The organism is Allonocardiopsis opalescens, assembly GCF_003002095.1.
Classification (GTDB): Bacteria; Actinomycetota; Actinomycetes; order Streptosporangiales; family Streptosporangiaceae; genus Allonocardiopsis; species Allonocardiopsis opalescens.
On the sequence record NZ_PVZC01000003.1, the window covers coordinates 1 to 54,828 of the forward strand.

General features: G+C 73.9%; 56 protein-coding genes (1 of these 56 only partly in view). 30 read left to right on the top strand and 26 right to left on the bottom strand.

Going from position 1 to position 54,828, the window contains the following annotated elements; all coding sequences use genetic code 11:
• Window positions 1–401 precede the first annotated feature (401 nt).
• The 6 genes from CLV72_RS10080 (at window position 402) to CLV72_RS10105 (ending at window position 7,644) form a co-directional block, all read left to right on the top strand.
• Entirely contained in the window at window positions 402–1,325 is a 924-nt protein-coding gene (locus CLV72_RS10080) for an ABC transporter ATP-binding protein (RefSeq protein ID WP_211302802.1), read from the top strand.
• Window positions 1,322–2,179 (top strand): ABC transporter permease, encoded by an 858-nt coding sequence (locus tag CLV72_RS10085; protein ID WP_106243753.1) that lies wholly within the window; start codon window positions 1,322–1,324, stop codon window positions 2,177–2,179. The genes CLV72_RS10080 and CLV72_RS10085 overlap by 4 nt, the downstream gene beginning before the upstream one ends.
• Window positions 2,180–2,214: 35 nt before the next feature.
• Window positions 2,215–2,445, top strand: coding sequence for a helix-turn-helix transcriptional regulator (locus CLV72_RS10090; protein ID WP_106243757.1), 231 nt, complete (start codon window positions 2,215–2,217; stop codon window positions 2,443–2,445).
• A gap of 49 nt (window positions 2,446–2,494) precedes the next feature.
• Complete coding sequence (locus CLV72_RS10095) at window positions 2,495–3,073, top strand: hypothetical protein (RefSeq protein ID WP_106243760.1); 579 nt, start codon at window positions 2,495–2,497, stop codon at window positions 3,071–3,073.
• A 43-nt stretch (window positions 3,074–3,116) separates the two neighbouring features.
• Window positions 3,117–3,716: a hypothetical protein gene (locus CLV72_RS10100; RefSeq protein WP_146159404.1), complete on the top strand. Its 600-nt coding sequence runs from the start codon at window positions 3,117–3,119 to the stop codon at window positions 3,714–3,716.
• A gap of 139 nt (window positions 3,717–3,855) precedes the next feature.
• Window positions 3,856–7,644, top strand: a complete 3,789-nt coding sequence (locus CLV72_RS10105; protein WP_146159405.1) for a S8 family serine peptidase — start codon at window positions 3,856–3,858, stop codon at window positions 7,642–7,644.
• Window positions 7,645–7,693: 49 nt separating this feature from the next.
• On the opposite strand, the gene CLV72_RS10110 is transcribed toward CLV72_RS10105, so the two are convergent.
• The 6 genes from CLV72_RS10110 to CLV72_RS10135 form a co-directional block, all read right to left on the bottom strand.
• The gene (locus tag CLV72_RS10110) at window positions 7,694–8,068 is read right to left on the bottom strand and encodes a fluoride efflux transporter FluC (RefSeq protein WP_106243772.1); all 375 of its coding nucleotides are present in this window, start codon (window positions 8,066–8,068) and stop codon (window positions 7,694–7,696) included.
• Window positions 8,065–8,541, bottom strand: a complete 477-nt coding sequence (locus tag CLV72_RS10115) for a Fluc/FEX family fluoride channel (protein ID WP_106243775.1) — start codon at window positions 8,539–8,541, stop codon at window positions 8,065–8,067. Before CLV72_RS10115 ends, CLV72_RS10110 begins: the two co-directional genes overlap by 4 nt.
• 81 nt (window positions 8,542–8,622) lie before the next feature.
• On the bottom strand, window positions 8,623–9,414 hold the full coding sequence (locus CLV72_RS10120) for an alpha/beta fold hydrolase (protein WP_106243778.1): 792 nt from the start codon (window positions 9,412–9,414) through the stop codon (window positions 8,623–8,625).
• 182 nt (window positions 9,415–9,596) lie between these two features.
• Window positions 9,597–10,811: a pyridoxal phosphate-dependent aminotransferase gene (locus tag CLV72_RS10125; RefSeq protein ID WP_106243782.1), complete on the bottom strand. Its 1,215-nt coding sequence runs from the start codon at window positions 10,809–10,811 to the stop codon at window positions 9,597–9,599.
• Between the two features lie 56 nt (window positions 10,812–10,867).
• On the bottom strand, window positions 10,868–11,656 hold the full coding sequence (locus CLV72_RS10130; RefSeq protein WP_106243785.1) for an SURF1 family protein: 789 nt from the start codon (window positions 11,654–11,656) through the stop codon (window positions 10,868–10,870).
• A 273-nt stretch (window positions 11,657–11,929) separates the two neighbouring features.
• Window positions 11,930–12,244 (bottom strand): DUF3817 domain-containing protein, encoded by a 315-nt coding sequence (locus CLV72_RS10135; RefSeq protein WP_106243787.1) that lies wholly within the window; start codon window positions 12,242–12,244, stop codon window positions 11,930–11,932.
• Between the two features lie 260 nt (window positions 12,245–12,504).
• Between CLV72_RS10135 and CLV72_RS32125 the strand changes: the two genes are divergently transcribed.
• Window positions 12,505–12,660, top strand: coding sequence for a hypothetical protein (locus tag CLV72_RS32125; RefSeq protein WP_170140942.1), 156 nt, complete (start codon window positions 12,505–12,507; stop codon window positions 12,658–12,660).
• 48 nt (window positions 12,661–12,708) lie between these two features.
• Here the strand turns inward: CLV72_RS32125 and CLV72_RS10140 are convergent, their stop codons facing one another.
• Window positions 12,709–14,253: a glycosyltransferase family 2 protein gene (locus CLV72_RS10140; RefSeq protein ID WP_342755660.1), complete on the bottom strand. Its 1,545-nt coding sequence runs from the start codon at window positions 14,251–14,253 to the stop codon at window positions 12,709–12,711.
• A 323-nt stretch (window positions 14,254–14,576) separates the two neighbouring features.
• On the opposite strand from CLV72_RS10140, the gene CLV72_RS10145 reads away from it, so the two are divergent.
• From CLV72_RS10145 to CLV72_RS10155, 3 genes are all read left to right on the top strand, one after another.
• Window positions 14,577–15,290, top strand: coding sequence for a WbqC family protein (locus CLV72_RS10145; RefSeq protein WP_106243790.1), 714 nt, complete (start codon window positions 14,577–14,579; stop codon window positions 15,288–15,290).
• Window positions 15,291–15,370: 80 nt separating this feature from the next.
• Entirely contained in the window at window positions 15,371–16,084 is a 714-nt protein-coding gene (locus tag CLV72_RS10150) for a PIG-L deacetylase family protein (RefSeq protein ID WP_106243792.1), read from the top strand.
• Between the two features lie 54 nt (window positions 16,085–16,138).
• Window positions 16,139–17,137: an NAD-dependent epimerase/dehydratase family protein gene (locus CLV72_RS10155; RefSeq protein ID WP_106243795.1), complete on the top strand. Its 999-nt coding sequence runs from the start codon at window positions 16,139–16,141 to the stop codon at window positions 17,135–17,137.
• Window positions 17,138–17,184: 47 nt separating this feature from the next.
• Here the strand turns inward: CLV72_RS10155 and CLV72_RS10160 are convergent, their stop codons facing one another.
• Window positions 17,185–17,511, bottom strand: coding sequence for a DUF202 domain-containing protein (locus tag CLV72_RS10160; protein ID WP_170140943.1), 327 nt, complete (start codon window positions 17,509–17,511; stop codon window positions 17,185–17,187).
• Entirely contained in the window at window positions 17,508–17,894 is a 387-nt protein-coding gene (locus CLV72_RS10165; protein WP_106243801.1) for a YidH family protein, read from the bottom strand. The genes CLV72_RS10160 and CLV72_RS10165 overlap by 4 nt, the downstream gene beginning before the upstream one ends.
• A gap of 250 nt (window positions 17,895–18,144) precedes the next feature.
• Between CLV72_RS10165 and trxA the strand changes: the two genes are divergently transcribed.
• Both trxA and CLV72_RS10175 read left to right on the top strand, forming a co-directional pair.
• Window positions 18,145–18,516, top strand: coding sequence for a thioredoxin (gene trxA / locus CLV72_RS10170; RefSeq protein WP_106243805.1), 372 nt, complete (start codon window positions 18,145–18,147; stop codon window positions 18,514–18,516).
• A 727-nt stretch (window positions 18,517–19,243) separates the two neighbouring features.
• Window positions 19,244–19,636, top strand: coding sequence for a VOC family protein (locus CLV72_RS10175; protein WP_106243809.1), 393 nt, complete (start codon window positions 19,244–19,246; stop codon window positions 19,634–19,636).
• A gap of 57 nt (window positions 19,637–19,693) precedes the next feature.
• Here CLV72_RS10175 and CLV72_RS10180 read toward each other — a convergent pair whose 3' ends face one another.
• Window positions 19,694–20,866: a serine hydrolase domain-containing protein gene (locus CLV72_RS10180; RefSeq protein WP_106243812.1), complete on the bottom strand. Its 1,173-nt coding sequence runs from the start codon at window positions 20,864–20,866 to the stop codon at window positions 19,694–19,696.
• Between the two features lie 311 nt (window positions 20,867–21,177).
• Here CLV72_RS10180 and CLV72_RS10185 point away from each other — a divergent pair, with 311 nt between their 5' ends.
• The 4 genes from CLV72_RS10185 (at window position 21,178) to CLV72_RS10200 (ending at window position 25,051) form a co-directional block, all read left to right on the top strand.
• Window positions 21,178–21,900, top strand: a complete 723-nt coding sequence (locus CLV72_RS10185) for a GbsR/MarR family transcriptional regulator (protein WP_106243815.1) — start codon at window positions 21,178–21,180, stop codon at window positions 21,898–21,900.
• Between the two features lie 315 nt (window positions 21,901–22,215).
• The gene (locus CLV72_RS10190) at window positions 22,216–23,274 is read left to right on the top strand and encodes a CPBP family intramembrane glutamic endopeptidase (RefSeq protein WP_106243818.1); all 1,059 of its coding nucleotides are present in this window, start codon (window positions 22,216–22,218) and stop codon (window positions 23,272–23,274) included.
• Window positions 23,275–23,279: 5 nt separating this feature from the next.
• Window positions 23,280–24,449: a sensor histidine kinase gene (locus tag CLV72_RS10195; protein WP_106245339.1), complete on the top strand. Its 1,170-nt coding sequence runs from the start codon at window positions 23,280–23,282 to the stop codon at window positions 24,447–24,449.
• On the top strand, window positions 24,446–25,051 hold the full coding sequence (locus CLV72_RS10200; protein WP_106243822.1) for a response regulator transcription factor: 606 nt from the start codon (window positions 24,446–24,448) through the stop codon (window positions 25,049–25,051). The genes CLV72_RS10195 and CLV72_RS10200 overlap by 4 nt, the downstream gene beginning before the upstream one ends.
• 762 nt (window positions 25,052–25,813) lie before the next feature.
• On the opposite strand, the gene hisG is transcribed toward CLV72_RS10200, so the two are convergent.
• Together hisG and CLV72_RS10210 are read right to left on the bottom strand one after the other, a co-directional pair.
• Window positions 25,814–26,668, bottom strand: coding sequence for an ATP phosphoribosyltransferase (hisG, locus tag CLV72_RS10205; protein ID WP_106243825.1), 855 nt, complete (start codon window positions 26,666–26,668; stop codon window positions 25,814–25,816).
• Between the two features lie 101 nt (window positions 26,669–26,769).
• Window positions 26,770–27,033 (bottom strand): phosphoribosyl-ATP diphosphatase, encoded by a 264-nt coding sequence (locus CLV72_RS10210; protein ID WP_106245341.1) that lies wholly within the window; start codon window positions 27,031–27,033, stop codon window positions 26,770–26,772.
• Window positions 27,034–27,637: 604 nt separating this feature from the next.
• On the opposite strand from CLV72_RS10210, the gene rox reads away from it, so the two are divergent.
• On the top strand, window positions 27,638–29,065 hold the full coding sequence (rox, locus tag CLV72_RS10215) for a rifampin monooxygenase (RefSeq protein ID WP_106243829.1): 1,428 nt from the start codon (window positions 27,638–27,640) through the stop codon (window positions 29,063–29,065).
• Window positions 29,066–29,575: 510 nt separating this feature from the next.
• Here rox and CLV72_RS10220 read toward each other — a convergent pair.
• Window positions 29,576–30,265, bottom strand: a complete 690-nt coding sequence (locus CLV72_RS10220; protein WP_106243833.1) for a TetR/AcrR family transcriptional regulator — start codon at window positions 30,263–30,265, stop codon at window positions 29,576–29,578.
• Between the two features lie 144 nt (window positions 30,266–30,409).
• Here CLV72_RS10220 and CLV72_RS10225 point away from each other — a divergent pair, with 144 nt between their 5' ends.
• Complete coding sequence (locus CLV72_RS10225) at window positions 30,410–31,189, top strand: glucose 1-dehydrogenase (protein WP_106243836.1); 780 nt, start codon at window positions 30,410–30,412, stop codon at window positions 31,187–31,189.
• Window positions 31,190–31,652: 463 nt separating this feature from the next.
• On the opposite strand, the gene CLV72_RS10235 is transcribed toward CLV72_RS10225, so the two are convergent.
• Window positions 31,653–32,450: an SDR family NAD(P)-dependent oxidoreductase gene (locus CLV72_RS10235; RefSeq protein ID WP_106243839.1), complete on the bottom strand. Its 798-nt coding sequence runs from the start codon at window positions 32,448–32,450 to the stop codon at window positions 31,653–31,655.
• A gap of 174 nt (window positions 32,451–32,624) precedes the next feature.
• On the opposite strand from CLV72_RS10235, the gene CLV72_RS10240 reads away from it, so the two are divergent.
• The 3 genes from CLV72_RS10240 to CLV72_RS10250 all read left to right on the top strand — a co-directional run bounded on the left by CLV72_RS10240 (window position 32,625) and on the right by CLV72_RS10250 (window position 34,348).
• A complete protein-coding gene (locus CLV72_RS10240) occupies window positions 32,625–33,728 on the top strand; it encodes an SGNH/GDSL hydrolase family protein (protein WP_170140944.1) in 1,104 nt (367 codons plus the stop codon).
• A gap of 111 nt (window positions 33,729–33,839) precedes the next feature.
• The gene (locus CLV72_RS10245; RefSeq protein ID WP_106245343.1) at window positions 33,840–34,091 is read left to right on the top strand and encodes a type II toxin-antitoxin system Phd/YefM family antitoxin; all 252 of its coding nucleotides are present in this window, start codon (window positions 33,840–33,842) and stop codon (window positions 34,089–34,091) included.
• Window positions 34,088–34,348, top strand: coding sequence for a Txe/YoeB family addiction module toxin (locus CLV72_RS10250; protein ID WP_106243845.1), 261 nt, complete (start codon window positions 34,088–34,090; stop codon window positions 34,346–34,348). The genes CLV72_RS10245 and CLV72_RS10250 overlap by 4 nt, the downstream gene beginning before the upstream one ends.
• A gap of 32 nt (window positions 34,349–34,380) precedes the next feature.
• Here CLV72_RS10250 and CLV72_RS10255 read toward each other — a convergent pair whose 3' ends face one another.
• Window positions 34,381–34,632 carry a Smr/MutS family protein gene (locus CLV72_RS10255; RefSeq protein WP_106243849.1) on the bottom strand — a complete coding sequence of 84 codons (252 nt, stop codon included), beginning with the start codon at window positions 34,630–34,632 and terminating at the stop codon, window positions 34,381–34,383.
• Window positions 34,629–35,483, bottom strand: coding sequence for a class I SAM-dependent methyltransferase (locus CLV72_RS10260; RefSeq protein ID WP_106243852.1), 855 nt, complete (start codon window positions 35,481–35,483; stop codon window positions 34,629–34,631). The genes CLV72_RS10255 and CLV72_RS10260 overlap by 4 nt, the downstream gene beginning before the upstream one ends.
• 156 nt (window positions 35,484–35,639) lie before the next feature.
• Between CLV72_RS10260 and CLV72_RS10265 the strand changes: the two genes are divergently transcribed.
• Entirely contained in the window at window positions 35,640–36,233 is a 594-nt protein-coding gene (locus CLV72_RS10265; protein WP_106243856.1) for a dihydrofolate reductase family protein, read from the top strand.
• Window positions 36,234–36,335: 102 nt separating this feature from the next.
• Here CLV72_RS10265 and CLV72_RS10270 read toward each other — a convergent pair whose 3' ends face one another.
• Window positions 36,336–37,211, bottom strand: coding sequence for an AraC family transcriptional regulator (locus CLV72_RS10270; protein WP_106243860.1), 876 nt, complete (start codon window positions 37,209–37,211; stop codon window positions 36,336–36,338).
• A gap of 409 nt (window positions 37,212–37,620) precedes the next feature.
• Window positions 37,621–38,217 (bottom strand): TetR/AcrR family transcriptional regulator, encoded by a 597-nt coding sequence (locus CLV72_RS10275; RefSeq protein WP_106243863.1) that lies wholly within the window; start codon window positions 38,215–38,217, stop codon window positions 37,621–37,623.
• Window positions 38,218–38,351: 134 nt separating this feature from the next.
• Here CLV72_RS10275 and CLV72_RS10280 point away from each other — a divergent pair, with 134 nt between their 5' ends.
• The gene (locus CLV72_RS10280; RefSeq protein WP_106243866.1) at window positions 38,352–39,317 is read left to right on the top strand and encodes a CE1 family esterase; all 966 of its coding nucleotides are present in this window, start codon (window positions 38,352–38,354) and stop codon (window positions 39,315–39,317) included.
• A 347-nt stretch (window positions 39,318–39,664) separates the two neighbouring features.
• Here CLV72_RS10280 and CLV72_RS10285 read toward each other — a convergent pair whose 3' ends face one another.
• Together CLV72_RS10285 and CLV72_RS10290 are read right to left on the bottom strand one after the other, a co-directional pair.
• Window positions 39,665–40,225 carry a hypothetical protein gene (locus tag CLV72_RS10285; protein ID WP_106243868.1) on the bottom strand — a complete coding sequence of 187 codons (561 nt, stop codon included), beginning with the start codon at window positions 40,223–40,225 and terminating at the stop codon, window positions 39,665–39,667.
• A gap of 136 nt (window positions 40,226–40,361) precedes the next feature.
• A complete protein-coding gene (locus CLV72_RS10290; RefSeq protein WP_106243871.1) occupies window positions 40,362–40,970 on the bottom strand; it encodes a biotin transporter BioY in 609 nt (202 codons plus the stop codon).
• A gap of 290 nt (window positions 40,971–41,260) precedes the next feature.
• Between CLV72_RS10290 and CLV72_RS10295 the strand changes: the two genes are divergently transcribed.
• Complete coding sequence (locus CLV72_RS10295; RefSeq protein ID WP_146159407.1) at window positions 41,261–42,046, top strand: SURF1 family cytochrome oxidase biogenesis protein; 786 nt, start codon at window positions 41,261–41,263, stop codon at window positions 42,044–42,046.
• Between the two features lie 427 nt (window positions 42,047–42,473).
• Here the strand turns inward: CLV72_RS10295 and CLV72_RS10305 are convergent, their stop codons facing one another.
• Together CLV72_RS10305 and CLV72_RS10310 are read right to left on the bottom strand one after the other, a co-directional pair.
• Window positions 42,474–43,925, bottom strand: a complete 1,452-nt coding sequence (locus CLV72_RS10305; RefSeq protein ID WP_106243912.1) for a catalase — start codon at window positions 43,923–43,925, stop codon at window positions 42,474–42,476.
• A gap of 62 nt (window positions 43,926–43,987) precedes the next feature.
• Window positions 43,988–44,398 (bottom strand): Fur family transcriptional regulator, encoded by a 411-nt coding sequence (locus CLV72_RS10310; protein ID WP_106245345.1) that lies wholly within the window; start codon window positions 44,396–44,398, stop codon window positions 43,988–43,990.
• 295 nt (window positions 44,399–44,693) lie between these two features.
• Between CLV72_RS10310 and CLV72_RS10315 the strand changes: the two genes are divergently transcribed.
• Window positions 44,694–45,902 carry a CapA family protein gene (locus CLV72_RS10315; RefSeq protein ID WP_106243915.1) on the top strand — a complete coding sequence of 403 codons (1,209 nt, stop codon included), beginning with the start codon at window positions 44,694–44,696 and terminating at the stop codon, window positions 45,900–45,902.
• 16 nt (window positions 45,903–45,918) lie between these two features.
• Here the strand turns inward: CLV72_RS10315 and CLV72_RS10320 are convergent, their stop codons facing one another.
• Window positions 45,919–47,265 (bottom strand): GH1 family beta-glucosidase, encoded by a 1,347-nt coding sequence (locus tag CLV72_RS10320; RefSeq protein WP_170140945.1) that lies wholly within the window; start codon window positions 47,263–47,265, stop codon window positions 45,919–45,921.
• Window positions 47,266–47,448: 183 nt separating this feature from the next.
• Between CLV72_RS10320 and CLV72_RS10325 the strand changes: the two genes are divergently transcribed.
• Complete coding sequence (locus tag CLV72_RS10325) at window positions 47,449–48,126, top strand: TetR/AcrR family transcriptional regulator (protein WP_425428056.1); 678 nt, start codon at window positions 47,449–47,451, stop codon at window positions 48,124–48,126.
• A 259-nt stretch (window positions 48,127–48,385) separates the two neighbouring features.
• The gene (locus CLV72_RS10330) at window positions 48,386–49,285 is read left to right on the top strand and encodes an alpha/beta hydrolase family protein (RefSeq protein WP_106243919.1); all 900 of its coding nucleotides are present in this window, start codon (window positions 48,386–48,388) and stop codon (window positions 49,283–49,285) included.
• Window positions 49,286–49,311: 26 nt separating this feature from the next.
• Here CLV72_RS10330 and CLV72_RS10335 read toward each other — a convergent pair whose 3' ends face one another.
• A complete protein-coding gene (locus tag CLV72_RS10335; RefSeq protein ID WP_106243922.1) occupies window positions 49,312–50,682 on the bottom strand; it encodes an FAD-dependent oxidoreductase in 1,371 nt (456 codons plus the stop codon).
• A gap of 146 nt (window positions 50,683–50,828) precedes the next feature.
• Between CLV72_RS10335 and CLV72_RS10340 the strand changes: the two genes are divergently transcribed.
• Entirely contained in the window at window positions 50,829–51,452 is a 624-nt protein-coding gene (locus CLV72_RS10340) for an HD domain-containing protein (RefSeq protein ID WP_170140946.1), read from the top strand.
• A 45-nt stretch (window positions 51,453–51,497) separates the two neighbouring features.
• Here the strand turns inward: CLV72_RS10340 and CLV72_RS10345 are convergent, their stop codons facing one another.
• Window positions 51,498–52,568 carry an SPFH domain-containing protein gene (locus CLV72_RS10345; RefSeq protein WP_106243930.1) on the bottom strand — a complete coding sequence of 357 codons (1,071 nt, stop codon included), beginning with the start codon at window positions 52,566–52,568 and terminating at the stop codon, window positions 51,498–51,500.
• Between the two features lie 215 nt (window positions 52,569–52,783).
• A complete protein-coding gene (locus CLV72_RS10350; protein ID WP_106243933.1) occupies window positions 52,784–53,578 on the bottom strand; it encodes an ABC transporter ATP-binding protein in 795 nt (264 codons plus the stop codon).
• Between the two features lie 153 nt (window positions 53,579–53,731).
• Here CLV72_RS10350 and CLV72_RS10355 point away from each other — a divergent pair, with 153 nt between their 5' ends.
• A complete protein-coding gene (locus CLV72_RS10355; RefSeq protein ID WP_106243937.1) occupies window positions 53,732–54,520 on the top strand; it encodes a hypothetical protein in 789 nt (262 codons plus the stop codon).
• 112 nt (window positions 54,521–54,632) lie between these two features.
• Window positions 54,633–54,828, top strand: partial view of a DUF1707 SHOCT-like domain-containing protein gene (locus tag CLV72_RS10360; RefSeq protein ID WP_106243940.1) — the 5' portion only. The gene runs 404 nt beyond the window's last position; the window shows 196 of its 600 coding nt (coding positions 1–196); the start codon lies at window positions 54,633–54,635; the stop codon falls past the right edge of the window.

Below are 54,828 nucleotides of genomic sequence, written 5' to 3' on the forward strand. Positions count from 1 at the left end.
ACCGATCGGTAGTCGTCAGTCCTGTAATTGCAGGTCAAACGCCATTCAGTCGACGTCGGTCCTGGTAGGTCAAACGCTCGCTTCAGTCCAGGATCTCTTGGAGCGTCTGCATGCCTACCTCCGGCATCAGGGGTGTGGCCTGTGGGCCTGGCGTGACGAGCGCGGCCTAGGCCGGTCTAGACCAGATGCGGACCGGTGCCAGCTTCGCCGCTATCCGCCCGCGCGTCAATCCCGCCGCGTCGCATCGTGCCGCCCGCTATGCCGGATCGTGTCCTCCCCGTGTCAGCCCCTCACCTGCGTCTTGTCGCAGGACTTGGCCAGGATGTAGTAGGTGTGCTATCAATCTAAGCAGTACTACTTCAGATCGACGGGAGACTGCTCCATGAGGACGGGGAGACGGCATGGCGACGCCTGAGTTCGCCGTCGAGGTCGACGGGCTGCGGATGCGCTACGGCCCGCACGACGTGCTGCGCGGGGTCGACCTGCGCGTCCGGCCGGGCGAGGTGGTCGCCCTGCTCGGCCCCAACGGCGCCGGCAAGACCACCACCGTCGAGATCCTGGAGGGCTTCCGGAAGCGCTCGGGCGGGCGGGTCGCGGTGCTGGGCACCGACCCCGACCGGGGCGGCGACGCCTGGCGGGCGCGGCTGGGCATCGTGCTCCAGTCCTGGAAGGACCACCCCTACTGGCGGGTGCGCGAACTGCTCGCGCACATCGCCTCCTGCTACCCGCGCCCGCGCCCGGTCGGCGAGCTGCTCGACTCGCTGGGCCTCGCCGAGCACGCCGGCAAGCGGGTGCAGCAGCTGTCGGGCGGCCAGCGCCGCCGGGTGGACGTGGCGCTGGGCATCATCGGCCGCCCCGAACTGCTCTTCCTGGACGAGCCCTCGGCCGGGCTCGACCCGCGCACCCGGCGCGACTTCCACGAGCTGGTGGAGCGGCTGACCGGCGAGGAGGGCGTCACCGCGCTGCTCACCACGCACGACATGGCCGAGGCCGAGCGGCTGGCCGACCGGATCGCGATCCTGGTCGGCGGCCGGATCGCCGCCTTCGGCACCCACGAGGAGCTGGCGGCGCGGGTGCAGGCGCCGGCCGAGGTGCGCTGGCACGACGGCGACCGCGTCCGCGTTGAGCGCACCCGCGAACCGGAGCAGCTGGTCTGGCGGCTGCACCAGGCCGCGGGCGGCCCGGTCCCCGGGCTGGCCGTGCGGCGGCCCTCGCTGGAGGACAGCTACCTGGAGCTGGTGCGGCAGGACCGCGCGGACCAGGACGAGGACGGATCCGGCGACGGCGTGCGCGGGGACCGCGCCGCAGAGGAGGTGGCGGCGTGAACGCGAGGCGGACGGTCACCGCGGGGCTGCGCCGGGGGTGGACCGAGTTCGGGCACTTCCTGGCCAATCCGAAGGAGATCTGGCAGACCACCCTGGGCGCCGTCGGCGTCTACGCGGCCCTCGTGCTGTTCATCGGCGACCGCGAGGTGCCCGGCACCGGCGTCCCGCTCGGCCTGTTCATCACGGCCGGCTACATCGCCACGATGATGATGCAGGTCGGCCTGTACAACCTGCCGATGATGATCACGGCCGACCGGGAGGAGGGCGCGCTGCTGCGGCTGCGCGGCATCCCGGGCGGCATCGCCGTCTACCTGGTCGGCAAGGGGCTGCTGGTACTGGCGGTCACGGTCACCGTGCTGGCGATGATGCTGGTGGCGGGCGTGCTCCTGGCCGGTATCGCGCTGCCCGCCGACCCGGCGAAGTGGCTGACCCTGGCCTGGGTGCTGGTGCTGAGCCTGCTGGCCACCGTGCCGCTCGGCGCGGCCGTCGGCTGCCTGCTGCCCAATGTGCGCTCGGGCGCCGGGATCCTGATGGTGCCCTTCATGGTGTTCATCGTGGCGGCGGGCGTGTTCTTCCCGGTCACCGCCTTCCCCGAGCCGATGCAGGCGGCCACCCAGGCGATCCCGCTGTACTGGATGGCGCTGGGCGTCCGCTCGGTCTTCCTGCCCGACAGCATGCTCGCCGCCGAGCTGCACGGCAGCTGGCAGCCGGTGGAGACCGCCGCCGTGCTGGGCGCCTGGGCACTCGCCGGCATGGTGCTCGCCCCGCTGCTGCTGCGCCGGATGACCCGCAAGGAGTCCGGTTCGCGGCTGGCCGCGCGGCGGGAGCGGGCCTCGGCCCGGGCCGTGTACTGATCCCGCCCCCGGCCGAGGTGCGGGAGACTAGGCGGGTGTCCTCCGAGGCGATCTACAACCGGATCGCGGTGCTGAGAGCCGAGCGCGGCATCTCGCGCCGCGATCTGGCCCAGGCCCTGGGGGTGCACTACCAGACGGTCGGCTACCTGGAGCGCGGCGAGTACAGCCCCAGCCTCTACCTGGCGCTGCGCATCGCCGACTACTTCGAGGTCCCCGTCGAGGTGGTGTTCTCCCTCAAGCCCTTCCCCCGGCTCGGCAGCGGCTGAGCGCCGCTCCCGGACCGGCGGGTCCCCACCCTGGAAAGGAAGAGGTGCCGTGAACGACCGTCCCGGAGGCGGCGCCGGCCGCGGCAGGCGGCTGTCGGAGTGGTGGCGGGCCCAGCGGATGGAGGCCGTCAACACCGATCTCGCGCCCGGCTGGTACCGCACCCGGGCCCGCCGCCGGGCGCTGGCGGCCGCCTCGGTCGCCCTCACCCTGGCGGGCGCCGCCGTGATCCTCGTCCTGGAGTTCGCCGACGCCGGCGGGCCCGCGGTCTGGGCGCTCCTCGCCGCCCTGGTGACGGTGGTGCTGCTGCAGTGCGCCACCTTCTCCCTGCTCAACATCGGCACCCGCGGCCTCACCGGGCTGCCCGAGCGCAGTCTGGACGAGCGGCAGCTGGCCGAGCGCAACCGCGCCGGCAGCCTGGCGCACCGGATCTCCACCGTGCTGCTGTTCGGCGCCTTCCTGGGGCTGTGCGCCGGGCTGGCCGTCAGCGGCGGGAACGGGACTGCGGTGCCCCCCGGCACCGCGATCGCCGCCATGTACCTGCTCGCCATGGTCCACATGCAGCTGCCCGCGGTCGTCGCCGCCTGGCGGCTGCCCGACGCGCCCGTGGACGAGGACGCCGACGACTGAGGGGCCGGCCGCACCGGCCGGCCCGCGCGGATTCGGAGACGCGATGAGGAACGCTTTGGGCGGCGCCGGGCGCCGGGCCGCCGCCTGGTGGTCGCGGCACTGGGACCGGCACGTCGCCGCGACCGTCGAGAAGGACTACCTCCCCGGCCTGTACGCCACCCGGCGGCGGCGCAGGGCGCTGGTCGCGATCGGCGTCTTCGGGCTGGCCTGCGTGTGGGTGGACGCGCTCGTGCTGTTCACCCTGGCACCCGGCGGCTTCGCGGTGGTCGCCAACACCGTGCTGCTGGTGGCCGCGATCGTCTGCACGGTGACGACGAGCGGGCTCCTCGGCCAGGCCACCCGCGGCAGCACCGACCTGGCAGAGCGCCACCTGGACGAGCGCCAGGTGGCCGAGCGGCTGCGCGCCTACACGATCGCGCACCGCTGGACGCTGGCGGCGCTGACCCTGCTCTTCGTGCCGTGGCTGCTGCTGTCGCGCGGCCGCGGCTTCGAGGCGCGGCTGCCGGAGATCGCCGTGATCGTGCTGCTCATGGCGCTGTGGTTCACCCACATGTACGCCCCCCGCTTCGTCGCGGGCTGGCGGCTGCCCGACGCCCCGCCCGACGAGGACGCCGACGACGGCGCGCAGGAGCCCGAGCGCTGATCCCGCAGCTCAGCGGCGCGCCCGCGCCGTGGCCGGATCCGGCCACCACCCCCAGGTAATCGCCACAACTCGCTCATCACTCCCATATGTGGCAGCGCGATCATGCTCTGGCACAGCCATCCCCCATGGAGGCGATGAGATGAGAGTTCCCCGACCGGGCCGCGGCCGCCGCCGACGACCCGCCGCCGGCACGGTGGCGACGGGCCTGGCCGCCGCGGTGCTGGCCGCGCTGGGCGCGACCGCGGTGGCGCCCGGCTCCCCGGCGCACGCCGAACCCGGCGACGCGGGCCCCGCCGGCGTGCTGCCGGCCTCGGGCTCCTGGACGGTCACCCTGCTCACCGGCGACGTGGTCGAGGTGACCTCCGATGCCGACGGCCGGGCGCGCACCGCCGTTCCGGAGCCGCTGAGCCCCTACCGGGTCTCGCACGAGCCCGACGGCGACGTGCTGGTCATCCCCCGCTCGGTCACCCCGCTGCTCGGCGGGGTGCTCGACCCCGAGCTGTTCAACGTCACCTCCCAGGTGCGCCAGGGCTACGACGACGAGTCCTCCGACACCATCCCGCTGATCGTGCAGCGCGAGGCGGGCGCCGACGCGGCCGCCGCCCTGGCCGCCGAGACCTCGGGACGCCAGCTGCCCAGCATCTCCGCGGTCGCCGCCGAGGTGGCCAAGGGCGAGGCCGAGCAGACCGGCGAGGCGCTGAGCGCCTTCGCCGCCGAGGCCGCCGGGCCGCTCGACGAGCTGGACGGCGTCACCCACGTCTGGCTGGACGGCCGGGTCACCACCGCGGCCGGCGCCGCGGCCGCCGCCCCCGCCGCCGCGGCCGAGCCCGCCCCGGACCTGGACCGCAACCTCGTCCAGGTCGGCGCCCCGGCCGCCTGGGCGGCCGGCTACACCGGCGCGGGCGTCACCGTCGCGGTGCTCGACACCGGCGCCGACACCGAGCACCCCGACCTGGCCGGCCGGATCGGCGCGGTCGAGAACTTCAGCGACGCCGAGGACGCCCTCGACCGCGACGGCCACGGCACCCACGTCGCCGCCACGGTCGCCGGCACCGGCGCGGGCTCCGGCGGCGCCCGCTCGGGAGTGGCCCCGGACGCCCAGCTGATCATCGGCAAGGTGCTCAACGACTGGGGCGAGGGCACCGAGTCGGGCATCATCGCCGGCATGGAGTGGGCCGCGCAGCGGGCCGAGGTGGTGAACATGAGCCTGGGCTCCTCCGAGCCCTCCGACGGCACCGACCCGATGTCGCTCGCGCTCGACGCCCTCACCGAGGAGCACGGCACGCTGTTCGTGGTCGCCGCGGGCAACTCCGGCCCGCTGAGCGGCACCATCGGCTCGCCGGGCGCGGCCGCGCGGGCGCTGACGGTCGGCGCCGTGGACGGCTCCGACGCGCTCGCCGAGTTCTCCAGCCGGGGACCGCTGCCGGGCGGCGGCGTCCCCAAGCCGGACCTGAGCGCGCCGGGCGTGGACATCGTCGCCGCCCGCGCCGCCGGCACCACCATGGGCGAGCCCGTGGACGAGCTGTACACCGCCGCGTCGGGCACCTCGATGGCCACCCCGCACGTCGCGGGCGCCGCCGCGGTGCTGGCCCAGCGCCACCCCGACTGGACGCCGCAGCAGCTCACCAACGCGCTGGTCGGCTCGGCCGACGAGCTCGCGGGTGACGCCTTCGACACCGGTTCCGGGCGCCTGGACCTGGGCGCGGCCGTCGCGGGCGGCGCCGTCCCCGGCCAGGACTCCGTGTACGCCCAGCTTCCCGAGCCGCGCGAGGAGCCGTTCACCCAGGAGCTGAGCTGGACCAACACCGGTGACGGCGAACTGGTGCTCGACCTGGCCGCCGGGCTGCGGGCCAGGAGCGGCGGCGCCGAGGCGGGCGTGTCGCTGGAGCCGGCCGAGCTGGTGCTCGCCCCGGGTGAGACCGGCACCGCGACGCTCACCGTCGACGCCGCGGGGCTGGCCAACGGGCTCTACACCGGCATGGTGACCGCGACCGGGGCGGGCACCGCGGCCCGCACCCCGCTGGCGGTCGACGCCCAGCCGCCGCTGGTCGACCTCACCATCGCCACCACCCCGCTGCCGGGCACCGCGGCGGAGGGCCCCGAGGTCTACTACTCCGTGGTGAACCTGGACGACTTCGGCGTCTACGGCCGGGTCGGCGGCTTCACCGGCGAGAGCACCACGCTGCGGGTGCCGGCCGGCCGCTACGCGGTCACCGGCGACATCGCCACCGGCGACCCCGACTACGACGTGGTCGCCCTGGCCGGCGACCCCGACGTCGCCGTCACCGGGGCCACCACGGTGGTCTTCGACGGCGCCGCCGCCCGGCCGGTCCACCCGCGGGTCGAGGGCGCCGACACCGCGCCGCCCGGCTTCGTCGCCGCCGGCCTGCTCAGCACCCCGGCGGCCGGTACCGGCGGCTTCGCGCTGCTGACCGACGAGGTCTACTCCTGGTACCCGCAGCCCCCGGTGCACGTGGCGCCGATGGAGGGCGCGGCCGAGGTCTTCGCCGGGGAGCTGAACCTGCGGCTCCAGGCGCCGCACCTGTCGGTCGAGGCCGGCGGCGCCGAGATCTCCGCGGTCGAGCTGGGCAGCGCCGGCCTGCCCGCCGGAGAGCGCACCCTGCCCGCGGTCGACGCCGGGGACGGCACCGACCTGAGCGGCAGCTCCGGCGCGCTCGCCGTGGTGGCGCTGCCCGCCGAGGGCGAGCGCGCCGCCGTCACCGAGCGGGCCGCGCAGGCGGGCGCGGCGGCCGTCGCCTTCGTGGACGAGTCGCGGCCCGGCATCGCCCCCTCCTTCGCCGGCTACGGCTGGGCCGAGGTGCCGGTGATCGCGGCGGGCGGCGAGGACGCGGCCGCGCTGCTGGCCGCCGCCTCCGCCGGCGGCGAGGTCTCCCTCGCGGTGGCGGGCAGCCCGTACGTGTACGACCTGGTGCTGCCGCTGCCGGGTCGGATGGAGCCCGAACCGGTGGTGGACGCCGCCGCGCAGCGGGAACTGGCCGTGCTCCAGGAGTCCTTCCACCGCGACGCCGACGGCACCGGCCCCGACTCCGACCGCCGCTACTACCTGGCCGGCTCGCTGATGAACCTGGACTCGGTCGGCCCGCTGCCGCAGACCAGGACCGCCTACCTCAGCCCGGGCGTGCCCTGGCAGAGCATGGCCATCGGCACCGCCGTGGACGCCTGGTTCCCCGAGGGCTACTCGGCGGCGCTGGCCCAGGACGCCGGCGCCGTCTACCAGGCGGGGGCCGAGCAGGAGGTGGCCTGGGTGACCCGGCCGCAGTGGCCGGGCTTCGTCGGCGCGCCGCAGGGCGCGTCGACCTGCCAGCCGACGCCGCCGGAGCGCACGGCCGAGCGGATGGACGTCTGGCTGGCCCCGTTCCAGGACGGCCGCGACCGGTACGGCTGCGCCGACCCGCTGGCGGCCGAGCTGTCCCTGGAGGTCGACGGCGAGCCCGTCGCGACCCATCCGGCCCACTTCGCCCAGTTCGAGGTGCCGGCCGGGACGGCCGAGTACCGGCTCTCCTACCAGCAGGAGGGGCAGGCGCCGTACCGGCACCGCAGCTCCACCGCGTGGACCTTCACCTCGGCGGCCCCCGCCGGGGGCGGGACCGCGCGGCTGCCGCTGCTGGGGGTCGACTACCGGCTGCCGCTGGACACCCTCAACCGTCCGCAGGGCGGCACGGCGGTGCTGGAGGTCGCGCCGGTGACCGGGACTGACCCGGAGCGGATCCGCCGCTTCCGGGTGTGGACCTCGACGGACTCCGGCGAGACCTGGGTGCCGGCCCGGGTGTCGCGCGCCGCTGAGGGCCGCTACGAGCTGAGGCTGCCGCGGGTGGCCGAGGGCACCGGCGTGTCGCTGAGGGTCGACGCCCTCGACGCACGCGGCAGCCGGATCGAGCAGGTCCTGTACGACGCCTACCGGGGCTAGCACCGGCGGGGAACCGGGGCCGCCCGGGACCGCGTGGTCCCGGGCGGCCTCAGCCCGCCAGGGCGGAGGCGGCCAGCAGGCCGAGCGCGGCGGCGGCCAGGCCGCCGCCGGTGCTCAGCACCGCGTTGGCCGCCGCGGCCGCCGGGCGGCCCGCGCGCAGCTGCCCGGCGGTGTCGTGCGCGAAGGTGCTGAAGGTGGTGAAGCCGCCGCACAGCCCCGCCGTCAGCCCGGCGGTGGCGGCGGGCGGCCAGCCGGCGGCGGCGAGGCCGCCGATGAGGCCGAACAGCAGGCATCCGGTGATGTTGACGGCGAGGATGCCCCAGGGGAAGCGGCGGTCGGCGCGCAGGTGGACCAGCCGGTCGACCAGGTGGCGGGCGGCGGCGCCCAGGGCGCCGCCGGCGAAGACCGCGAGCAGGACCGTCATTCCGCCTCCGCCTCCGGTTCCCGGCCGGCCGCGGGCCGCCCGCCGCGGCGCGCCGCCCCGACCAGGGCGGCCAGCCGCCTCGCCCCCGACCAGCCCACGTGCGCGGCCAGGACGCCCCCGGCCAGGCTCAGCAGCAGGTATCCGGCCGCCGCGGGCGGCGCCCCGGCCGCCAGCCGCGCGTACGCGTCCCCGGCCAGGCCGGAGAAGGTGGTGAAGCCGCCGAGCAGGCCGGTGCCCAGCAGCGGCCGCAGCGCGCGCAGGCGCGGCCGCGCCTCGGTGGCCAGCGCGGCCAGCGCCCCCAGCAGCAGCGCGCCGCCGGTGTTGACCGCGAGGGTGGTCCAGGGGAAGGCGCCGGGCTGGACCGGGACCGCGAGAACGAGCAGCTGGCGCAGTACGGCGCCCGCGCCGCCGCCCAGCGCGACCAGGGCGAGCACCGGGAGTTCGCGGCGGGCCGCGGAGAAGGCTTTCGGCATGGCTGACCCCACTCTGTCGAGTAGGGACCGTTGGCGGCGGTGCGCCGCGGTTGAAGGCGGGCCCCACCGCCGTCAGGCACTCTAACCGAGGCTCCGGCCCCGCGGATTCCCGGTCAGCTGCTCCAGCAGCAGCGAGGTGACGGCGTCGGCCCGCTCCACCGTCACCAGGTGCGCGGCGCCGGGCACCTCCACGTAGCGGGCGTCCGGGACGGCGCGGGCGATCGCCCGGCCGTGCGCGGGCGGGGACGTGGGGTCGTGCGCGCCGGTGATCACGCAGGTGGGGGCCTTGATGCCTTCGACGCCGACCCGCAGGTCGGTGCCGGCGACCGCCTCCAGGCAGCCGGCGAAGGACTCGGCGTCCACGGCCTCGAAGTCGCGGCGCAGCCGGGCGACGTGCACGGGGTGGCGGCGCGGGTAGCCGGGGGTGAACCAGCGGACCATCGCGCCGTGGGAGACGGCCCGGGTGCCGCCCTCGCGGACCAGCGCGGCGCGCCGCCGCCAGAGCTCGGCGGGCGCGAAGTTCGGCGAGGCGCCGACCAGGGTCAGCCCGTCCACCCGCTCGGGCGCGTTGAGGGCCAGCCATATCCCGATCGTCGCGCCGACGCCCACCCCGGCGGCGGCGAAGCGGTCCACCCGCAGCCGGTCGAGCACGCCGAGCGCGTCCAGGCCCAGCTCCTCCAGGGTGTAGGGGCCGGGCGCGCTGGGCGAGGAGCCGTGGCCGCGGTGGTTGACCCGCACCACCCGCAGGTGGGGGCGGAGCGCGACCAGCTGGGGCGTCCAGACGTCCAGCTCGGTGCCGAGTTCGCCGAGCAGCAGCAGCGCGGGCGCGTGGCGGGGACCGTCGACGGCATACTGGAGCGGAAGGACGGTCATGGCGGATCCTGTGGGGCGGTCAGGGCGGCGGCGGGACGGCTTCCCGCGGCGCGGCGGCCACCACCATGATCGTCCTCCGCGCCGGTCTTGTCAGGGCATCCGGAAGACTCGGTATCCGAAAAGTGAACGGCCGCCCCATTCCGGCGGCGACCGTTACCGAATCGAGGCGCGGACGGGCCGCCTCAGCCCTGCCGGTAGCCCGCGAGGAAGGCGCCGATCCGGTCGATGGCGGTCTCCAGGTCCTCGGTCCGGGGCAGGGTGACCACCCGGAAGTGGTCGGGGCGCGGCCAGTTGAAGCCGGTGCCCTGCACGACCAGCAGCCGCTCGGAGCGGAGCAGGTCCAGCACGAAGCGCTCGTCGTCGCGGATCGGGTACACCGCCGGGTCGATGCGCGGGAAGGCGTAGAGCGCCCCCTTGGGCTTGACGCAGCTGACGCCGGGGATCGCGTTCAGCCGCTCCCAGGCGGTGTCGCGCTGGGCGGTGAGCCTGCCCTGCGGCAGCACCAGGTCCTTGATGGTCTGGTGGCCGCCGAGCGCGGTGGCGATGGCGTACTGGCTGGGCACATTGGGGCACAGCCGCATGTTGGCCAGGATCTCCAGGCCCTCCAGGTAGCCGGCCGCGTGCTGCTTGGGCCCGGTGACCGCCATCCAGCCCGAGCGGAAGCCGGCCACCCGGTAGCTCTTGGACAGCCCGTTGAAGGTGAGGGTGATCAGGTCGGGGGCCAGCTCGGCCGTTGAGACGTGCTCGGTGCCGTCGTAAAGGATCTTGTCGTAGATCTCGTCGGAGAGCAGCACCAGGTTGTGCCGGCGGGCCAGCTCCACGATGGCGTCCAGGACGTGCCTGGGGTAGACGGAGCCGGTGGGGTTGTTCGGGTTGATGACGACGAGCGCCTTGGTGGCCGGGGTGATCTTGCGGGCGATGTCGTCGACGTCGGGGTACCAGTCGGCCTGCTCGTCGCACAGGTAGTGCACCGGGCGGCCGCCCGACAGGCAGACCGCGGCGGTCCACAGCGGGTAGTCGGGGGCGGGGATCAGCACCTCGTCGCCGTTGTCGAGCAGCGCCTGCAGCGACATGACGATCAGCTCGGACACGCCGTTGCCGAGGAAGACGTCGTCGACGTCCACGCCGGGCACGCCCTTGTCGTCGTAGTACTGCGCGATCGCGCGGCGGGCGGCGAGCAGCCCCTTGGAGTCGCCGTAGCCGTGGGCCGACGGGAGGTTGGCGACGACGTCGCGCAGCAGTTCCTCGGGCGCCTCGAAGCCGAAGGGGGCGGGGTTGCCGATGTGCAGCTTGAGGATGCGGTGGCCCTCGGCCTCCAGCCGCTGGGCCTCCTTCAGCACCGGCCCGCGGATGTCGTAGCAGACGTCCGCGAGCTTGGCCGACTGGGTGATCTGCATTCCGTCGCCTCCTGGATGGGTTCCCGCCTCGCTCCGGCGCGCCGCGCCGGCGCCGCCTACCGGTCCTGCCGCGCCCCGGTCGCCGCCGCGGCGGCCGGGGCGCCGGCCGGGTCCTCGGCGGCGCGCCGGTCCTCGGCCTCGCGCCGGATGGTCCACCACCAGAAGTAGGGGGCGATCACGGCGAAGACCCACCACTGCCCGGAGTAGCCGAGGTTCTGCCAGTCCCAGCTGACCCGCTCGGTGACCGGCGGCGGCAGCGGTGCGACGGCCGGGTCGGGCGCCGGGTCCTGCCCGGTCAGCTCGACATGGCCATCGTAGATCGGGTACGGCCAGAGGTTGACCAGCGCCGATCCGTTGATCGCGTTCACCTGCCCCTCGGGCAGGCCGCCCCGGCTCGGGTAGTCCAGCGGCGACTCGGCCGGGGTGAGCCGCCCGGTGACGGTCACCTCGCCGCCGGGCACCGGCGGCACCTCGGGGACGTCGTCGTTGCTGCCGGGCAGCCAGCCGCGGTTCACGGTGACGGCGGTGCCGTCCGCGGTGACCAGCGGCGCGATCAGGTAGAAGCCGTCGCGGTCGTTTAGGACGCGGTCGGGCACCAGCAGCTGGCGCTCGCCGTCGTAGCGGCCGGTGACGCGGACGGAGCGGCCGGCGGCGGTTTCGGTGAGCCGGCCGCCGGGCGGCAGCACCTCGGCGAGTTCGGCGGTCTCGGTGGCGGGCAGCGGCCGCGACTCCGTCTGCCTGGCGCGGTCGAACTGCCACAGGCCCAGGGCGCAGCAGACCGCGACGGCCAGCACCACCAGCAGGTGGCCCAGCAGCCAGCGCGGGCGCAGCGCGAAGCGGTACACGGCGTCAGCCTAGGCGGGGCCGAGCGGGCGGAGAAAACCGGACCGCAGGTCTTGTCACGGGTACATCACTTTCAGTAATCTTCAGATCACTCAGAGTTGTTTAGCCTGATCAGGGCCGGGTAATTCTGAGACTGCGTCAGGCAGACGCCCCGAAAAGCCATCCCGGGTCGCAGCTCCTGGGGGGAGGAGCAGGCGGCCGCCGGGGGCCATCTCCGTAACTGAGGGGGGATACGGAGATGGCCCCCCTTCTCGTGCCCGCCCGGCCCCCGCCGGTCAGGCCGCGGCCGCGGCGGCCGACTCGCGCCGCGTCACGCTGCGCTCGGCCACGAAGCTCATCACCGGCACCGTGCCCGCCAGCATGATCAGCAGGGCGTACCCGGGCGACCAGCGGCGGACCACCATCAGCGCCAGGGTCAGCACCACGTAGGCGATGTACAGGAAGCCGTGGATCGGGCCGATCACCGCGACCAGCAGGTCCTGGTCCCAGATCCACTTCAGCGGAACGGCCACGAACACCAGCAGGATCAGGCCCACGCCGGTGACGTAGGACGCCACCCGGTAGGCGGTCAGCAGAGCAGGACTTCTCACGGGTTCACCTCGGAAAAGGGACCGGCGACCGGTCGGGGAGGGTGCGGCCCGGCCCGGTGCGGGGCCACCGCCGGTCCGAGCCTATGCGCCCCGCCGCGCGGCCCCGCACCGGCCCCGCGCACCCGCCCGCGAAGGCGGCCCGATGTCAGTGCCGGACGGGAGAATCAGAGCAGTACCGGGGGTGTCCGCCCTGGTCGGACGGGTCGTGTCCGGCCGCGGGCCGGACGCGCCGCGACCCAGCGAGGGGGTTCCCGCGAGCCATGCTCACACCGACCACCCGATGGAACGCCGCCCGGCGGCGCCAGCGTCTCGCCATCGCCCGGGCCCTGCACAGCCGCCGCCGCGCCGCCGAGGCGCGCGCACCGCGGCCCGAGCGCGAGGCCGCCCGCCCCGCCCGCCCCGAGCCTGCGCGGTAGCCCGCGCACCGCGCCCGGGCCGGCGGTGCGGCCCGGGCGCGGCGGCCGTCACGACCTGCTCGGCGGCCGCCACTGCCCCGACGACACCTGCGTCCAGCCCTGCGGGATGGTGCGCAGCATGATGAAGGCGTCGATGATCCGGAAGAAGAGGAAGAACACCCCGTAGAACAGGTAGCTCGGCCGCCGCCGGCAGGCCGCGATCACGCAGGTGACGAAGTAGCCCGGCGCCACCAGCCCGACCAGGATGAGCGGCAGCGAGAAGGACGCACTGACGCGCTGGTACTCCACCGCGTAGGGCTGCCACTGCAGCACCCAGCCGTCGTTGATCAGCGGCAGCGCCAGGAAGACGGCCAGCACCAGCACCGCGAACAGCGCGACCGCCACGAACAGCACCTCCACCACCCACACGATCAGCACGAAGCAGAACACGCTCGGCCAGATGCCGTGCCTGCGGATCGTCTGGTAGAAGCCGAGCTGCCAGCGGCGCACCTGGCTGATGTAGTCGCGCAGGTTGTGCGGGTCCTGGCTGTAGGCCTTGATGCCGGGGTGGAAGCCGATCCGGCCGAGCCGCTTGTGCTGCAGCTCGAAGGTCATGTTGTAGTCCTCGATCACCAGCCCCTCGGGGTTGATGTCGATGTGGCGCAGCGCCGAGGAGCGGTAGATGCTGGCGAAGCCCGGCACGATGAAGGCGGCGCTGATCCACCGCCAGGTCATGCCGAAGCGGCTGAGCAACTGGAGCGTCAGGTACACCTGGTCGCGGTAGGCGGTGATCATCCGCCCGATCCAGGAGCGCTCCTTGGGGCGCCACTGGGTGACGGCGTAGCCCGCGATCGCGGCGATCTTGGGGTCCTCGGCCATCATCCGGCGGGCGCGCCGCAGGTAGTTCACGTCGAGTTCGCTGTCGGCGTCCAGGATCAGCACGCCGTCGTAGCGGTCGGTCAGGCCGAAGTGCTCGATGGCCGCCTCAAGCGCGCCCGCCTTGCCCTTGTTCGGGTACAGGTCGAGCACGTTGATTCCGGCCTCGCGGGCGATGTCGGCGGTGGCGTCGATGGAGGCGTCGGAGACCAGGTAGATGTCGCGGTCGTCGAACAGGCGCTTGGCCGAGGCGATCGCGTCGGCGATCACCAGCTCCTCGTTGTGCGCGGGCATCAGCACCGCGATGGTGACGCGCTCGGCCAGCGCGTCGAGGTCGTCGGCGGCCTCGTCGTCCGGGACGGCCGGCGGCTCGGAGCGGTCGAGCAGGTCGACGCGGACCAGGCCGTCGTCACCCGGGCCGACCAGCGCGGCGCGGGCGCCGGCGCGGGCCCGGCGCGCGCCGGAGCCGACGGCGAGCCGGGATCTGTGCCGGACGGCGCGGCGGCGCCGGCGCGCCGACGCCAGCGTGCGCACGCCGTCGTCGACCAGCCGCACCAGGCCCAGCGCGGACCACAGCGCCAGGTTCACCCCCAGGGTGAGCCAAATGAACAGGGTGGTGGGCGTGCCGTTGCCCGACACGTCCAGCGCGTAGCCGAGCCACAGCACCATGACGGCGATGCCGAGTGCGGCTGCCACGAGGAAGCTGGTGCCCTCGCCGACGGCCCGGACCAGTCGCACTCCCGGCCTCCTCGGGTGACCGAACGGGTCGTCCCGTTCGTCGATGTAACGCAGACGCCGGAGTCCGCTCGGCGGTTCACCGGCGTGAACGACCTAAGCAGGCCAGGGAGAATCGTATGTCCCGGTTGAACGGCTTGCCGAGGATTCATCCGATACGAAGGTCCCGACCCGGCCCTCACCATTGAGAAGTATGTTCCAGCCCGCGCCCCCGCGCATGTCGGTAGTGAAATATCGCAACATTGCGGTGCTCGACATAGAACTACTCCCGAACTACTTTTATCAGTCGAGTGCCCGAGCTGCTACTAAGCCGACGAGGAGCCGCTGTGCGCGTCGCCATGCACCAGCCGCACTACCTGCCGTGGTTGGGCCTTGTCGACAAGGTCGACCGCTGCGATCTCTTCGTGGTCGTCGACCATGTCCAGTTCGAGCGCAAGGGCTGGCAGAACCGCAACTACGTCGGCGCCCTGGGCGGACCCATGATGCTCACGGTCCCCGTGGTGCAGCACAGCCGCGCCGAGCTGATCGCCGACAAGCTCGTCGACAACCGCAAGCGCTGGGGCCTCAAGCACCTGCGCACCCTCGCCGACAACTGCTACGGCCGCACCCCGTTCTGGCGTGTCTACCGCGCCGAGTTCGAGGCGATCTACACGGCCGAATGGGAGCGGCTCGCCGAGCTCTCGCTCGCCACGACACGCATGGTCCTCGACGCCTTCGGCATCGACACACCGATGGTGCGCTCCAGCGAGCTTGGCCCGCTGACCGGCAAGAAGACGGATATGATCGCCGAGATCGCGCTCCGGGTCGGTGCCGACACGGTGCTGTCGGGCGACGGCGCGCGCGGCTATCTCGTGCCCGAGGCGCTGACCGACCGAGGCATCGCCCTGGAGTGGCAGGACTTCCAGCACCCCGTCTACCGCCAGCACGGCAGGCACGGGGACTTCCTGCCCCGGCTCGCGGCGATCGACCTGCTGGTGAACCACGGCCCGGAGGGCGTGGAGGTGCTGCGCCAAGCCCGGTCGCATCCCGTCCGCACCTGAGTCCGGCCGCTGGCGTACCCGATATCCGGCTCCCGTGCCACGCGCAGTCCGTGGCCGACTCCGCGACGAGGAAAGCACGCATGACGATCGACTGGTCCCGGCAGCGCATCCTGGTCCTGGCCCCGCACCCCGACGACGAGACGCTCGGCTGCGGCGGGCTGATGAGCAAGGCCGCCGAGGCGGGCGGCGAGATCTACGTCCAGTTCCTCACCGTCGGCGACACCGCCGACTTCTCCCCGGCGGGGCTGTCCACCGCCGACGAGCGCTACGCCGAGATCGAGAAGGTCGCCGAGAGCTACGGCTGGCGGCAGTGGCACATCGCCTTCCCCGGCGACGACTACCACCTCAAACTCGACGCGCTGCCCCGCTTCGACCTGATCGGCGCCATCGAGCGGCACAGCCCGCTGGCCATCAACACCATCGAGCCCACCGTCGTCATCGCGCCGCACCGCACCAGCTACAACCAGGACCACCAGGTCGCCGCCGAGGCCGCGCTCGCCGCGCTGCGCCCGTCCAACACGGCGCTCAAGCACCACCCGAGCCTGGTGCTCAGCTACGAGGAGGCGGCCGACCAGTGGCGCGCCGACGCCGTGCCGCCGCCCAACCTCCTGGTCGAACTCCAGCCCCACCACGTCGACCACAAGATCCACGCCATGTCCCTGTACGGCACCCAGGTGCACGACCACCCCCACACACGGTCCGAACTCACCCTGCGCAGCCTCGCGGCCCTGCGCGGGATGCAGGGCGGTACCTCCTTCGCCGAGGGCTTCCACTGCCTTCGCTGGCTGGGCTGACCGCCCGGCCGAACGTCGCACGACCGACACTCGCCACCACACCGGGAGGTACCTGTGCGGGCACTCGTCACGGGCGGAGCCGGCTTCATCGGTTCCCATCTGGTCGACCACCTGTTAGCGCTCGGCGCGCGGGTCACCGTGCTGGACGACCTGTCCACCGGGTCGGAGGCCAACCTCGACCAGGTCAAGGGGCACTCCCAGCTCAGGTTCGTGACAGGGTCCATCCTCGACGAGCGGCTGGTGGACCGGCTCACCGCCGAGACCGACACCGTCTTCCACCTGGCCGCGGCCGTCGGCGTGCACACCATCGTCGACCACCCGCTGCGCTCGCTGCGCACCAACCTGCACGGCACCGAGAACGTGCTGGAGGCGGCGCGCCGCGCCGGGGCGCGGGTGCTCGTCGCCTCCACCAGCGAGGTGTACGGGAAGAACGACGCCGACGGCCTGGACGAGGAGGCCGACCGCATCCTCGGCTCACCGCTGAAGAGCCGCTGGTCGTATGCGGCCGCCAAGGGCCTGGACGAGCTGATGGCCTACGTCTACGGCCAGCAGTACGGCCTGGAGGCCGCGATCGTGCGGCTGTTCAACGTGGTCGGTCCCCGCCAGACCGGCCGCTACGGCATGGTGGTGCCGCGCTTCGTCGACCAGGCGCTGCGCGGCGAGCCGCTGACCATCTACGGCGACGGCACCCAGCGCCGCTGCTTCGGCTCCGTCTACGACGTGGTGCCCGCCATGGTCGCCCTGCTCGACCGGAAATCCGCCCACGGCAGGGCCGTCAACCTCGGCGGCTTCCAGGAGACCAGCATCCGCGCCCTGGCCGAGCGGGTGCGCGAGCTGACCGGGTCCGCCAGCGAGATCGTCTACGTGCCGTACGAGGAGGCGTACGGCGAGGGCTACGAGGACATGCAGCGGCGGATGCCCGACACCGGCCTCGCCAAGCGGCTGATCGGCTACGCGCCGTCCTACTCGCTCGACGAGATCATCACCTCGATCGTCGCGGCGCGCGGCGGACCCCGCCTGGTCGATCAGGCGGCGGCACCGCTCACCGTGTGAGGGGGACGAGCCGGTCCGGCGCCCCTGGGGCGGCGCCGGACTCCGGTTCACCCCGGCCAGACCGCCGTCGCGGCCACCGCGAGGCCGAGGGCGGCGGTCACCGCGCTCAGCCCGTACAGGGCGGCCGCGCCGCCCAGCGGGGCCGGCGGGGCGGCCGCAACGCGGCGCCAGCGGCGCCGCACGTATCCGCCGATCAGCGCGCAGGCCAGCGCGATCACCAGCACCGCGCACAGCAGCGGCGCCCCGGCGCGGGCGGGGTCGCGCAGCAGCAGCAGGGCGACCGCGAGCACGGCCAGCAGGGTGCGCTGCCACGACAGCAGGGTGCGCTCGGGCTGCAGGGCGGGCGGCGCGGCGCGGGCGGGCACCGCCCTCACCAGGCCCAGTCGGCGGCGATGGCCGCCAGGCAGACCAGCGCCACACCCGCCGACAGCACCAGCGGCAGCAGCGAGGTGGGCAGCGCCGCCGAGCGGCGCATCGCCCGCTGCACGCGGTGCCAGCGCACCGGGGCGGCGAGCGCGATGCACACCGCGAGGGCGCTCAGCCCCAGGCCGACCGAGAGCCGCAGCCAGCCCGGCCAGTCCACCGGCACGATGTGCAGCACCGCGACACCGCCGGCCAGCAGGCCCAGCGCCGTCCTGATCCAGGCGAGGAAGGTGCGCTCATTGGCGAGGGTGAAGCGGTAGTCGGGCTCGTGCTCCCCCGCCGGCGGCGCGGGGCCGTCGGCCTGCCGGTGCGCCGACGCGCTGGTGTCGTCCACCCTGGCCTCCCTTCTGCGGTGCGGCGGGCGCCGCCGGGCGCGGCGACGGGCTCCACCGCCGACCCTAAGCAGATCAGCGATTCCCGCCCAAATCAGCCGTCAACGCCGGTGAAGTGCGGATTCGGCCGGGGCGCCCGGCGCGTCGGGCGCGGCGCGGACGGCGCGAGTGGACGCGGGCGGCGGGGGAATGTCTGCGGGCGCGTGTTCATTGAGTGGGAGAGACCCCGCAGTCACCGAGTTGGGAGATGAGATGGCGACCGTAGAAGTGACCACGGCCAACTTCAAGGAGACCGTGGTCGACAACGACTTCGTGCTGGTCGACTTCTGGGCGTCCTGGTGCGGTCCCTGCCGGCAGTTCGCGCCGGTGTACGACAAGGCGTCGGAGCGCCACCCGGACCTGGTCTTCGCGAAGGTCGACACCGAGGCCCAGCAGGACCTCGCCGCCCAGTTCGACATCCGCTCCATCCCGACCCTGATGGTCATCCGCGAGCAGGTGATGATCTACTCCCAGCCCGGCGCCCTCCCCGAGGAGGCCCTGGAAGACCTCATCCGCCAGGCCCGCGAACTCGACATGGACAAGGTCCGCGCCGAAATCGCCCAGCAGCCGCAGCCGCAGGAGTGACCTGGGGTCGCTGACACGGCGCGCACGGAGCGCCTCCGCCTACGGCGGGGGCGCTTCGCGATCTCGGCGGCGGGGCGGGGACCACGGTCACCTGGGCCGGGCCCCTGAAGTCGGCGCCGGAACCCGGACCGGCCGGCACGACCCGCGGGTGACGGCCCTCGGGCCCGGGCCTTGGGTCACGACCCGCAGGTCCGGGCCACGGGTGACGGCCCACGGTCCCGGCCCGTGGGTCACGACGCACATCCGTGCCACGGGTCATAGTCCACGAGTCGCGCCCGGGTGACAGCCCACGGGTCACGCCCCATGCGGCGGACAGCCCCTGTGCATAAGTCGACCGGATTCGCCCGCACCGTCCACAAGGCCCGCCACCGCACGGCCTGCCGCCTTCCGACCTGGAAGAATGGATCTCGGGGGGTACCCCCGAGCACCCCGCCCCGCCATCGCCCGCGGCCGAGACCAGGCCCGGCCCCTCCCGATGCCAGGCTCGATCCGCCGCCCGTCCCCAGGCCCCGTCCGCCACCTGGTACCAGGTCCGGTCCGCCGCCTCGCGCCTGCCGGCGCCCTGTGCACAAGTCGACCGAATCCGCCCGCACCGTCCACAGGCCCCCGCCACCGCACGCCCCGACACCGCCCGACCTGGAAGAATGGATAACGGGGGGTACCCCCGAGCGCCCGTGCCGGTGCGCGCACCCGGCGGGGGCCGCGGCCGCTGCCTAGACTCGGGGGCATGCTCCGACTCGGGTATCCGGTGATCGGCGTGGCCGACATCGACCGCGCCGTCGCCTTCTGGACGTCCGCACTCGATCTGGCGGCCACGTCGGAGTGGGCGAGTCCCGACTGGCGCACGCTGCACCATGTCGACGGGTCGGGGCGCGCGCTGTGCCTGATGCGCAGCGGCTCGCCCGCCGAGGCGCGGCCGCGGATCCACCTGGACCTGCTGGTCGACACCACGGCCGAGCAGCAAGCGGAGGTGGAGCGGCTGGTGGGCCTCGGTGCGAGCCGGGTCGACTGGGACTCCTACCCTCCCGAGCCCGACTTCGTGGTGCTCGCCGACCCGGACGGCAACCTCTTCTGCGTCGTGGACCTCAGCCGGGCGCCCTCGGGTTCGGCGGGTCGGTGACGCGCCCGTGACGGCGCCGCGGCCCGGGGTGCACGGAGCCGCGGCGCCCGGCCCGGCCTAGCTCGCCGGCGCGGCCTGCCCGCCGCCGAAGACCTTCTCGACGAGCTGCTTCGTCACCTGCTGGAAGGTGCCCGCCAGCGTCATGGCGGCGTCGTCCACATAGGTCAGCGAGGCGGTCAGGGTCCGGCCGCCGTCGGGCGTGCTGTACATCAGTGCCGCATAGCCCGAGATGCCGCCGTTGTGGGAGATGATGGTGCCGCCGTCGTCGGTGGTCACCACGAACACCCCCAGGCCGTAGTCCATGTTCGGGATGCCGGTCGGGTGCGGGGCGCACATCTCGGCCAGCAGCGGGGCCGGCAGCAGCCGGCCGCCCGTCAGCGCGGAGATGAAGGTGTGGAGGTCCCGGGTGGTCGAGATCATGTCGCCGCCGGTGGAGACCCAGGAGGGGTTCTGGCGGCTGATGTCGACCGTCCGCTGCTCGCCGGCCTCCTCGTACCGGTAGTAGGCGTGGGCGTACGGCTCGGGGATCTCCGGTGAGGTCTCCGGCACCACGGTGCCCGACAGCCCGAGCGGCTCCAGCACCAGCCGCCGCATCTCCGCGGCGAACGGGCGGCCGGTGGCCTTCTCGATCAGCAGTCTGAGCAGCACGTAGTTGGTGTTGGAGTAGCTCCAGCCCGTCCCCGGCTCGAAGCGCGCCGGCTTGGACAGCGCCAGCTCCACCAGTTCCTCCGGCCGGTAGGTCCTGAACCTGTCATCCAGCCACGCTTCGCCCCCCTCTCCGTAGGGCAGGCCGATCCCCGGCACGACGGTCCCGTCCTCGCCGACCTCGCCGGTGAAGTTGAACACCCCGCTGGTGTGCCGCAGCAGCATCCGCACCGTGATCCGCCGGTCCGGCCCGAACTCGGGCAGGTGGTCGGCCACCGGGTCGTCCAGCCCGAAGGCGCCCTCGGCGACCAGCCGCAGCGCCAGGGCGGCGGTGAAGGTCTTGGTGTTGCTGCCGATCCGGAAGTGCCCGTCGACCGGCGGCCGCTCCGTGCCGCCCAGCTCGCGGAGCCCGGCGCTGCCGGCCCACTCGCCCCGCTCGTCGTGCACGCGCAGCGTGACTCCGAGGAAACCGGCCTCGACGATCTCCTCGATGGACTTTCGCAGCTCCGGGCGGTCCTGCCCGGCGGCGGCCTCCCGCAGGGAGCCGCGGTCCGGAGTGGGCTGGTCGGTGGAGGTGACGGACATGGTGGTGCTCCTTCGGGAGGTGTGCGGACTCCGGCCGAACGGACGGGATCGCCGGTCCGCCGGCACCGCGCCAACGTTCAACGATCTCTGAACTTCTGCAACGGTACATTGCATTCACATATTCGTCAACGACGGATCTGACTCATTCTCCGTGCTCAGTACACAGATAAGATGGATATTGCAATGAGCATGAAGCTGAACGCAATCAGCGCCCTCCGGCCCGCATTGCAATGACCCGAGAACGGAGGCATACTGTGCCACGGGTGCGCGGTGCCGGCTCCGCGCACCCCGGCGAAGGGAGGCGGGCACCGATGCCCGGAGGCAGGCTGACCGCCCGGGAGCGGGAGCACATCGCCGCGGGGCTGGCCGAAGGACTCGGATACACCGAGATCGGCGCGCGCCTGGGCCGGCCCGCCTCGACCGTCATGCGGGAGGTCGGCCGCAACGGCGGACCCGAGTCCTACCGCGCCGACCGGGCGCAGGCGGCCACCCGGCACCGTGCCCGCCGGCGCAAGCAGGCCCGGCCCCCGGCCTCGCCGGCCCCCGGCGGCGACGGACGGGACCCCCGGGTGGTCCAGGACCTCGCGGAGTCCTACACCGCCCTCCTCATCGAGCAGGGCATGCCCCGGATGATGGCCAAGGTGCTGACCTGCCTGTACATCACCGACTCCGGCACCCTCTCCGCCGCCGACCTGGTCCAGCGGCTGCGCGTCAGCCCCGGGTCCGTCTCGCACGCCGTCGCCTACCTAGAGCAGCAGGGACTGCTCAGGCGGGAACGCGCTCCCGGCACGCGCCGCGAACGCTATGTCATCGACGACGGGATCTGGCTCCGGTCCCTCCACGCCTCGATCCGGATGAACGACGCCCTGGTCACCGCGTCGCGGCGCGGAGCCGAGATCCTCGGAGCGGCGACCCCGGCCGGCGCCCGCTTCGCGTCCACCGCCGAACTCCTCATCCTCGTGAACGAGGCCCACCAGGCGGCCATCGAGGAGTGGCAGCGCAGACGGGACCCCAAGGCCGGGCAAGGGTCCTGACCTGCTGCGGGACCGGTCCGGCGCCCGTCCGCCCGGCCCGGGCCGCGGCCGGCGAGGCGCCCGGGGCACTGCGCCCGCCCCCGGCAGGCCCGTCGGCTCGAATACGCGCACCGAAGTCCACCAGGTGCCGCCCGCCGCTCGACGGGCCGCAGGCCCGGCCCGGGCCCCTCGACGCACGGCAGGGTGCCGGCCGGGCCGCGCGCCGACGGCCCCGCCGGAGCATGACATCTGTCATGCCCCGACCCGTGCGGGACGCGGAGAAAGCCGTGAGCGATGACACTCGGTCACGGCTCCGCTCCGGATTAGCGTCGAGGCATGCACTCCGACCACGACCGCCGTCCCCCGGCCCCGCCACCGGCCGCCGCCTTCGGCACCGCCCCGGACGCGAGAGCGGTACGGACGGCTCCGCGCGCACCGTCCGGGCCGAACCCGCGCCGCCGCGGCCCGCGGCCGGTCCCGCCGGGCGTGGAGTACCACCGCGTGCTCGCCGGGGAGAAGCGCCGGATCGGGCGCGGCATCCTCGCGATCGTGCTCGTACTGGCCGGGATGTTCGTCTCCGGCTTCGCCATCACCCAGGCCGCCGCCCTCATCGACCTGCGGATGGGCCGCAGCAACCCGGCGATCGGCGGCACCGACTACACGCCGCTGTACCACGGCGCGGCCATGTTCTCGCTCGCCCTGCTCATCCCGTGGAGCATGCTCGTCCAGCGGTGGCTCTACGGGGTGCCGGGCGCCTCGCTGCACTCGGTGCTGTCGCGCTTCCGCTTCGACGTGTTCGGCCGGGCGCTCCTGCTCATCGGCCCCGTCTGGCTGGTCCCCACCGTCGTCCTGCACCTCGCGATGCCCTCCGAGCAGACCTACTGGCCGGTCGCCGACCTGGTCGCCGTCTTCGCCGCCACCCTCCTGCTGACGCCGCTGCAGTCGGCGGGCGAGGAGTACGGCCTGCGCGGACTCGTCTTCCGGGTCGCCGGGAGCTGGAGCCGCGGGCCGCGCACGGCGCTGGTCGTCGCCGTCCTCGTCTCCAGCCTGGTCTTCACGGCCATCCACGGCGCGACGGATCCGTGGATCAACCTCTGGTACTTCACGCTCGCCGTCAGCCTGGCCGTCATCACCTGGCGCACCGGCGGCATCGAGACCGCCGTCGTGGTCCACGCGCTGCTCAACACGCTCACCTTCCTCCTGGCCACCGCCGTGCACGCCGACCTCGGCGGCTCCATCGCGGACCGGTCGGCGGGCACCGGATCGCCCGCCCTGCTGGTGCCCGGCGTCACCGTCGCGCTGATCGCGGCGGTGGTGTGGTGGCGCACGCGCGGGTCGGGTCCGGCCCTGACCCCCGCGGAGCCGCCGGCCGGGCGGTCCCGGACGGCAGAATGAGGCGCATGGGCGACTGGCCGCTGGTCAGCGCACGTCGGTTCGAGACCTTCGTGCGCTGGTCCGCGTACCTCCTCGCCACGGCACCGCTGTTCAACTTCCTGTCCGGGACGCTGACGACCGACCGGCTCGTCGAGACGCGCCCCGCGACCGTCGCCACCGTGTTCGGACTGGAACTGGCCCTGGTCGCCGGCAACATGCTGGTCGGCCGGCGCAACATCGACGCCCTGGTCGGCCGGCCGCGGCGGCTGCCGGCCCGCGGCCTCGCCGCCTGGACGCTCGTCCTGGTCGCGCTGGTCGGCGTCCTCCTCACCCTCCCCGGGGCCGCGATGGGCCTGTCGGTCGCGATGGCGATCGGCTCGGTCGCCGCCGCCTTCGTGCCCGTCCTCGACGCGCGCCGGACGCTGCTGCTCAACGCCGCCGTCCTCGTCATCACCGCCCCGCTCCTCGCCGTCGAGGGGAGCGCGCTGCTGGCGACCGGTATGGCCGTGATCAGCGTCGCGCTGTGGGCCTGCTGGTCGAACGTCTGGATGCTGCGGGTGCTGCTGGAGCTGCAGGAGGCGCACGAGAGCCGCGCCGCGCTGACGCTCGCGAACGAGCGGCTGCGCATCTCGCGCGACCTGCACGACGTGTTCGGCCGCACCCTCGCGTCGATCTCGGTCAAGAGCGCGCTCGCCTCGGAGCTCGTCCGCCGCGGCCGCGACGGGCGGGCGGCCGACGAACTCGGCGACATCCAGCGGCTCGCCGACCAGGCCGGCACCGAGGTGCGCCGAGTCGTCCGCGGGGAGCTGCGGCCGGCCTGGGAGGACGAGGTGTCGGGGGCGCGCTCGCTGCTGGAGTCGGCCGGCATCCGCTGCACGGTGGCCGGCGACCCGGTGCCCGAACCGTGCGCCGAGGCGCTGGCCTGGGTGGTCCGCGAGGGCGTCACGAACGTGCTGCGCCACTCGTCGGCCACCCGGGTCACCCTCGCGACCGCGACCGGCGAGGACGGGGTGCTCCTCACCGTCGCCAACGACGGCGCCGGCGCCCCCGAGGCGGCCGGGGACGGCGGCGGCACGGGGCTGCGCGCCATGTCCGAGCGGATCGGCGCACTCGGCGGGCGCATCACGACGCGCCGCGACGGAGACTGGTTCATGCTCGACGCCACGATCCCGCTCCCGAAGGGAGCCGCCGCGTGACCCGCATCCTCGTCGCCGACGACGAACACCTCATCCGCGCCGCCATCGCCGGGCTGCTCGACCTGGAGGACGACTTCGAGGTCGTCGGCCAGGCGGCGTCGGGCGACGAGGCGCTGGCGACGGCGCGCAAACTCCGCCCCGACGTGGCCCTGCTCGACCTCCAACTGCCCGGGCCCGACGGCATCGAGGTGGCGCGGCGGCTCGCGGCCGAGCTGCCGGAGTGCCGCTGCGTCATCGTGACCTCCCACGGCCGGCCCGGCTACCTGAAGTCGGCGCTGGCCGCGGGGGTGCGCGGCTTCCTGCCGAAGACGGTCTCCTCCCGCACCTTCGCGCAGGTGGTGCGGAAGGTGGCGGCCGGCGGCCGCTACGTCGACCCCGAACTCGCCGCCGAGGCGATCAGCGCGGGCGACTCCCCGCTCAGCCCGCGCGAGTCCGACGTGCTCGCGCTGGCCCGCGACGGCGCGCCCGTCGACGAGATCGCCCAGCGCGTCTCGCTCTCCCCGGGCACCGTGCGCAACTACCTGGCGGCCGCCATCGCCAAACTCGACGCCGCCAACCGGCACGAGGCCGCCCGCATCGCCGCCGAACGCGGCTGGATCTGAACGCGTCCACCGCGCGACGGCGGACCCCGGCGCGGTGGTCCGGCCGGGTGCGCTGCTCCCCCGGTCGGAAGATGCGGGAGCATGGTTTGTCCGGCAGACGGCAACCGCTCATCCAGCACAAACAGACCCGGCCCGGCGGCCGGGCCGCGCAGGACGACACGGGATACGGCAACGCGGCGGCGGCCGACCGGTCAGACCCGAACCGCACCTACCCGGCGGCCACGGGGTCCGAGCGATCCACCACCCCAAGCGGCAGCACACCACCGGCATCCCCAACCTGTGGACAGAACGGCCGCATCAGTCCACCCCGTCCACAAACCGCACCACCGCACATCTGGGCGCCCCGCGAGGCGGAAGAATGGATCTCGGGGGGCGCCCCCGCGCGCCGGCCTCACGACGCACGCCGTCGCGCACGAGTCGGCCTGTGGACGAATCGACCGCATCGGGCCACCCCGTCCACAGACCGCACCACCGCGCACCCAGGCGCCCCGCGAGGCGGAAGAATGGATCTCGGGGGGCGCCCCCGCGGGCGGCGGCCCCGCCACGACCTGCACCGCTCGCGCCTGATCGCCTTGTGGACGAACCCGCTTGTAGGCGAACCGGCCTGTGGACGAACCCGCCTGTGGACGAACCGGCCGCATCGGGCCACCCCGTCCACAGACCGCACCACCGCGCACCCAGGCGCCGCGCGAAACGGAAGAATGGATCTCGGGGGGGACCCCCGCGGGCTCCGCTTCCGGTTCGCGCGGCCGGGTCCTCAGCTCACAGGCGGCAGGCGTAGATGTCGGTGATGAAGATGGCGCGCCCGCCGATGTCCCACAGGTCGTCCATGATCTGCTGGGCGGCGCGCCTGGGCACCATGGCGCGCACGGCCACCCAGCCCTCGCGGTGCAGCGGCGAGACCGTGGGGCCCTCCATGCCGGGGGTGAGCGCGACGGCATCGTCGATGCGACCGGTGTGGATGTCGTAGTCGATCATCACGTAGTCGCGGGCGGTCAGCACGCCGCGCAGCCGCCGCGCCAGCTGGCCGAAGCCGGGCCGCTCCGGGTCGCCGTTGCGGCGGATCAGCACCGCCTCCGACTCCAGGATCGGCGCGCCGAAGGTCTCCAGCCCCGCGTTGCGCAGGGTGGTGCCGGTGGACACCACGTCGGCGATGGCGTCGGCCACCCCGAGGCGGATCGCGGTCTCCACCGCCCCGTCCAGCTCGATGACCCGCGCGTCCACCCCCCGCTCGGCGAGGTAGCCGCGCAGCAGCCCGGCGTAGGAGGTGGCGATCCGCCGTCCGGCGAGGTCCGCCACGTCCAGGCCGCTGCCGTTGGGCGCCGCGAAGCGGAAGGTGGAGCCGCCGAAGCCCAGCGGCAGCACCTCCTCGGCCGGCGCCTCGGAGTCGAGCAGCATGTCGCGCCCGGTGATCCCGGCGTGCAGGGTGCCCTCGCCGACGTACACGGCGATGTCGCGGGGGCGCAGGAAGAAGAACTCGCAGCGGTTGTCGGGGTCGACCAGCACCAGCTCACGGGAGTCCTTGCGCTGGCGGTACCCCGCCTCGGTCAGCATCGCGCTGGCGGGTTCGGCCAGCGCGCCCTTGTTCGGCACGGCGATACGCAGTTGGTCAGGCATGGGTGGACGCTTCCTCACGTCGGTACTGCCGGCAGGCCCGGTCGGGCCTCGGACGGACGTTCGCGTGGGCCGGTCCGGCCAGCGGGGCTGGCGGGAGCGGCCTACAGATGCGCGTAGACGTCGTCGAGGCGCAGGCCGCGCGCCAGCATCAGCACCTGGAGGTGGTAGAGCAGCTGGGAGATCTCTTCGGCGGTTCGGGCGTCGGACTCGTGCTCGGCCGCCATCCACACCTCGGCGGCCTCTTCGACGACCTTCTTGCCGATCGCGTGCACGCCTGCGTCCAGTGCCGCGACGGTGCCGGAACCCTCCGGCCTGACCCGCGCTTTCTCGGACAGCTCGGCGAACAGCTCGTCGAAGGTCTTCATCGCCATCTCTCGGATTCGGCCGTACTCACCGCGCTCTAGCCTACGGCCCGCTCCGCCCGGCCCGGGCCACGGCCGCCGAACAGCAGGGCGAACACGGTACGAAGCAGCGGAAATGAGCGCGTGCCCCGCCCCTCGGCCCGCAACGGCCAGCGCCGAGGCGCGCCCGGGGCGGTTCGGGGGCCGCCGCCCGGGTGCGGGGGTCCGGCGACCCGACGGGCACCGGACCCGGGCGCCCGACCGCAATGGCTCCGGGATTCGCAGGAGATATGCGAGTGCGGCCGGGAATTCCTCCTCGCCCGGCCGGACGGGTGTTCTTTCACCCGGCGCCGCACGCACCCGTTCCAGCGGGAATTCCACGGCCCGGCGTATCGCGGGAGTCCGCACCGGTCAACGCACCGCCGTGCGCCGCCACCGCCCAGGGGACGGCCGTCCGCGACGGACGGCGAAAGGAAAAGGCAAGGAGTCATACTCCTTGCCACTCTCAACTTATAGCGCACCCCGGGGCTTGCGGCAAGACCCCGGTCGTAGCGCAGAATCTCCGAGCGGAGCCGGCACCTGCGGAAATCAGGAATTCGCGGCCGGCTTCGTTGAATGGGGGGGTTCCATGACCGATGTGATCATCGCCGGCGGCGGACCGACCGGTGTGATGCTGGCCTGCGAGCTGCGGCTGCACGGCGTGCGGGCGCTCGTACTGGAGAAGGAGGCGGAGCCGACCAGGATCGTCCGCGCGCTCGGCCTGCACGCGCGCAGCATCGAGCTGATGGACCAGCGCGGTCTGCTGGACCGCTTCCTGGCGCTCGGCAAGCGGTATCCGGTCGGCGGCTTCTTCGCCGGCATCGCCAAGCCGCCGCTCGACCGGCTCGACACCGCGCACCCGTACGTGCTCGGCATCGTGCAGACCGCCACCGAGCGCCTGCTGAACGAGCGCGCCGCCGAACTCGGCGTCGAGATCCGCCGCCGCTGCGAGCTGGTCGGGCTGAGCCAGGATGACGAGGGGGTGACCGCCGAGCTGGCCGACGGCACGCGCTTGCGCTCGCGCTACCTCGTCGGCTGCGACGGCGGGCGCAGCACGGTGCGCAGGCTGCTCGGCGTCGGCTTCCCCGGCGAGCCCACCCGGGTCGAGACGCTGCTGGGCGAGATGGAGCTGACCGCGACGCCGGAGACGCTGGCCGCCGTCGTCGCCGAAGTCCGCAAGACCCAGCTGCGGTTCGGCGCGATGCCGCTGGGGGACGGGCTGTACCGCGTCGGGGTGCCCGCGGAGGGGGTGGCACCGGATCGCTCGGTCCCGCCGACCTTGGCGGAGTTCAAGCGGCAGCTGCGGGCGCACGCCGGCACCGACTTCGGCGTGCACTCGCCGCGCTGGCTCTCCCGCTTCGGCGACGCCACCCGGCTGGCCGAGCGCTACCGGGTCGGCCGGGTGCTGCTGGCCGGCGACGCGGCGCACGTCCACCCGCCGACCGGCGGGCAGGGGCTCAACCTCGGCCTCCAGGACGCGTTCAACCTCGGCTGGAAGCTGGCCGCCGCGGTCGGCGGCTGGGCACCGGAGGGGCTGCTGGACAGCTACCAGACCGAACGGCAACCGGTGGCCGCCAGCGTGCTGGACAACACCCGCGCGCAGATGGAGCTGATGTCCACCGAACCGGGCTCCCAGGCCGTGCGCCGGCTGGTGTCGGAGCTGATGGACTTCCCCGAGGTGCACCGGTACCTGATCGAGAAGGTCATCGCGATCGGGATCCGCTACGACTTCGGCGAGGGCCACGAACTCCTCGGCCGGCGGCTGCGCGACGTCCCGCTGAAGCAGGGACGCCTGTACGAGCGGATGCACGGGGGCCGCGGGCTGCTGCTCGACCAGACCGGCCGGCTCTCGGTCGCCGGCTGGGCCGACCGGGTCGACCACATCGTCGACACCAGCGAGGAGCTGGACGTGCCCGCCGTGCTGCTGCGGCCGGACGGCCACGTGGCGTGGACCGGCGACGACCAGCAGGACCTCCTCGGCCACCTCCCCACCTGGTTCGGCGCGCCCGCCGCCTGACCGGGGCACGCCCGCCGACCGGGCGGAGCGCGGTGCCGGGCCGCCCGGCACCGCGACGGCGGCCCCGGCCGACGGGTCGGGGCCGCCGTCGCGGCCGCATGCTCGGGGGCTCGGCCTCAAGGACGCCGGAGCGGAGGTGGCGGCACACGGCATCATCCGGCGAGCGGTGCGACGGGGAGCGGGTGGGGCGGCCGGACTGCGGCGCGCGCCCGAACGGACACCATTCCGGCCTACCGCCGCGAGAGCGGGGACGCGTGCGCGGGCCGCGGGGGCGCCCCCCCGGAATCCATTCTTCCAGTTCACGCGACGACCAGGTGCGCCGCGACGCGGCTTGTGGACGACCGACACGATTCCGCCGGAATCATCCACAGCCGAAGGCGCTCAGTCTCGGGGCCTGCCGCGGGGGCGCTGCCCGAGAGATGGGTCGACACACCGGCACTCCCTCCCTCGGTGTCCGCCCGGGATGCGCCGCGAACGCCCTTGGTGTCGACGGTCTCGGCTGCCCAGGCGTCAGCTCCTTCGGCGGCGGCGGGAGTCTGTCGTGGTCGGCGGGACTCGGTCCTTGGCGGACGCCCCTGGTCCGGTCACGGCGTACCGGGCGGCGATGGTGCGGACGGCCTCGTCGACCACCTGAGCGACGCGTTCGGCGCCGACCTCCCAGCCCGGCACCAGGAGTGCCGGCCAGAAGACGTAGTTGGAGATCATGCCCAGGAACTGGGTGGCTGCGAGGTCCACGTCCTCGATCCGCACCGTTCCCGCCTCGTGCTCGGCCAGGAGGTAGCCGCGTACGGACTCGAAGTAGGGCATCTTCCCGTGCGAGAACTGCGCCTGGGCCAGCTCAGGGAACCGCGGCAGCTCGGCGATGACGATCCTGAACAGGTCGGCCATCTGGGCACGGCCCAGCAGCTCGGCGTAACGGCGACCGATGACGCCGAGCCCGTCGACGAGGTTGCCCGCGGGCGGAGGATCCTCCTCGTGCGCGGTCGACCAGGACTCGGTCACGATGGCGTCGAACAGGGCGGCCTTGCTCGGAAACTGCTTGAACAGGGTGGCCCGCGAAACGCCCGCGCGCTCTGCGATCCGCGCCAGCGACGTCCGGTCGTAGCCCGATTCGAGGAACAGTGCGGTCGCGGCCGTCACGATCAGCGCGCGCTTCTCCTGGGCGACGCGCTGGTGATACGTCGTCACAACCGTGCTCATGGGCCGAGCATACGAGGTGAGTGGCTTGACTCGCCATTGCCGCCGACCTAGTGTCAAGGGGACGGTGAGTCGACCGACTCACCACTGGCCGCCGTTCACCACCGGTGATCCCGGTCATTCACCCACGTACCGAAGGAACATCCGATGCGCCGCTTCGACGACCAGACCGTGCTCGTGACCGGTGGGACCGGCGGCCAGGGCTCGAGCCACGTGCGCGCCTTCCACGCGGAGGGAGCGAACGTGGTGATCGGCGGCATCGACGAGGAACGCGGGGCCGCTCTCGCCGACGAGCTCGGGACCCGCGCCCGCTTCGCCCGCCTCGACGTCACCGACGAGAGCTCGTGGTCCGCCGCTGTGCTGACCGCCGAGAGCGCCTTCGGCGCCCTGAACGTGCTGGTCAACAACGCGGGCGTGCAGAACCCGCCCGCAACGATCGAGAACACGGAGCGGGCCACGTGGTCGCGCATCCTCGACGTCAACCTCACCGGGACCTTCCTCGGCATCAAGGCCGCGGCCCCCGCTCTGCGCCGCGCGGCAGGGGGAGCCATCGTCAACATCGCCTCGACCATGGGCCTGGGCGGCACGGCCCACTACGCGCCGTACGTCGCCGGCAAGTGGGCCGTGCGGGGCCTCACCCGAACGGCGGCACTCGAGCTCGGCCGCGACCGCATCCGGGTGAACACCATCCACCCCGGCGTGATCTCGACCTCCTTCATCCACGAACCGGCAGCCGGCGCCACCGCGGCGATCGCCGACTTCTACTCACCCGAGCCGTTCGCCATCCCCCGGCTCGGAGAGCCGGCCGACGTCACCCGGCTGCTCCTGTTCCTCACGTCATCAGACGCCGCGTTCATCACGGGGTCGGAGTACGTCATCGACGGTGGACTCCTCCTCGGCCCCGCCCTTCAGGCCGAGAGCGCATGAGCACTCCGGACACGGCCGGGTCGAACGACTCCGCACGGGACGCGGCCTCGTCCCACCTGCCCGACCACATCCGACGAGCCATCGAGATCCCCCCGCCGCGGGCACCGGAGAACGGATCATCGACATCACGACGCTGGGGCGCCGCACCGGCCGAGCACGCCGCATCGAGATTTTCTGCTACCGAGCCGCAGGCGCGTCGCGGATCTCAATCAGCCCCACGACCCCGGCACCATCCGGCCGACTCGGCTCGAAGACCGGGCCGACGGTCGGCTGGTGCGCATCGGCTTCCGCCATCGGCCGTGATCGCGGTGGCCGCGGCCACGTGCGGCGCCGGGACGCCTCACTGGCGGCTGAGCCGCAGGCCGGCTTGTCGCGCCGCAGGCTGAGGTGGGCGCTTGGGACCGTGGTCAGGGGCTGAGGCGGCGCACCACGGACCCACGAGCCGACGCGGCGGAACCCGGATTCACGGCCCGAAGCGCCGCACCGCGCCGCGCACCAGTGTCGCGGGCAGCAGCTTGAGCAGTCCGCCGGCGGCCTTGTACTGGAGGCCGGGGATCACCACCGACCGCCCGCGTGCGAAGGCGCGCAGGGAGTCGGCGACGACCGTCTCCTTCGGCACGAAGACCTGCTCGGGCGCGCCCTTCTCCTGCAGCCAGGTGGTCATGTCGGTGCGGACGTAGCCGGGCAGCACGGCGGTGACGTGGACGCCGCGCCGCTTCACCTCGGCCGCCACCGACTCGGTGAACAGCCGGACGAAGGCCTTGGACGACGCGTACAGGGCGCTGCCGGGCGACACCGGCAGCAGCCCGGCGACGGATCCGACGTTGATGACCCCGACCGGCCCCGGGGCCGCGCCGGAGCGCTTCCGCTCGATCTGCCCGGGCAGCACGGCGCGGGTGAGGCGCACCAGGGCGGTGACGTTCACGTCGATGACGCGCTGGACGTCCTCGGGCTGCTGCCGCGCGAAGGATCCGCCGCCGCCGTATCCGGCATTGTTCACCAGCAGGTCGACGGGGTGCTCCTCGGCGCGCAGCCGCTCCTCGACCCGCGCGACGCCCTCGGCGGTGGCGAGGTCGGCGGCGATGGACTCGGTCCGGGCGCCGTAGCGCTCGGCGAGCTCGGCCGCCAGCGCGTCGAGCCGTTCGGCGCGGCGGGCCACCAGCACCAGGCGGTGTCCGCGCTCGGCCAGCCGGCGGGCGTACTCCTCGCCGATTCCGCTGGAGGCGCCCGTGACGAGCGCGGTCCGCTGCCCCTTGGTCATGCCTGGGATGCTACCCGCCGGAAACCGCCGCGCCGGGCCCCGGGACGGAGCTTCAGCGCGGCCGCCCGCCGCTGTAGCAGCGCGGTCACGGACTGGCAAGGCCCCAATTCATTGGGCCCGGCCCGGGTCCGGAGACTCTGCCCCGCCTGGGCGCTTCCGCCGATGATGTCCGGTATGGACGGACGGGACCGGGGTGCGGCGAAGCTGGAGTACGCCGCGCTGATCGTCATCGCCGGCGCGCTGTTCGCGGTGGTGCTCGCGCCGTTCAGTTCTGTGCCCGCCGAGGTCGGGCAGGCCGTCTGCCGGCTCTTCGCCGAGCCCGGCTCCGACGGCTGCGCCGAGCAGCCGCAGACCGCCGCCGCGCTCGGCCTCGACCCGGCGCCGCCGGTCATCGACCCGGTCGACGCCGCCACCCGCGGCGGCTATGTCGCCATCGGCGACTCCTACTCCTCCGGGGTGGGCGCGGGCGACTACGACCCCGGCAGCGGCGACTGCCGCCGCTCCGCCAACGCCTACTCCCAGCTGGTCGCGGAGGGCCACGACTTCCAGGGCGGGTACAGCTTCGGCGCCTGCTCGGGGCGCACCGCCGCGCAGCTGCTCGACCAGCTCGGATCGCCAGGCGCCGAGCTGGACCTGGTCGGCGAGGACACCAGCCTGGTGAGCCTGAACATCGGCGGCAACGACGCCGGCTTCGCCGACGTGCTCACCGACTGCATGGTCCCGTCCTTCGTCGACGGCAGCTCGTGCGAGTCGCAGGGCGCCGAGATCGAGGAGCGGCTGGACCGGCTGGAGGAGGACATCACCGCGGTCATCGCCGAGCTGCGCGAACGCGCACCGCAGGCGCGCATCGTGATCGTGGGCTATCCGCGGCTGTTCCAGGAGGACCCCGACTGGCCGCACTGGTCGCTGCTGCCGTCCCAGCAGCGCTTCCTCAACGAGCAGGCGCGGATCCTCAACGACCGCATCGGCGCGGCCGTCGCCGAGATCGACGCGGAGATCCACGCCTCCCAGGGGCCGGGCAGCGTGGAGTTCATCGACGCCTACGACGCCTACGACGGCCACGAGATCGGCACCGACGACCCCTGGATGAACGGGCTCAGCGTCGACTTCGGCGAGGACTTCGGCACCGAGCTGCTCAGCCCGTCCTTCCACCCCACCGCCGGGGGCCAGCGCGCGCTCAGCGAACTCGTCCGCGAGCAGATCGAGGCCGGCCCAGGACGGCCCATCTACCTCGACCAGGGGCGGCCCGCGCCCGAGCCGCTGCCGGTGGGGGGCTGAGGAAACGGGCGCCTTGCGATCGGCGGAGACCGGACGCCAAGCCTCGCGTGAACGTACAAAATCCTGTACAATCATTGACGCGATACATCGCTCCAGTGCGAGGTGGACAGCTTGAAGACCATCACCTATTCCGAGTCACGAGCGAACTACGCCGCCACGCTCGACGCCGTTGTGAACGACAAGGAAGAGGTCGTCATCACCAGGGCCGGACGGGAACCGGTCGTGATGATGGCTCTGTCGGAGTACGAAACACTGAAGGAGACGGCGTACCTGCTGCGCAGTCCGGAGAACGCACGGCGCCTGGTGACTGCGATCGAGCAACTTGAGTCCGAACAGGGAATAGAACGGGACCTCTCCGATTGAAACTCGTCTGGGCGGAGAGCGCCTGGGAAGACTACGTGTGGTGGCAGGGCCAGGATCGCAAGATCCTCAAGCGCATCAATATCCTCATCAAGGAGATCGTGCGCAATGGCAACGAGGGGATAGGCAAACCGGAGCCGCTGCGGCACGGATTCCAGGGCTACTGGTCACGGCGGATCACAGGTGAGCACCGACTTGTGTACAAGGTTATCGACGGTGAGATTCGAATAGCGGCCTGCCGCTACCACTACGGTAAATGACCGGTTCCCGCCGAACAGATTCGGCGGGGATTTTAGTGCCGGAAGTACACGAACAGCCGCCCGTGGTTCTTGGCGTCCTTGTCGATGCGGTGGTAGAGGCTCTTGATCTCCTTGCGCTCCAGGAAGCGCAGCACCCGCTTCTTGAGCTGGCCGGAGCCCTTGCCGGGGATGATCTCCACGACGGAGGCGCGCTTGGTGAGGGCCTGGTCGATGATGTCGCGCAGCGCGCGGTCGATCTCGCCGCCCCGGTTGTAGATGTCGTGCAGGTCGAGTTTGAGCTTCACGCCGCCGTCCCTTCCGGTGCGGGCCTGTCGCAGACGAAGATCGCGGTGCCGGGGAGGATGCGGCCGCGCAGCGGGCTCCAGCCGCCCCACACCCGGTCGTGCCCGGGGGGCCACTCCGGTTCGACCAGGTCGGTGAGCAGCAGCCCGGATGCGGTGACCGACCGCACCCAGTCGCCGAGGGTGCGGTGGTGCTCGGCGTAGACGACGGTGCCGGAGGCGTCCAGTTCGCCGTAGGCGGAGCGGTCGAAGTAGGAGTCGCGGGCGGTCAGGCCGCCGGGGCCGGGGTCGTCGGGGAAGGACCACCGCACCGGATGCGAGACCGAGAAGACGAAGCGGCCGCCGGGGCGCAGCACCCGGTGCACCTCGGTGAGCACGGCGGTGGCGTCGGCGACGAACGGGAGCGCGCCGAAGGCGGAGAAGGCGGCGTCGAAGCGGGCGGCGGCGAACGGGAGCCGTTCGGCGTCGGCCTGCACCACCGGCAGCCGCAGGCCGGTGCGGGCGTCGATGCGTCCGGAGTGCCACAGCTGGCGCGCGGACAGGTCGAAGCCGACGGTGCGCACGCCGCGCGAGCGCAGCCAGCGGCCGCACTGGCCGGCGCCGCAGCCCACCTCCAGCACGGTGGCGCCGTCGAGCTCGCCGAGCAGCCGGGCGTCGGCCTCGTCCAGCCCTTCCGGGCACCACACGAAGCCCGTGTCGCGCAGGAAGTCGCCGTGTTCGGCCTGGTAGTCGTCGGCGTAGCCGTCCCACCAGCGCCGGTTGGCGCGCCGGGTGTCGTCGCGGCCGATGGCCGCGCGCCGCACCGAGGCGACCGGTCCGGCCAGGCCGGCGCCTTCGTCCTGTGGGGCGTCCATTCGCCACCGCCCTTCCTGTCCCGACACGCTACGTCCAGCAGTATCGCCGCTCCGGTGGGCGGACCGGTGCGGCGCCCGCGGCGGCCGGATCGCGGGCGGCGATGAGTTCCGGCTCCGGGAGCGGTCTGTCCGGTGCGGTGACGAAAGGAGACCGGGATGAGTGGCGACCTGGCGCCGCGCGGCCCTCGGCAGGTGTTCGCGTTCCTGTTCTGCTCCCTAGACGGCTACCACGAGGGGCCCGGCGGGGAACTGGACTGGGGTCTCAACGACGAGGAGTTCTTCGACTGGAACCTGCGCCAGACGCGCGAGGTGGGCGCCCTGCTGCTGGGGCGGCGCACCTACGAGCACTTCGCCGAGGTCTGGCCCTCGGCCGAGGCCGCGGCGCGGCTGCCCGAGGTGGCGGCCTTCATGAACGCCGTGCCCAAGACGGTGGTGACGGACGGCGGCGCGGTGCCGCCCTGGCGGAACAGCCGCGTCGTCGGCGGCGGCGGCCTGGGCGCCGAGGTCGCCCGGCTGCGGGCGGAGGCCGACGGGGACGTCGCGGTCTTCGGCAGCTCGGGCCTCACCGTGGCGCTGCTGGAGCAGGGCCTGGTGGACGAGCTGCGGATCCTGGTGCACCCGGTCCTGCTGGGGCGCGGCCGCAGCCTGTACGCCGGGCTGGGCGACCGGGTCGACCTGGCGGCCGGGGCGGTGACCGTGTTCCGCTCGGGCAAGGTCCTGCTGCGCTACCGGCCGCCCGCCCGCGCGTGAGACCGGGCCGCCCGCCTCCGGGGCCGCAGGGGCGGCGGGCGGCCCGCACCGGAGTCCGGTCCGGTGCGGGCCGCCTTCGGGGTTCGGCGCGGTCGGCGGGGGTCACCCGTCGGCCTTCTCCACCGGCAGCCACAGTTCGCCGGAGGCGATGTTCTCGTCCTGTTCGTCGTACTCCGCCCGCACCAGCGAGGGGCCTTCGGCGAGGCGGTGGGCGGGGTGGGACGGGAACCAGCCGGCGTAGATCTCGCGCCAGAGGTCCTGCAGCCCCTCGGGGAAGCGCACCCGCTCGTAGGGGAAGACCGCCCAGGTGCCGGCGGGCACCTCCAGGGCCGCCATCCCCTCGGGCGGCGGCGCGTTGGTGGCGGCGGCGAGGCGGTAGTCGACCTCGCCGCCCTCGCCGTCGGCGGGGTCGAGGACGACCGTGGCCGACAGCACGCCGTGCGGCTCCTGGTCGGACAGCCCCTCCAGCAGCTCGTAGGTGGCGTCGTCCACCCGCTCGACGAACTCGACCATGGCGGGGTTGAGGCCCCGGTGCACGTTCGGGACCCTGGTATTGGGCCCGACCAGGCGGAAGGCGTCCTTGCCGACGATGCGGTAGCGCACTTCGGTACTCCCTTCGATGGTGAGGCGGAAGGCGAGGCGCGACTGGGAGCTGAGCGCGGCGCCGGTGCGGCGCGCCTCCCCGGGGCCGACCCCGTGCATGGCGCGGAAGGCCCGGGTGAAGGCCTCGGCGGACCCGTAGCCGTAGCGGACGGCGATGTCGAGCAGGGTGTCCCTGCCCTCCAGCACCTCGATCCCGGCCAGGGTGAGCCGGCGCCGCCGCACGTACTCCGACAGCGGCATCCCGGCCAGTGCGGAGAAGAGCCGGCGCAGGTGGTGTTCGGAGGTGAGCGCGATGCGCGCCATCTCCGCCACGTCCACCGGGCCCGCCGGGTCGTCCTCCACCCGCCGCAGCGCCTCGTTCAACCGGTCCAGCACCGTCGCCTCCCTCGATCTGCCCACCACGCTAGGAACCCGGGCGGCCGCGCGACCCGACCATCGGCGTACGGCTTCGGTCAGGCGCCCGGGCGCCCGCCGGCGAGCCCCCGGCCACCGCCCCCGCCCGTCCGCCCGGCACAGCCGGGGGACCGCACCGGTCCCACCCCACCCTCACCCCACCCGACCGGGGGCAGACCACCCCGCAGCAAGGTAAGGCCGCGCCTGGAGTCTCGCGGTTGTCAAGACCCCTTGCCAGGCCCGTGGCCGGATCTGTGGACGGGGCGCCGCCGGGCGCTCGGTTCGTCCACAGGCGGCCGGCCGGGGCTTGCGCCGCTCCGCACGCCGCCCCCTTCACGCGCCGCCCCTCGGTCGCCGCCGTGAGCGGGCGGCCGGGTCGCGGGCCGGTGCCTCAGCGCGGAGCCGCGCGGCCCCGGTCGGTGGCGCCCGAGCGGACGGCGCGGTCGACCAGGGCGTCGACCAGCCATTCGAAGCTGTCGTCGGCGGAGACCTTGAGGGCGAAGACCCCGGCCGCCTCCAGGGCGCAGAAGCCCTGCACGGCGCTGCGCACGGCGCGGGCGGTGTGCACGCGTTCGGGGCCGGAGATGCCGGTGGCGGCCAGGATGTCGGCGGCGACCGCCGCCGCCTCGTCGGCCGACCGCCGCACCTCGTCGTCCTGGTAGCCCTGCACGGCGAAGTGGGTGGCGGCGTAGAGGGCGGGCCTGGCCCTGGCGTAGTCGCGCTGGGCGTGGGCCATCGCGCGCAGGGCGTCGCCGCCGGACCGGCCGGTGGCGGCGACGCGCTGGGCGTGCGCGATCTCGTGGTGGCCCTTGGCGCACAGTGCGGCGCGCAGTTCGCGGATGCCGCCGGGGAGGTGCACGTAGAGGCTGGGCGGCGACACGTGGAGGTGGCGGGCGAGCGCGCTGATGGACAGGGCGTCGATGCCGTGGGCGTCGGCGTAGTCGACGGCGGCGTCGATGGTGGCCTGCCGGGAGAGACGCTTGCGCATGGACCAGCCTGTACCGGGATCGCGGGTCGCCGCCCCGGGGCGGCGCGGTGGCCGGCGTACGCCGGCCCGCCCATTCTCGCACCGCAGCGCTCCTATAGGCTTTAGGACAAGTCCTACGAGCTATAGGAGACCTGATGCGTCCGACACGGGGGGCGGCCTGGGCGGCCGCGGCGCTGCTGGCGGCCGGATGCGCCGGGGCGCCGGCCGAGGCGCCCGGCGCCGCGGCCGCCGGCGCGGCGGCGGAGCCGCGGCTGATCGAGGGCACGCTGGAGTCGGGCGGCGAGGTCCGCGACTACCGGCTGCACCTCCCGCCCGGCGAGGGGCCGCCGGTGGTGATCGCGCTGCACGGCAAGGGCTCCTCGGCGGCCGACATGGACGAGTTCAACGGCCTGACCGGCGCCGCCCTGGAGTCCGGCCTCGCGGTCGCCTACCCGCAGGGGCTGCACGAGGGCTGGGGCGACCACCGGGTGCCCACCGAACTGCGCCCGGACCCCGGCGCCGACGTCGCCTTCCTGACCGCGCTGGCCGGGGAGCTGGCGGCCGAGTACGGGATCGACCCCGACCGCGTCTACCTGGCCGGGCAGTCCAACGGCGCCAACATGGCGCTGCGCGCGGCCGTCGAGGAGCCCGGGGTGTTCGCCGGGGTGGCGGCGGTGGCCGGGCAGCTCCCGCTGGACCCCGAGCCGATGCGCCCGGCGGAGGCGACGCCGCTGCTCATGGTCTACGGCACCGAGGACCCGCTGCGGCCCTACGAGGGGCTGCCCGAGGTGCCGCCCGGAGGCGGGTCGGGCGAGTTCGCCGAGCCGCCGATCACCACGATCGGCACCAGGGAGACGGCCGAGTCCTTCGCCGACGCCAACGGGGCGGCGGAGGAGGAGACTGAGGCGCTGCCCGACACCGACCCCGAGGACGGCACCACCGTGGAGCGCACCTCGTGGCACGACGGCGGCGGGCCGCCGCCGGTGGTGCTCTACACCGTCGACGGCGGCGGGCACACCTGGCCGGGCGCCGCGGACCGGTTCGCCGACATCGTCGGGGTGACCAGCCGCGACATCGACGCCGGCGCGCTGATCGCGGAGTTCTTCGCCGGCCGGGGGTGAGGGCGGGGCGCGCTCGGGCCGCCGCGGTATGAATCGGGGACGCGCCCCGTGAGTCGCGGCAGGTCCGCCGGGGCGCCGCGCGGTCGGCATCGGAGCCGACCGGCCGTCGGTTTCCACGGGGGGCGGCGCTGCCGGACGCTGCTGCCGCAGCGGGCGCCGAGCGCCCCTCCGCCGGAGGCGTGATGCCGTTCCGCGACGAGCGGATCGCACTGCCGGCCGAGTCCGGGTGGGCGCGCTGCGGGTCGGTGGCCGGAGCGGTGGCGCGGGCCGGGGCGCTTCCGCCTCGGCAAGGCACAGGTGGCTCCGGCCGTCGCCGCCGACCAGAACGGGGCCGGCGGCGCGGCCGCTCAGGCGTCGGGGCGGCGGCCGGGGCCGTCGCGGCGGTCCTCGCGCTCCAGTTCGCGGATGGCGCGGATGACGTCGTAGATGGCGTCGGTCTGGTCGGCCTGCACCGGCCGGGGCACCAGTGGCCGCTCCTCGGGGGCGCCGCCGGGCTCGCCGATCGCGCCCAGGCCGGCCGGCTCCACCCGCTCGTGCGGGCGGGGGCCCGGCGAGCGGTGCCGGCCGGCCGAGGGGTCCGGCGGGCGGGGCCGCTCGGCCGGCCGCTGCGGTTCGGGCGGGGCGGGCAGCGGTCCGGCGGCCCGGGCGGCCCGGCGGGCCGAGCGCTCGCGGGTCTCGGCCGGGTCGGCCAGCAGCCGGGTGCGCTTGGGCGGGCGACGCTTGCGGCGGGGCCGCACCAGCCAGCCCACCGGGTCGAGCAGCAGCCCGAACAGGGCGGCCGCTCCGATGAACACGGCGAACCAGGTCCACTCCACCGACGAGCCCGCCACCACCGCCGCGAGCAGGGCGACCGCCGCGATGAGCGCGAACAGCAGGCCGGAGACCAGCAGGGTGCCTCGTCTGCTCAAGGTTCGACCTCCACACTGCCGGCGCCCGGGGGCGCGCCCGAAAGGCGCGCCGGGCGGCGGGCACCGGCGCCGGGAGCGCCGGACGGTCCGGCGCGCTGTCCGAATGGTACGACGCGGCGCTCCCGGGAGTCGTGGGTCAGGAGCGGTCGTCGGCTCCGCCGCCGAACCGCCCCACCAGCGCCCACGCGCTCGGCAGCACCCCGGCCGCCAGCGCGATCTTGACGGCGTCGCCCACCAGGAAGGGCAGCACGCCCGCGGCCAGCGCCGCGGCGAAGCCCATGCCGGTGACGGCCATCAGGTACGGGAAGCCGATCGCGTAGACCACCAGGTTGCCCAGCACCATCGTGCCGGCCGCCCGCACCGGGGAGCGGTCGCCGCCACGACCGGCCAGCCAGCCCACCAGCCCGGCGGCCGCCACCATGCCCAGCACGTAGCCGAAGGACGGGAAGGCGAAGCCGCTGGTGGCGTCGGCGAACCACGGCACCCCGGCGACGCCCGCCACCGCGTACAGGCCCATGGCCAGCAGCGCCCGGTGGAAGCCGAGGGTGGCGCCGACGGCGAGCGCGGCGAAGGTCTGCATGGTGAACGGGACCGGGGAGATCGCCGGAATGGTCACGGCTAGCTGCGCCGCGGCGCCGACCAGCGCGGCCGAGCCCACCACCAGTGCGATGTCGCGCACCAGCCGGCCGGGCAGCAGGTCGGCCAGCACCGCCGGGCGCCGGATCTCGGCATAGGCATTACTCACGATGTCCTCCGCTGATCGGGTGGTACAAGCATCCCGGGACGGGGTCCCGCTGAGAATCTAGCCAACCGGCGACTCCGTTCGGCTGTCCGGGGCGACAGTTCTTGGTCACTTCTCTTTGTCGGAGACCTACTCGACATACCGCCGGAACGGTGGCTTAACAGCCGTAACCTCCGACACGCTTTGTACGGTAGCGACAAACGATCGGCGTGGGCGGCGCGGCCGGCGCCCCGCCCGCGCGCTCCGGGCGGACCCGGGTCGGGTCCGCCCCGGGCGTCTCGTAGCCTCGGGTTGTGCGAAGCGTGCTGCTGAACCGGCGCATGGTGGGGTTCCACCTGCTGGTCCTGGTCCTGATCCCGGCCTTCATCTGGCTGGGCTTCTGGCAGTACGGCCGCTTCGAGGCGCGGCTGGCCTACGTGGAGCGGGTCGAGGCGAACATGGCCGCGCCCGCGCTGGACGTCTCGGAGCTGAGCGCGCCCGGCGAGCCGGTGCCCGACCCGCTGCGCTGGCACCGCGTCTCGGCCACCGGCCGCTACGACCAGGCGCGGGAGCTGTACGTGCGCAACCGCTCGGTCGACTCCGGACCGGGCATGTTCGTGATCACCCCGCTGGTCACCGCCGACGGCACCGCCGTGTGGGTGAACCGGGGCTGGGTGGCCAACCCGGCCGTCGCCACGGCCTCGCCCGAGGTCCCGCCGGTGCCCGAGGGCGAGGTCACCGTGGTGGGCCGGCTGGACCGCTCCGAGACGGAGGCGGAGACGGGCATCCGCGACCGGGGCGGCGTGCCCGAGGGGCAGGTCATGCTGATCGACGTGCCGTCGCTGGCCGAGGGGCTGCCGTACCCGTCCTACGGCGGCTACGTCACGCTGATCGAGCAGACCCCGGCCGAGACGGTCCTGGAGCCGGTGCCCCCGCCCAGCGCCAACTACGGCCTGAACATCGCCTACGCGGTGCAGTGGTGGCTGTTCGCCGTCATCGCGGTCGTGGGCTGGGTGTTCATGGTGCGCAGGGAGCTGGCCGAGCACCGCGCGGCGGCGGCCGCCGGACCGCCGCCGGCCGCCCGGGTCGGCACGCCCTAGCGCCGGGCGGCGGGCCCGGGGCGATCAGGCCCCGGGGCAGCAGGTCGAAGACCTGGCGGATCCGCTCCAGCAGGGCGACCAGGTCCTCGCGCGGCTCGCCGGTGTCGGGCACCCCGACCGCGGCGGCGAAGTGCCGCGGGGCGGCGGGGAACAGCTCGGGTCGGTTCTTCCAGCGCCGGTACGCGAGGTGCTTGCCGGTGCCCGCCCGCCTGGCGATGCCGTTCATAGCGGCCCCGGCGCGCTGACCCCCGCGGGCCAGGGCCGCACGCCCGCCTTCCACGGCCGCTAGGCGCACGCCGAGGGCCGGGCGGGGGTTCCCCCGCCCGGCCGTCGTGGTGCCGGCCGGCCCGGTAAGGCCGGTCCGGCCCACGTCAGGTGTTCATCGGATGCGGCCGCGCTGGCCCGGCGGCCGTGCCGGTGGTGGCGGTCAGCCCAGGCCCAGGCCCCGGGCCACGCCGGCGCCGAGGTCGGGGTGGACGTTGGTCCAGTACTCCACGACGCGCTTGTGCATGTCGCCGGTCACCTCGGGGGCCGAGGCGTGGCCGACGATGTTGGCGACCATGTGCTCGCGGTCGGTGTCGGACAGCACCTTCTCCCACAGGGCGCGCGGCTGGCCGAAGTCGTCGTCCTCCTTGTGCAGCTGGTAGGCGGAGCGGACGATCTCGCCGGTGACGCGGTAGTCCTCGCCGGCGAACAGCGCCGGGTCGGCGGCCGGGCCCGCGGCGGTGTTCGGCGCGTACACCGGGTCGCCGGGGTTGTGGTAGCGCATGGCGCCGTCGCGGTTGTAGGAGTGCACCGGCGACTTGGGCTGGTTCACCGGGAGCTGGAGGTAGTTGGTGCCGACGCGGTAGCGGTGGGCGTCGGGGTAGGAGAACAGCCGGCCCTGGAGCATCTTGTCGGGGCTGGCGGCGATGCCGGGGACGAGGTTGGCCGGCTCGAAGGCCGACTGCTCGATCTCGGCGAAGTAGCTCTCCGGGTTGCGGTTGAGGGTGAACCGGCCGATGGTGATCTCCGGGTAGTCCTCGTGCGGCCACACCTTGGTGAGGTCGAAGGGGTTGAACCGGTAGTCGGCCGCGTCCTCGAACGGCATGATCTGCACGTTCACGGTCCACGACGGGTGGTCGCCGCCCTTGATGGCGGTGAACAGGTCGCGGATGTGGTGGTCGGGGTCCTGGGCCTCCAGCTCCTTGGCCTCCAGGGCGGTGAAGTTCTGCACGCCCTGCTCGGTCTTGAAGTGGTACTTCACCCAGAACTTCTCGCCGGCGGCGTTGTACCACATGAAGGTGTGGCTGCCGAAGCCGTGCATGTGCCGCCAGGAGCGGGGGGTGCCGCGGTCGGTCATCAGGAAGCTGACCTGGTGGGCGGACTCCGGCTGGAGGGTCCAGAAGTCCCACTGCATGTTGTTGTCGCGCAGGTGGTTGTCGGCGCGCCGCTTCTGGGAGTGGATGAAGTCGGCGAACTTGGAGGGGTCGCGGATGAAGAAGATCGGCGTGTTGTTGCCGACGATGTCGTAGTTGCCCTGCTCGGTGTAGAACTTCAGCGCGAAGCCGCGCGGGTCGCGGGCGGTGTCGGCGCTGCCGAGCTCGCCGGCGACCGTGGAGAAGCGGAGCAGCAGGTCGGTGCGGCGGCCCTTCTGGAAGAGGTCGGCCTTGGTGTACTGGCTGACGTCCTCGGTGATCTCCAGGAAGCCGTAGGCGCCGCCGCCCTTGGCGTGCACGACGCGCTCGGGCACGCGCTCGCGGTTGAACTGCGCCATCTTCTGGATCAGGTAGTGGTCCTGCAGCAGCAGGGGCCCGTTGGGGCCCACCGACTGGGAGAACTGGTCGCTCGGCGCGGGGATGCCGGCGTCCGTGGTCGTGACGGGAACCCGCTCACTCACTGCTTGCTCCTTGGGGTTTCACGGTGTTGGCAGGCGTTCGGGGCGTGCGGCGCTGCCGGGCCCTAGTGGGCCTGGCAGGCCGGGCACAGCCCCCAGAAGTTCACCTCGGCCTCGTCGACGACGAAGCCGTGGGCGGCCGACGGCTCCAGACAGGGCGGTTCGCCCCTGACGCAGTCGACGTCGGCGACGGCGCCGCAGCTCCGGCAGACGATGTGGTGGTGGTTGTCGCCGACGCGCGCCTCGAACCGGGCGGGGCTGCCCGCGGGTTCGATGCGGCGGACCAGGCCGGCGCCGGTGAGCGCGTGCAGCGCGTCGTAGACGGCCTGGATGGTGACGTGTCCGACCTGGCTGCGGACTCTGCGGGTGATCGTCTCGACGTCGAGGTGGTCGCCCGACCGGACGGTGCTCAGGATCGCCAGCCGCGCGGAGGTGACCCGTAGCCCGGCCGACCGGAGTCGGGTGGCGTCGTCCATGATCACCAATTTACCGGGCCAAACCTGAATGATTCAAGAAAACGATTGAATCCAGAGAAGAGTCACACCGGCCCGGCCCGCCGGTCCGGGGCTACCGGGCGCGCCGCGATGACGATATTACGCTCAGTAGCCACACCCTGTCCGACTCCGGCCATCCGGACGACAAAAGGCCACATCAGAGTTACAAAACGGTCGAATCGCCGCCCGGAGCAGTAGCGTTCCGTTGAACGGCGCGGCACGGCGCCGCCCCGGTCCGCTGCGACCGTCTTTCGAACTCCCGAGCGGAGGGCCGATCATGCCGCCTCGTCCACGCACGCCGCGGTCCAGGATCCTGTGCGCCGCGGCAGCCGCCGGAGCCGTCATCGCGCTGCCCGCCTGCGGCGCCTTCGGCGGCGCGGCCGACGACGACGCCGACGCCGCGCCCAGCGCCGCCGCCTCCTCCGCCTCGCCCTCGCCGAGCGAGCCGGCCCCCGAGCCCTTCACCATCGCCTTCGGCGGCGACGTCCACTTCGAGGGCATGCTCCGGCAGCGGCTGGACGAGGACCCCGAGACCGCGATCGGCCCGGTCGCCGAGGTGCTCAGCGAGGCCGACCTCGCGGTGGTGAACCTGGAGACCGCCATCACGGAGGGCGGCACCCCCGCCGACAAGGAGTTCGTGTTCCGCGCCCCGGCCACCGCGCTGGACGCGCTGGCCGCCGGGGGCGTCGACGTCGCCTCGGTGGCCAACAACCACGGCATGGACTACGGCGTCGACGGCCTCTACGACACCCTGGCCGCCGCCGAGGACCGCGGCTTCCCGCTGATCGGCATCGGCGAGGACGCCGACGCCGCCTACGCCCCGCACATCGCCGAGGTCAACGGCAACACCGTCGCGGTCATCGGCGTCACCCAGGTGATGGACGACCAGTACATCCCCACCTGGACCGCGACCGACACCCAGCCCGGCATGGCCTCGGCCAAGCCCGACTACGGCCTGGGCGGCGACGAGCGCACCCTGGAGGCGGTGCGCGCCGCCGCCGAGGAGGCCGACGCGGTCGTCGTCTACCTGCACTGGGGCCTGGAGGGCGACAACTGCCCGATGCAGGTGCAGACCGACTTCGCCGCGCGGCTGGCCGAGGCGGGCGCCGACGTGATCGTCGGCGGGCACGCCCACCGGGTGAACGCCGGAGGCTACCTCGGCGACGCCTACGTCCACTACGGCCTGGGCAACTTCGTCTTCTACCACGGTGTCGGCGACGGCGCCGAGACCGGCGTGCTGCGGCTGACCATGCAGGGCGACCGGGTGCTCGACGACGAGTGGCTGCCCGGCACGGTGACCGGCGGCATCCCGGTGCTGGCCGAAGACGAGGCGCAGATCAGCGCCGCCCTCGACCGGCAGGCCGAGCGGCTGGCCTGCACCAATCTCGCCGCGGCCCCGGCCGGCGGCTCGGCCGGGCCGAGCCCCTCGGAGGCCACCGCCGCGCCCGTCGGCACCTCGGCCGAGCCCTCCGCGCCGGCCGGCTGAGGCCCGCGGCCGGCCGCTAGGCACCCCGCTGGGCCGCGATGAGGTCGCGGTACCAGTGGAAGGAGTCCTTGGGCGTGCGCCGCTGTGTCTCGAAGTCGACGTGCACCAGGCCGAAGCGCTGGGTGTAGCCCTCGGCCCACTCGAAGTTGTCCAGCAGCGACCAGGCGAAGTAGCCGCGCACGTCCACCCCGGCGTCGATCGCGGCGGCCACCGCGCGGACGTGGCCGTCGAGGAAGTCGATCCTGGACGGGTCGGGCACGGTGCCGTCGTCGGCCACCACGTCGGGGAAGGAGGCCCCGTTCTCGGTGACGTACAGCGGGGGCAGCGCCCCGCCGTAGCGGTGGTGGAACAGCTCCAGCAGCTCGCGCAGGCCGTCGGGGACGATCGGCCAGCCGAAGGCGGTGATCGGGTGGCCGGTCATCTCGGGCAGGTCGAAGGGCAGGCCCGCGCCGGGGCTCGGCGCCGCGACCAGGGTGGGCCGGTAGTAGTTCAGGCCGAGGCCGTCCAGCGGGGCCGAGATCACCTTGAGGTCGCCGTCCTGGACCGGCAGCTCGATGGAGTCGAAGGCGCTGAGGTCGGGGTACTCGCCGAGCAGCACGGGGTCGGTGAACAGCCGGTTGTGCAGCCTGTCGTAGGCGTCGGCCGCGGCGAGGTCGGCGGGCTCGCGACTGGCCGGCCAGGCGGGCGAGCAGTTGTTGGTGATCGCGACGCTGCGCACACCGCGGGCGCGCAGCTCGGCGACGGCCAGGCCGTGGGCGAGCAGCTGGTGGTGGGCGGCGGGCAGCGCGCCGTACACCAGCGGCAGCCCGGGCGCGTGGATGCCCCAGGCGTAGCCGTAGATCATGTGCACGAAGGGCTCGTTGAGGGTGATCCACATGTCGACCCGGTCGGCCAGCCGGTCGGCGACCAGCCCGGCGTACTCGGCGAAGCGGTAGGCGGTGTCGCGCTCCAGCCAGCCGCCGCGCTCCTGCAGCTCCTGGGGGAGGTCCCAGTGGAACAGGGTGAGGACGGGGGCGATGCCGCGCTCCAGCAGCGCGTCGGTGAGCCGCTCGTAGAAGTCCAGGCCCTCGGGGTTGGCCGGGCCGCTCCCGCCGGGCTGCACCCGCGTCCAGGCGGTGGAGAAGCGGTAGGCCGACAGGCCGAGTTCGGCCATCAGCGCGACGTCCTCGGCGTAGCGGTGGTAGTGGTCGCAGGCCGTCTCGGCGGTGGCGCCGTCGGCGACCGCCCCGGGCCGGCGCACGAAGGCGTCCCAGATCGACGGCGAGCGGCCGCCCTCGGCGGCGGCCCCCTCCACCTGGAAGGCCGAGGTGGCGGCGCCCCACCAGAAGCCCTCGGGGAATCTCGGCCGGTCGGCCACGCTCACGTCGCATCCCTCCCACCGCTGCGGCGCGGCCGGCCGGCCCGCCCGTCTCGCGTCGGCGGCGCCCGTCCCGGCGCCGTTCCCGCACAGTCAACCAGTGGCGCGCCGCCGGGCAAAGCGGCGGCCGCGCCCTGACCCGCACCGCACCGGGCGGCGGGCCGGCGATCAGCACTGCATGATAGAGGAGTGACGGTTCCCCACCGCCCGGGCGCGAGCGGCGACGGCGCCGGAGCGGGCCCGGCCGCCCCGCCCGCCGCCGGGCCGCTGCGCCGCCGCCCGACCCAGCGGCGCAGCGCGGCGCGCGTCGAGCGGATGCTCGACGCCTGCGCCGAACTGCTGGAGGAGGTCGGCTACGAGGAGCTGAGCACCACCCGCATCGCCAGGCGGGCGGACGTGGCCATCGGCTCCGTCTACCAGTTCTTCCCGGACAAGCGGGCGATCGCCCAGGCGCTGAGCCTGCGCTACCTCGCCGTGTTCAGCGAGCGGATCTCGGCGCGGCTGGCCGGCGGCGGCTACCGCGACTGGTTCGACACCGTCGACACCGTCATCGACGAGTACGTGGCGATGCACCGCGGCGAGCCGGGCTTCCGGGAGCTGCGCTTCGGCGATGTGGTGGATCCGCGGCTGCTGGACTCCGCGGCCGAGAACAACACGGTGCTGGCCGGCCACCTCGCGCTGCTGCTGACCACCCACCTCGGCGCGCCGGAGGGCCCCGAGGTGGCGCGGGCGCTGTCGGTGGCGGTGGAGGCGGCCGACGCGGTGCTGAAGATGGCCTTCCGGCGCAGCCCCGAGGGCGACCCCGAGATCATCGCCGAGGCCAAGCGGCTGGTCCACGGCTACCTGGCGGCGTCCTTCCGCGGCTGAGCGCGGCCGCGGAAAAACGGTGGCGCGGCGCCCGGCGAGTGGGACATTCGACCAGTTACCGCCAAATGAATGGAAGACGGTACGGCGCGCTGGCAGTATGTTCGGGCGACCGCCGCGCGCCGCGGTCGCCGCGGTGGGGGCCGCCCCACGGCGCGGCGGTGCGGCCGGAGCCCGCCGCCGGAGGGCGCCAGCGGTTTCCACCGGCTCCGCCGCGCTCGCAGACGGCGCCGCAGGAGTCCCGCCCGGGGAGGGGCGCAACGTGCTCGCCGACAGTACGCTCACGCTCGACAGCGCCATCAGCGGGGTCGCCGCCGGGGTGCCCTATGTGGCCATGCCGCCGGCCTCCGGCGCCGACCAGGCGCCGATGGTGGTGGCCTGGCACTCCTTCGAGCCGCCGCGCAGTGAGGTGGCGCTGGCCGGCACCCTGCCGATGGCGGGGGTGGACGCCTGGCGCGTCTACCTGGGCCTGCCGATGTTCGGCACCCGGCTGCCCGAGGGCGGGCTGGCCGAGATCCAGCAGCTGGGCGGCGACGACTACCTGCTGAACCTGCTCGGCCCCGTCGTGGAGAAGGCGACCGCCGAGCTGGGCGCCGCCGTCGCCGAGCTGAGCGCGCGGCTGCCGGTGTCGGGCGGGCCGGTGGCGCTGGCCGGCGTCGGGGAGGGCGGCACCGCGGTGCTGCTCGCGCTGGCCGAGTCCGGGCTGCCGGTGGCCGCCGCCGGGGTGGTCAACCCGGTGGTCTTCCCGGCGCACGTGCTGGCGGCCAGGGAGCGGGAGGCCGGCGCCGCCTACCGGTGGACGGACCGCTCGCGGGAGCTGGCCGCCTGGCTCGACTTCACCACCCGCGCCGCCGACATCGGCGGCCGGATGCCCCGCACGCCGCTGCTGGTCGTCACCGGCCAGGCCGACGAGGTCGTGCGCCCGGCGCACGGCCAGGCGCTGCACGACGCGCTGGTGCGCGCCTACGCCGAGGACGGCCCGGCCGAGCAGACCGCTGAGCAGCCCACCTCCGACGACCGGCTGCGCCACATCACCATCCCCGACCTGACGCACACCATGGGCCCCGAGCCCGGGCTGCGCCCGGGTCCGCCGGCCCCCGGCCCGGTCCTGGCGGACCGGGCCCTCACCGAATGGTTCCGGCGATTCCTGGCCGAGGGCTAGCCGCCGGCCCGCCCCGGCCGCACCGCTCAGACCTGCTCGGCCGCCTTGCGCGCCGCGACGAGCACCGGGTCCCAGACCGGGGAGAAGGGCGGGGCGTAGCCGAGGTCCAGGCTCAGCACCTCCTCGGCGGTCATGCCGTTCCAGATCGCGGTGGCCAGCACGTCGACCCGCTTGGCGGCGCCCTCGCGGCCGACGATCTGGCCGCCGAGCAGCCGCCCGGCGCCGCGCTCGGCGATGAGCTTGACCGTGATGGGCTGCGAGCCGGGGTAGTAGCCGGCCCGGGTGGTGGACTCCACCGCGGCGGTGGTGTACCGGAAGCCGGCCGCGTCGGCCTCGGCCGACGACAGGCCGGTGCGGGCCACCTCCAGGCCGCAGACCTTGGTGACGGCGGTGCCGACCACCCCGGGGAAGGTCGCGTAGCCGCCGCCGATGTTGATGCCGGCCACCCGGCCCTGCTTGTTGGCGTGGGTGCCCAGCGCGATGGAGACGGGCCGCTGCGAGACCCGGTGGAGGCTCTGCACGCAGTCGCCGGCCGCCCACACCCCGGGCGCGGAGGTGCGCATCCGGCGGTCCACCGCGATGCCGCCCGAAGGCCCGATCTCCAGGCCCGCGCCTGCGGCCAGCCGCACGTCCGGCCGCACCCCCAGGCCGAGCACCACGAGTTCGGCGGGGATGGTGCGCTCCCGGGTGACGACGGCGGTGACCTCGCCGTCGCGCTCCTCGAAGCCGCGCACCTGCTCCTCCAGCAGCACCCGCACCCCGATCTCGCGCAGCGCGCCGGCGACCATCGCCCCCATCTCGGGGTCCAGGCTCGTCATCGGGTGTGCGGCGCGGTCCACCAGGGTGACGGCGATGTCGTGCGCGACCAGGGCCTCGGCCAGTTCCAGGCCGACGTAGCCGCCGCCGACGACCACCGCCCGGGCGGGGCGGCGGTCCTCGATGTAGGCGTCCATGGCCACGCCGTCGTCGAGGGTCTGCACGCCGAAGACGCCGCGGGCGCCCGCGCCGGGCAGGGCGGGCCGGTTGGGCACCGCGCCGGTGGCGACGACGAGCTGGTCGAAGGGCTCCTCGATGGTGCGCCCGGACCCGCCGGGCCCCAGCTCGACGGTGGTGACCCGCCGCGCGTCCAGGTCGACGGCGACGGCCTCGCGGTGCAGCCGCACCCCGATGGCGTAGTCCTTCTCGAAGACCTCGGGGGCGCGGGCGATCAGCTCGTTGGTGGAGGTCACCGCCCCGCCGATGAAGTACGGGATGCCGCAGGCGCTGTAGGAGGTGTACCGGCCGCGCTCGATCGCGACGATCTCCAGGTCCTCGGGTCCGCGCCGCCGGCGCGCCTGCGAGGCCGCGCTCATTCCGCCGGCGTCGCCGCCGATCACCACCAGGCGTTCCGCTGCCATCGTGCCTCTCTTCCGGGCCGGGCTCGTCACGACATCGAAGCAATCCGCAATTCGTCGGATGTTCCCGGGGTTCATGCCCACGGGATGGGCTATGACTGATCAAATAGGGCTGGCTGGCCAGCATGCGCGAGGAAGGGTTTTGCGTAGTGACCGAACCTGCTCCGCTACACGTCGCCGGAGTAGACCACGAGCGGCTCACCGATCAGCTGCGGTTCGTGCTCGAAGTCGACAAGCTGAAACGTATCCTGCGCCGCAACACGCTGGTCGACGGCTCCCGCCGTGAGAACGACGCCGAGCACTCCTGGCACGTGGCGCTGGCGGCGCGGGTGTTCGCGGAGTACGCGCCCAAGGGCACCGACATCGACCGGGTGGTCGAGATGCTGCTGCTGCACGACATCGTGGAGATCGACGCGGGCGACACCTTCGTCTACGACACGGAGCTGGCGCAGACCCAGTTCAAGCGGGAGAGCGAGGCCGCCGACCGGCTGTACGCGCTGCTGCCCAAGGACCAGGCCGAGCACGCGCGGGGCCTGTGGGAGGAGTTCGAGGCGCGCACCACCCCCGAGGCGCGCTTCGCCAAGGCGATCGACCGGCTCGCCCCGATGCTGGCCAACTGGCACAACGAGGGCGGCACCTGGGTGACCCACCGGGTGTCGGCCGCGCAGGTGCGCGAGAAGGTCGCGATGGTGGCCGAGGGCTCCGCCACCCTGGGCGCCTACGCCACCGCCCTGATCAACGACGCCGTCGGCCGCGGCTACCTGGCGCCCTAGAGCGGCGCGGCCGCGGCGCCCGCCGGGCGCCCGCGGCCGACCACCTCAGCTCTTGTCCTCCAGTACCGGCGGGCGGCCGTAGCCGCCGCGGTCGGTGAGGTCGTCGACCACCGGGCCCTCCACCGCCGGCGCGGCCGCGGCGCCGTTGCGGTCGGCGGCGCCGGACGCGGCGGGCGCGGAGCCGTTGGGGCTGGCGCCGCCGGAGGCGGCCGCCTCGCGCACGCTGCCGAAGAAGCCGCCGATGCCCTCCAGGGCGCGCCCCATCTCGCTCGGCACGATCCACACCTTGTTGGCGTCGCCGCTGGCGATCTTGGGGAGGGTCTGCAAGTACTGGTAGGCGAGCAGCTTGTCGTCGGGGTTGCCGTCGTGGATGGCCTTGAAGACCATCGCGATCGCGTCGGCCTCGCCGCGCGCCCGCACCGCCTGCGCCTCGGCCGACGCCTTGGCCTGCAGCACCTCGGCCTCGGCGGCGCCGCGTGCGCGCAGGACCGCCGCCTGCTTCTCGCCCTCGGCGGTGAGGATCGCGGACTGCTTGGAGCCCTCGGCCTCCAGGATCTCGGCGCGCTTGTCGCGGTCGGCGCGCATCTGCTTCTCCATCGCGTCCTGGATGGAGGGCGGCGGCTCGATCGCCTTCAGCTCGACCCGGTTCACCCGGATGCCCCACCGGCCGGTCGCCTCGTCCAGCACCACGCGCAGCTCGCGGTTGATCTCCTCGCGGGAGGTGAGGGTCTGCTCCAGGTCCATGCCGCCGACCACGTTGCGCAGGGTGGTGACGGTCAGCTGCTCGATCGCGACGATGAAGTTGGCGACCTCGTAGGTGGCGGCCTTGCCGTCGGTGACCTGGAAGTAGATGACCGTGTCGATGCTCACCATCAGGTTGTCCTGGGTGATCACCGGCTGCGGCGGGAAGGTGACGACCTGCTCTCTGAGGTCGATCTCGGTGCGCACCCGGTCGACGAAGGGCAGCACGACGTTCAGCCCGGCGTTGAGGGTGCGGTGGTAGCGGCCGAAGCGCTCCACGATGTCGGACTTGGCCTGCGGGACGATCCGCACGCTCCTCCACAGGATGACGCCAACCAGGGCCACCAGGATCAGGGTGACGACGAGCGAGGTCATGGGGGACTCCGGTCCGGTGCGGGCGGGGAGACGGCGCACACGCCTCTCTGGCGAGAAGCATGCCCAGGCGTCATGATCCTAAATCGATCCAGACCCCGGCGTTCGCCGAATTCGGCCGCCTTCCGGGGCTGAGCGGCCCAAACGGCGGCACGGGACCGATTCCGGACAGCCGCCGGCCCGCCCGCCCCCGCGGACGGCCCGCTGGGGCGCCCCGGCTAGCGGACGGCGCGGGCCGACCAGCGGTCCACGTCGGCGTGGTGCTCGACCACCAGCGGCAGGCCGAAGGTCTCCGACAGGCTCTCCTTGGTGAGGACCCGCTCCAGCGGCCCCTGCGCGACGATCCCGCCCTCGCGCACCAGCATCACGTGGGTGAACCCGGGCGGGATCTCCTCCAGGTGGTGGGTGACCAGCACGGAGGTGGGGGCGTCGAAGCTGGCGGCCAGGCCGGTGAGCCGCTGCAGCAGGTCCTCGCGGCCGCCCAGGTCGAGCCCTGCGGCGGGCTCGTCCAGCAGCAGCAGCTCGGGGTCGGGCATCAGCGCCCGCGCGATCTGCACCCGCTTGCGCTCCCCCTCCGACAGGGTGTCGAAGCGGCGCCCGGCCAGCTCGCCGACGCCCAGCTGCTCCAGCAGCCGCACCGCGCGGCCCACGTCGGCGGAGTCGTACTCCTCGGTCCAGCGGCCCAGGACGGCGTAGCTGCCGGTGAGGACGAGGTCGAGCACCTTCTCCCCGGCCGGCACCCGCTCGGCCAGGGCTGCGCTGGCCAGCCCGATCCGGGGCCGCAGCTCGAACACGTCCACCTTGCCCAGCCGCTCCCCCAGCAGCTCCACCGTGCCCTCGGTGGGGAACAGCAGGGTGGACGCCACCTGGAGGAGGGTGGTCTTGCCCGCGCCGTTGGGGCCGATCACCGCCCAGCGCTCGTCCTCCTCGACGGTCCAGTCGACGTCGTGGAGCAGGGTGGCCCCGTCGCGCCGCACGCCTACACCGGTCAGCTGAAGTACCTCGCCCGCCATCTGTCCCGTTCCCTCGTTCCCCGCGTTCGCCGCCGTCCGCGTCACGCTCGGCGCACGTGCCGATCGCCGCGCTCCCCGTCAGCGTCGCACGGACGCGGCCGCGGATCGACCCGTGCCTGTCCGGACGTCGCTGATCGCACTTATCGTGAACCGGTGTCGCGAAACCTGCCTTCGGCCGCACTGGTCGCCTGGGGCAATGCCTGGCTGATCGGCGAGACCGGCCTCGACGAGGCCGTCGACGCCGTCGAGTGCGGTGTGCCCCATGTACTCGGCCCCTCTCCCGACCGGACCGGATCCGATCCGCACGAGTCCCCGCTGCGCGGCGGCCTGGCCCGGCTGCGCTCGCAGGGCCTGACCCAGCTCCGCCTCGCCCTCCCCGCCCCCGGCGACCCGCTGGGGCTGTCGGGGCCCCCGTCGTTCAACACGGCCGCGCTGGACGCCGGGCAGGCGGTGGTGGCGCTGCTCGACGGGGGGCGGATCGGGCTGGTGCCCGTGGAGGACCGCCGAGGGTCATCGTATGTGGGCGTCCGCTGGGAGCGGCACCCCGCCGCCCCTCCGGCCGGTGCCGCGGACGGCTGGCCGGACGTGCCGGCGCTGGCCGAGGCCGACCGCGGGCTGAGCCTCGCGCTGCGCGACGCCACCTCGGTCCTGTCGGAGACGGGCCGGGGCGACCAGTGGGGGCCGGAGCTGGCCGGTGCGCTGGGCGCGCTGCGCGCCGAGCACCGGCAGGGCGACCCGGGGCTGGCGCCCGGCTACCCGGGGCGCGCGCACCGGCTGGCGGCGCTGGCCGGCCGGCTGGGCAGCGTGGTGGCGCTGGCCCGCGACCGCCAGGCCGGGCTGACCGGCCGGCAGACCGCCGAGCGGACCCGGGCGCTGGCAGCGCTCGACCAGGCGATCCGCCGCGCCCTGGTGGCCGCGCACAACAGCGTCTGGGCGGGCTGAGCCCCGGCCCGGGCCGGGGGCGTCCAGGAGGCCGCCCAGGGCCGCCATCTCAGGGTTCAGTCAGGGGCCCGGACCGGTGTGCGGCGCGGCACCGCGGGTTATCGTCGATGGTGTGAACCGCTACTCCCCATCGCAGCCGGGTCACGTCCGCGCCTCCGACGCCGACCGTGACCGCGTCTTCGACGTGCTGCGCGAGGCGCTGGCCGAGGGGCGGCTGACCCCGGTGGAGCACACCGAGCGGGTCGACGCCGTCTACACCGCCAAGACCATCGGCGAGCTGGCGCCGATCACCAGCGACCTCCCGGGCG

What these genes read in the sequence shown, in the direction of transcription:
- CLV72_RS10080 (WP_211302802.1), top strand. Translation starts at nt 402, where the DNA reads ATGGCGACGCCTGAGTTCGCCGTCGAGGTCGACGGGCTGCGGATGCGC.
- CLV72_RS10100 (WP_146159404.1), top strand. Translation starts at nt 3,117, where the DNA reads ATGAGGAACGCTTTGGGCGGCGCCGGGCGCCGGGCCGCCGCCTGGTGG.
- CLV72_RS10105 (WP_146159405.1), top strand. Translation starts at nt 3,856, where the DNA reads ATGAGAGTTCCCCGACCGGGCCGCGGCCGCCGCCGACGACCCGCCGCC.
- CLV72_RS10110 (WP_106243772.1), bottom strand. Translation starts at nt 8,068, where the DNA reads ATGACGGTCCTGCTCGCGGTCTTCGCCGGCGGCGCCCTGGGCGCCGCC.
- CLV72_RS10115 (WP_106243775.1), bottom strand. Translation starts at nt 8,541, where the DNA reads ATGCCGAAAGCCTTCTCCGCGGCCCGCCGCGAACTCCCGGTGCTCGCC.
- CLV72_RS10120 (WP_106243778.1), bottom strand. Translation starts at nt 9,414, where the DNA reads ATGACCGTCCTTCCGCTCCAGTATGCCGTCGACGGTCCCCGCCACGCG.
- CLV72_RS10125 (WP_106243782.1), bottom strand. Translation starts at nt 10,811, where the DNA reads ATGCAGATCACCCAGTCGGCCAAGCTCGCGGACGTCTGCTACGACATC.
- CLV72_RS32125 (WP_170140942.1), top strand. Translation starts at nt 12,505, where the DNA reads ATGCTCACACCGACCACCCGATGGAACGCCGCCCGGCGGCGCCAGCGT.
- CLV72_RS10150 (WP_106243792.1), top strand. Translation starts at nt 15,371, where the DNA reads ATGACGATCGACTGGTCCCGGCAGCGCATCCTGGTCCTGGCCCCGCAC.
- trxA (WP_106243805.1), top strand. Translation starts at nt 18,145, where the DNA reads ATGGCGACCGTAGAAGTGACCACGGCCAACTTCAAGGAGACCGTGGTC.
- CLV72_RS10175 (WP_106243809.1), top strand. Translation starts at nt 19,244, where the DNA reads ATGCTCCGACTCGGGTATCCGGTGATCGGCGTGGCCGACATCGACCGC.
- CLV72_RS10180 (WP_106243812.1), bottom strand. Translation starts at nt 20,866, where the DNA reads ATGTCCGTCACCTCCACCGACCAGCCCACTCCGGACCGCGGCTCCCTG.
- CLV72_RS10185 (WP_106243815.1), top strand. Translation starts at nt 21,178, where the DNA reads ATGCCCGGAGGCAGGCTGACCGCCCGGGAGCGGGAGCACATCGCCGCG.
- CLV72_RS10190 (WP_106243818.1), top strand. Translation starts at nt 22,216, where the DNA reads ATGCACTCCGACCACGACCGCCGTCCCCCGGCCCCGCCACCGGCCGCC.
- CLV72_RS10195 (WP_106245339.1), top strand. Translation starts at nt 23,280, where the DNA reads ATGGGCGACTGGCCGCTGGTCAGCGCACGTCGGTTCGAGACCTTCGTG.
- hisG (WP_106243825.1), bottom strand. Translation starts at nt 26,668, where the DNA reads ATGCCTGACCAACTGCGTATCGCCGTGCCGAACAAGGGCGCGCTGGCC.
- CLV72_RS10210 (WP_106245341.1), bottom strand. Translation starts at nt 27,033, where the DNA reads ATGAAGACCTTCGACGAGCTGTTCGCCGAGCTGTCCGAGAAAGCGCGG.
- rox (WP_106243829.1), top strand. Translation starts at nt 27,638, where the DNA reads ATGACCGATGTGATCATCGCCGGCGGCGGACCGACCGGTGTGATGCTG.
- CLV72_RS10220 (WP_106243833.1), bottom strand. Translation starts at nt 30,265, where the DNA reads ATGAGCACGGTTGTGACGACGTATCACCAGCGCGTCGCCCAGGAGAAG.
- CLV72_RS10225 (WP_106243836.1), top strand. Translation starts at nt 30,410, where the DNA reads ATGCGCCGCTTCGACGACCAGACCGTGCTCGTGACCGGTGGGACCGGC.
- CLV72_RS10235 (WP_106243839.1), bottom strand. Translation starts at nt 32,450, where the DNA reads ATGACCAAGGGGCAGCGGACCGCGCTCGTCACGGGCGCCTCCAGCGGA.
- CLV72_RS10240 (WP_170140944.1), top strand. Translation starts at nt 32,625, where the DNA reads ATGGACGGACGGGACCGGGGTGCGGCGAAGCTGGAGTACGCCGCGCTG.
- CLV72_RS10260 (WP_106243852.1), bottom strand. Translation starts at nt 35,483, where the DNA reads ATGGACGCCCCACAGGACGAAGGCGCCGGCCTGGCCGGACCGGTCGCC.
- CLV72_RS10265 (WP_106243856.1), top strand. Translation starts at nt 35,640, where the DNA reads ATGAGTGGCGACCTGGCGCCGCGCGGCCCTCGGCAGGTGTTCGCGTTC.
- CLV72_RS10275 (WP_106243863.1), bottom strand. Translation starts at nt 38,217, where the DNA reads ATGCGCAAGCGTCTCTCCCGGCAGGCCACCATCGACGCCGCCGTCGAC.
- CLV72_RS10280 (WP_106243866.1), top strand. Translation starts at nt 38,352, where the DNA reads ATGCGTCCGACACGGGGGGCGGCCTGGGCGGCCGCGGCGCTGCTGGCG.
- CLV72_RS10310 (WP_106245345.1), bottom strand. Translation starts at nt 44,398, where the DNA reads ATGGACGACGCCACCCGACTCCGGTCGGCCGGGCTACGGGTCACCTCC.
- CLV72_RS10315 (WP_106243915.1), top strand. Translation starts at nt 44,694, where the DNA reads ATGCCGCCTCGTCCACGCACGCCGCGGTCCAGGATCCTGTGCGCCGCG.
- CLV72_RS10335 (WP_106243922.1), bottom strand. Translation starts at nt 50,682, where the DNA reads ATGGCAGCGGAACGCCTGGTGGTGATCGGCGGCGACGCCGGCGGAATG.
- CLV72_RS10345 (WP_106243930.1), bottom strand. Translation starts at nt 52,568, where the DNA reads ATGACCTCGCTCGTCGTCACCCTGATCCTGGTGGCCCTGGTTGGCGTC.
- CLV72_RS10350 (WP_106243933.1), bottom strand. Translation starts at nt 53,578, where the DNA reads ATGGCGGGCGAGGTACTTCAGCTGACCGGTGTAGGCGTGCGGCGCGAC.